54 protein-coding genes and 1 other RNA gene (1 of these 55 running past the window's edge) are annotated in these 57,671 nt (G+C 36.1%); 13 read left to right on the top strand and 42 right to left on the bottom strand.

Translation table 11 applies throughout. From position 1 onward, the window contains the following. The 12 genes from C0Z22_RS12810 to C0Z22_RS12755 all read right to left on the bottom strand — a co-directional run. Window positions 1–175, bottom strand: the start of a protein-coding gene (locus tag C0Z22_RS12810; protein ID WP_103218770.1) for a radical SAM protein. The gene continues 755 nt to the left of window position 1, outside the view; 175 of the gene's 930 nt are visible here — the first part of the coding sequence; its start codon is at window positions 173–175; its stop codon lies beyond the left edge, outside the window. Beyond that, a complete protein-coding gene (locus tag C0Z22_RS12805; protein WP_103218769.1) occupies window positions 165–1,103 on the bottom strand; it encodes a radical SAM protein in 939 nt (312 codons plus the stop codon). The genes C0Z22_RS12810 and C0Z22_RS12805 overlap by 11 nt, the downstream gene beginning before the upstream one ends. Further along, a complete protein-coding gene (locus C0Z22_RS12800) occupies window positions 1,103–2,044 on the bottom strand; it encodes a radical SAM protein (protein WP_103218768.1) in 942 nt (313 codons plus the stop codon). Before C0Z22_RS12800 ends, C0Z22_RS12805 begins: the two co-directional genes overlap by 1 nt. Before the next feature lie 7 nt (window positions 2,045–2,051). Then, window positions 2,052–3,083, bottom strand: a complete 1,032-nt coding sequence (locus C0Z22_RS12795; RefSeq protein WP_158246924.1) for a radical SAM protein — start codon at window positions 3,081–3,083, stop codon at window positions 2,052–2,054. Then, the gene (locus C0Z22_RS12790; protein WP_103218766.1) at window positions 3,073–3,993 is read right to left on the bottom strand and encodes a hypothetical protein; all 921 of its coding nucleotides are present in this window, start codon (window positions 3,991–3,993) and stop codon (window positions 3,073–3,075) included. The genes C0Z22_RS12795 and C0Z22_RS12790 overlap by 11 nt, the downstream gene beginning before the upstream one ends. Before the next feature lies 1 nt (window position 3,994). Further along, window positions 3,995–4,684: a hypothetical protein gene (locus C0Z22_RS12785; RefSeq protein WP_103218765.1), complete on the bottom strand. Its 690-nt coding sequence runs from the start codon at window positions 4,682–4,684 to the stop codon at window positions 3,995–3,997. 97 nt (window positions 4,685–4,781) lie between these two features. Continuing rightward, window positions 4,782–5,390, bottom strand: a complete 609-nt coding sequence (locus C0Z22_RS12780; protein WP_103218764.1) for a hypothetical protein — start codon at window positions 5,388–5,390, stop codon at window positions 4,782–4,784. Between the two features lie 18 nt (window positions 5,391–5,408). After that, complete coding sequence (locus C0Z22_RS12775; protein WP_103218763.1) at window positions 5,409–5,972, bottom strand: hypothetical protein; 564 nt, start codon at window positions 5,970–5,972, stop codon at window positions 5,409–5,411. Next, on the bottom strand, window positions 5,962–7,182 hold the full coding sequence (locus C0Z22_RS12770) for a radical SAM protein (protein WP_103218762.1): 1,221 nt from the start codon (window positions 7,180–7,182) through the stop codon (window positions 5,962–5,964). Before C0Z22_RS12770 ends, C0Z22_RS12775 begins: the two co-directional genes overlap by 11 nt. Then, window positions 7,182–7,397, bottom strand: coding sequence for a hypothetical protein (locus C0Z22_RS12765; RefSeq protein ID WP_103218761.1), 216 nt, complete (start codon window positions 7,395–7,397; stop codon window positions 7,182–7,184). Before C0Z22_RS12765 ends, C0Z22_RS12770 begins: the two co-directional genes overlap by 1 nt. Continuing rightward, window positions 7,387–8,391: a radical SAM protein gene (locus tag C0Z22_RS12760; RefSeq protein WP_103218760.1), complete on the bottom strand. Its 1,005-nt coding sequence runs from the start codon at window positions 8,389–8,391 to the stop codon at window positions 7,387–7,389. The genes C0Z22_RS12765 and C0Z22_RS12760 overlap by 11 nt, the downstream gene beginning before the upstream one ends. Window positions 8,392–8,404: 13 nt before the next feature. Next, the gene (locus C0Z22_RS12755; RefSeq protein ID WP_103218759.1) at window positions 8,405–9,064 is read right to left on the bottom strand and encodes a hypothetical protein; all 660 of its coding nucleotides are present in this window, start codon (window positions 9,062–9,064) and stop codon (window positions 8,405–8,407) included. 60 nt (window positions 9,065–9,124) lie between these two features. Between C0Z22_RS12755 and C0Z22_RS15930 the strand changes: the two genes are divergently transcribed. After that, window positions 9,125–9,499 carry a hypothetical protein gene (locus tag C0Z22_RS15930; protein WP_146037897.1) on the top strand — a complete coding sequence of 125 codons (375 nt, stop codon included), beginning with the start codon at window positions 9,125–9,127 and terminating at the stop codon, window positions 9,497–9,499. Here the strand turns inward: C0Z22_RS15930 and C0Z22_RS12745 are convergent. The 3 genes from C0Z22_RS12745 to aroC form a co-directional block, all read right to left on the bottom strand. Next, a complete protein-coding gene (locus C0Z22_RS12745; protein ID WP_146037896.1) occupies window positions 9,465–10,184 on the bottom strand; it encodes a hypothetical protein in 720 nt (239 codons plus the stop codon). The two genes, C0Z22_RS15930 and C0Z22_RS12745, sit on opposite strands and share 35 nt — an antisense overlap. Before the next feature lie 164 nt (window positions 10,185–10,348). Continuing rightward, window positions 10,349–12,535 carry a hypothetical protein gene (locus C0Z22_RS12740; RefSeq protein ID WP_103218756.1) on the bottom strand — a complete coding sequence of 729 codons (2,187 nt, stop codon included), beginning with the start codon at window positions 12,533–12,535 and terminating at the stop codon, window positions 10,349–10,351. 1 nt (window position 12,536) lies between these two features. Continuing rightward, window positions 12,537–13,529, bottom strand: a complete 993-nt coding sequence (gene aroC / locus C0Z22_RS12735) for a chorismate synthase (RefSeq protein ID WP_103218755.1) — start codon at window positions 13,527–13,529, stop codon at window positions 12,537–12,539. Window positions 13,530–13,612: 83 nt separating this feature from the next. On the opposite strand from aroC, the gene C0Z22_RS12730 reads away from it, so the two are divergent. After that, entirely contained in the window at window positions 13,613–14,326 is a 714-nt protein-coding gene (locus C0Z22_RS12730; RefSeq protein WP_103218754.1) for a zinc ribbon domain-containing protein, read from the top strand. A gap of 4 nt (window positions 14,327–14,330) precedes the next feature. Here the strand turns inward: C0Z22_RS12730 and C0Z22_RS12725 are convergent, their stop codons facing one another. Further along, a complete protein-coding gene (locus tag C0Z22_RS12725; RefSeq protein ID WP_158246923.1) occupies window positions 14,331–15,719 on the bottom strand; it encodes a TolC family protein in 1,389 nt (462 codons plus the stop codon). 134 nt (window positions 15,720–15,853) lie between these two features. Between C0Z22_RS12725 and rnpB the strand changes: the two genes are divergently transcribed. After that, window positions 15,854–16,217, top strand: an RNA gene (gene rnpB / locus C0Z22_RS12720) — RNase P RNA component class A. A 58-nt stretch (window positions 16,218–16,275) separates the two neighbouring features. After that, a complete protein-coding gene (locus C0Z22_RS12715; RefSeq protein ID WP_103218752.1) occupies window positions 16,276–18,294 on the top strand; it encodes a S9 family peptidase in 2,019 nt (672 codons plus the stop codon). On the opposite strand, the gene C0Z22_RS12710 is transcribed toward C0Z22_RS12715, so the two are convergent. From C0Z22_RS12710 to C0Z22_RS12695, 4 genes are read right to left on the bottom strand one after another with little or no spacing between them, the layout of a single operon-like run. Then, window positions 18,286–18,714, bottom strand: a complete 429-nt coding sequence (locus C0Z22_RS12710) for a hypothetical protein (RefSeq protein ID WP_103218751.1) — start codon at window positions 18,712–18,714, stop codon at window positions 18,286–18,288. The genes C0Z22_RS12715 and C0Z22_RS12710 overlap by 9 nt on opposite strands. Beyond that, window positions 18,714–19,739 (bottom strand): A/G-specific adenine glycosylase, encoded by a 1,026-nt coding sequence (locus C0Z22_RS12705; protein ID WP_103218750.1) that lies wholly within the window; start codon window positions 19,737–19,739, stop codon window positions 18,714–18,716. Before C0Z22_RS12705 ends, C0Z22_RS12710 begins: the two co-directional genes overlap by 1 nt. A gap of 21 nt (window positions 19,740–19,760) precedes the next feature. Next, on the bottom strand, window positions 19,761–20,531 hold the full coding sequence (locus C0Z22_RS12700; RefSeq protein ID WP_103218749.1) for a hypothetical protein: 771 nt from the start codon (window positions 20,529–20,531) through the stop codon (window positions 19,761–19,763). Beyond that, on the bottom strand, window positions 20,531–21,157 hold the full coding sequence (locus C0Z22_RS12695) for a helix-turn-helix transcriptional regulator (protein ID WP_103218748.1): 627 nt from the start codon (window positions 21,155–21,157) through the stop codon (window positions 20,531–20,533). The genes C0Z22_RS12700 and C0Z22_RS12695 overlap by 1 nt, the downstream gene beginning before the upstream one ends. Before the next feature lie 221 nt (window positions 21,158–21,378). Here C0Z22_RS12695 and C0Z22_RS12690 point away from each other — a divergent pair, with 221 nt between their 5' ends. Next, window positions 21,379–21,906 carry a pentapeptide repeat-containing protein gene (locus C0Z22_RS12690; RefSeq protein WP_158246922.1) on the top strand — a complete coding sequence of 176 codons (528 nt, stop codon included), beginning with the start codon at window positions 21,379–21,381 and terminating at the stop codon, window positions 21,904–21,906. A 183-nt stretch (window positions 21,907–22,089) separates the two neighbouring features. Here the strand turns inward: C0Z22_RS12690 and nadB are convergent, their stop codons facing one another. Beyond that, window positions 22,090–23,655, bottom strand: a complete 1,566-nt coding sequence (gene nadB, locus C0Z22_RS12685) for an L-aspartate oxidase (RefSeq protein WP_103218746.1) — start codon at window positions 23,653–23,655, stop codon at window positions 22,090–22,092. 4 nt (window positions 23,656–23,659) lie between these two features. Then, window positions 23,660–24,508, bottom strand: a complete 849-nt coding sequence (gene nadC, locus C0Z22_RS12680) for a carboxylating nicotinate-nucleotide diphosphorylase (RefSeq protein ID WP_158246921.1) — start codon at window positions 24,506–24,508, stop codon at window positions 23,660–23,662. A 111-nt stretch (window positions 24,509–24,619) separates the two neighbouring features. On the opposite strand from nadC, the gene C0Z22_RS12675 reads away from it, so the two are divergent. After that, window positions 24,620–25,579: a ComEC/Rec2 family competence protein gene (locus C0Z22_RS12675; protein WP_233189730.1), complete on the top strand. Its 960-nt coding sequence runs from the start codon at window positions 24,620–24,622 to the stop codon at window positions 25,577–25,579. On the opposite strand, the gene ung is transcribed toward C0Z22_RS12675, so the two are convergent. The 4 genes from ung to C0Z22_RS12655 form a co-directional block, all read right to left on the bottom strand. Continuing rightward, window positions 25,514–26,185, bottom strand: coding sequence for a uracil-DNA glycosylase (gene ung / locus C0Z22_RS12670; protein ID WP_103218743.1), 672 nt, complete (start codon window positions 26,183–26,185; stop codon window positions 25,514–25,516). The two genes, C0Z22_RS12675 and ung, sit on opposite strands and share 66 nt — an antisense overlap. 17 nt (window positions 26,186–26,202) lie before the next feature. Further along, window positions 26,203–28,380: a thiamine pyrophosphate-dependent enzyme gene (locus C0Z22_RS12665; RefSeq protein WP_103218742.1), complete on the bottom strand. Its 2,178-nt coding sequence runs from the start codon at window positions 28,378–28,380 to the stop codon at window positions 26,203–26,205. A 116-nt stretch (window positions 28,381–28,496) separates the two neighbouring features. Continuing rightward, the gene (locus C0Z22_RS12660) at window positions 28,497–29,588 is read right to left on the bottom strand and encodes a hypothetical protein (RefSeq protein ID WP_103218741.1); all 1,092 of its coding nucleotides are present in this window, start codon (window positions 29,586–29,588) and stop codon (window positions 28,497–28,499) included. 112 nt (window positions 29,589–29,700) lie between these two features. Beyond that, window positions 29,701–30,807: a Glu/Leu/Phe/Val dehydrogenase dimerization domain-containing protein gene (locus C0Z22_RS12655; RefSeq protein ID WP_021265862.1), complete on the bottom strand. Its 1,107-nt coding sequence runs from the start codon at window positions 30,805–30,807 to the stop codon at window positions 29,701–29,703. 117 nt (window positions 30,808–30,924) lie between these two features. Here C0Z22_RS12655 and C0Z22_RS12650 point away from each other — a divergent pair, with 117 nt between their 5' ends. Further along, window positions 30,925–31,233 carry a 2Fe-2S iron-sulfur cluster-binding protein gene (locus tag C0Z22_RS12650; protein WP_103218740.1) on the top strand — a complete coding sequence of 103 codons (309 nt, stop codon included), beginning with the start codon at window positions 30,925–30,927 and terminating at the stop codon, window positions 31,231–31,233. Here C0Z22_RS12650 and C0Z22_RS12645 read toward each other — a convergent pair. The 6 genes from C0Z22_RS12645 to C0Z22_RS12620 form a co-directional block, all read right to left on the bottom strand. Next, window positions 31,211–31,951 (bottom strand): hypothetical protein, encoded by a 741-nt coding sequence (locus C0Z22_RS12645; protein ID WP_103218739.1) that lies wholly within the window; start codon window positions 31,949–31,951, stop codon window positions 31,211–31,213. The genes C0Z22_RS12650 and C0Z22_RS12645 overlap by 23 nt on opposite strands. 182 nt (window positions 31,952–32,133) lie before the next feature. Beyond that, on the bottom strand, window positions 32,134–33,135 hold the full coding sequence (locus C0Z22_RS12640) for an NAD(P)/FAD-dependent oxidoreductase (protein WP_103218738.1): 1,002 nt from the start codon (window positions 33,133–33,135) through the stop codon (window positions 32,134–32,136). 102 nt (window positions 33,136–33,237) lie between these two features. Continuing rightward, a complete protein-coding gene (locus C0Z22_RS12635; RefSeq protein ID WP_103218737.1) occupies window positions 33,238–34,584 on the bottom strand; it encodes a hemolysin family protein in 1,347 nt (448 codons plus the stop codon). Between the two features lie 207 nt (window positions 34,585–34,791). Continuing rightward, a complete protein-coding gene (locus C0Z22_RS12630) occupies window positions 34,792–35,271 on the bottom strand; it encodes a hypothetical protein (RefSeq protein WP_103218736.1) in 480 nt (159 codons plus the stop codon). Further along, the gene (locus C0Z22_RS12625) at window positions 35,268–36,044 is read right to left on the bottom strand and encodes a hypothetical protein (RefSeq protein WP_103218735.1); all 777 of its coding nucleotides are present in this window, start codon (window positions 36,042–36,044) and stop codon (window positions 35,268–35,270) included. The genes C0Z22_RS12630 and C0Z22_RS12625 overlap by 4 nt, the downstream gene beginning before the upstream one ends. Beyond that, the gene (locus C0Z22_RS12620; RefSeq protein WP_103218734.1) at window positions 36,037–36,450 is read right to left on the bottom strand and encodes an NUDIX domain-containing protein; all 414 of its coding nucleotides are present in this window, start codon (window positions 36,448–36,450) and stop codon (window positions 36,037–36,039) included. The genes C0Z22_RS12625 and C0Z22_RS12620 overlap by 8 nt, the downstream gene beginning before the upstream one ends. A gap of 81 nt (window positions 36,451–36,531) precedes the next feature. Here C0Z22_RS12620 and C0Z22_RS12615 point away from each other — a divergent pair, with 81 nt between their 5' ends. Further along, on the top strand, window positions 36,532–37,533 hold the full coding sequence (locus C0Z22_RS12615) for a tRNA-dihydrouridine synthase (protein ID WP_146037894.1): 1,002 nt from the start codon (window positions 36,532–36,534) through the stop codon (window positions 37,531–37,533). On the opposite strand, the gene C0Z22_RS12610 is transcribed toward C0Z22_RS12615, so the two are convergent. The 5 genes from C0Z22_RS12610 to ftsY form a co-directional block, all read right to left on the bottom strand. Continuing rightward, complete coding sequence (locus C0Z22_RS12610; RefSeq protein WP_146037893.1) at window positions 37,451–37,915, bottom strand: hypothetical protein; 465 nt, start codon at window positions 37,913–37,915, stop codon at window positions 37,451–37,453. The two genes, C0Z22_RS12615 and C0Z22_RS12610, sit on opposite strands and share 83 nt — an antisense overlap. Window positions 37,916–37,987: 72 nt before the next feature. Beyond that, the gene (gene rny, locus C0Z22_RS12605; protein ID WP_368667189.1) at window positions 37,988–39,541 is read right to left on the bottom strand and encodes a ribonuclease Y; all 1,554 of its coding nucleotides are present in this window, start codon (window positions 39,539–39,541) and stop codon (window positions 37,988–37,990) included. 15 nt (window positions 39,542–39,556) lie between these two features. Then, entirely contained in the window at window positions 39,557–40,162 is a 606-nt protein-coding gene (locus C0Z22_RS12600) for a 5-formyltetrahydrofolate cyclo-ligase (protein WP_146037892.1), read from the bottom strand. Beyond that, entirely contained in the window at window positions 40,134–40,439 is a 306-nt protein-coding gene (gene zapA, locus C0Z22_RS12595; protein WP_103218729.1) for a cell division protein ZapA, read from the bottom strand. Before zapA ends, C0Z22_RS12600 begins: the two co-directional genes overlap by 29 nt. A gap of 42 nt (window positions 40,440–40,481) precedes the next feature. Continuing rightward, window positions 40,482–41,702, bottom strand: a complete 1,221-nt coding sequence (gene ftsY / locus C0Z22_RS12590; protein WP_158246920.1) for a signal recognition particle-docking protein FtsY — start codon at window positions 41,700–41,702, stop codon at window positions 40,482–40,484. Between the two features lie 76 nt (window positions 41,703–41,778). On the opposite strand from ftsY, the gene epmA reads away from it, so the two are divergent. Continuing rightward, window positions 41,779–42,747 carry an EF-P lysine aminoacylase EpmA gene (gene epmA, locus C0Z22_RS12585; protein WP_103218727.1) on the top strand — a complete coding sequence of 323 codons (969 nt, stop codon included), beginning with the start codon at window positions 41,779–41,781 and terminating at the stop codon, window positions 42,745–42,747. Here epmA and C0Z22_RS12580 read toward each other — a convergent pair whose 3' ends face one another. Beyond that, window positions 42,748–43,524 (bottom strand): hypothetical protein, encoded by a 777-nt coding sequence (locus C0Z22_RS12580; protein WP_103218726.1) that lies wholly within the window; start codon window positions 43,522–43,524, stop codon window positions 42,748–42,750. 206 nt (window positions 43,525–43,730) lie between these two features. Here C0Z22_RS12580 and C0Z22_RS12575 point away from each other — a divergent pair, with 206 nt between their 5' ends. After that, window positions 43,731–47,522 carry a hypothetical protein gene (locus C0Z22_RS12575; protein ID WP_103218725.1) on the top strand — a complete coding sequence of 1,264 codons (3,792 nt, stop codon included), beginning with the start codon at window positions 43,731–43,733 and terminating at the stop codon, window positions 47,520–47,522. Between the two features lie 4 nt (window positions 47,523–47,526). Here C0Z22_RS12575 and rimO read toward each other — a convergent pair whose 3' ends face one another. Then, window positions 47,527–48,912, bottom strand: a complete 1,386-nt coding sequence (gene rimO, locus C0Z22_RS12570; protein ID WP_158246919.1) for a 30S ribosomal protein S12 methylthiotransferase RimO — start codon at window positions 48,910–48,912, stop codon at window positions 47,527–47,529. Between the two features lie 143 nt (window positions 48,913–49,055). Between rimO and C0Z22_RS12565 the strand changes: the two genes are divergently transcribed. Next, window positions 49,056–51,011 (top strand): lytic transglycosylase domain-containing protein, encoded by a 1,956-nt coding sequence (locus C0Z22_RS12565; protein ID WP_103218723.1) that lies wholly within the window; start codon window positions 49,056–49,058, stop codon window positions 51,009–51,011. On the opposite strand, the gene C0Z22_RS12560 is transcribed toward C0Z22_RS12565, so the two are convergent. Beyond that, complete coding sequence (locus C0Z22_RS12560; RefSeq protein ID WP_103218722.1) at window positions 50,992–51,585, bottom strand: outer membrane lipoprotein carrier protein LolA; 594 nt, start codon at window positions 51,583–51,585, stop codon at window positions 50,992–50,994. The genes C0Z22_RS12565 and C0Z22_RS12560 overlap by 20 nt on opposite strands. Continuing rightward, a complete protein-coding gene (gene smc / locus C0Z22_RS12555; RefSeq protein ID WP_158246918.1) occupies window positions 51,585–55,268 on the bottom strand; it encodes a chromosome segregation protein SMC in 3,684 nt (1,227 codons plus the stop codon). The genes C0Z22_RS12560 and smc overlap by 1 nt, the downstream gene beginning before the upstream one ends. A gap of 229 nt (window positions 55,269–55,497) precedes the next feature. Between smc and C0Z22_RS12550 the strand changes: the two genes are divergently transcribed. After that, complete coding sequence (locus C0Z22_RS12550) at window positions 55,498–56,631, top strand: HD-GYP domain-containing protein (RefSeq protein ID WP_103218720.1); 1,134 nt, start codon at window positions 55,498–55,500, stop codon at window positions 56,629–56,631. A 34-nt stretch (window positions 56,632–56,665) separates the two neighbouring features. Here the strand turns inward: C0Z22_RS12550 and C0Z22_RS12545 are convergent, their stop codons facing one another. Next, window positions 56,666–57,259 (bottom strand): LysE family translocator, encoded by a 594-nt coding sequence (locus C0Z22_RS12545; protein WP_103218719.1) that lies wholly within the window; start codon window positions 57,257–57,259, stop codon window positions 56,666–56,668. A gap of 74 nt (window positions 57,260–57,333) precedes the next feature. Between C0Z22_RS12545 and C0Z22_RS12540 the strand changes: the two genes are divergently transcribed. Then, window positions 57,334–57,671: Lrp/AsnC family transcriptional regulator (locus C0Z22_RS12540; RefSeq protein ID WP_103218718.1), on the top strand; the 338-nt coding region annotated here is incomplete at its 3' end.

Genomic DNA, 57,671 nt, shown 5'->3' with positions numbered 1-57,671 from the left:
TTGCATTTGGAAACTGATCTAATTGATTAGTAATCTCATTCAAGTGTCTCTCATTATATTTAACTTCAATATGCTTATAGTTACGTGCACACAAAGGACACTTTGCATTACAAGTACCAGTGAGATCAATTTCAATTCTCTCACTACGAATAAGGGCATCATTACTAGCAGACAAAGTCTAACTCCATTACATCAATTAATTTTTGAATTCTTCTTTCACATTTAAAACAGTCTTTAAATTTAAAGCTTAATACTTCACCATAATCAAATACTTCTCCAGAAAAATGTCCTGGTCCCTCGTATTCAGCATGGCCATAACAAGGTGATATTTGTCCAAATTGATCAATATAAATTTTACGATCTCTAAGACTCATGCATTTTATTTCAATATCCTCACTCTCACCTGGTGATGGTTTTATATTAAATAAAGCATCAATCGCTCTTTTTCTTTCATCTTCAGGACGTATTAAATCCTTATCAAAGGATTTTACATACTCATTAAATGTTCGCTGTCCTTCAGTGTCGACATTGAAAGTTTTACTAAAGCGGGCAATTATGTTCTTCATCGCCTCACTTTCATAATCTTCACGATTATATTTGAACATAATATGCTGTATATGATCGATCCCTTCTTTATTTGTCGAAATAAATCCTTGATGGTTATCCAAGATATCTTGAAGCTTACTACCTACACGATATTTTTCGTGTAGCTCTTGTGTTGAGCCACAAATAGTAAAATATATGCGATCATTAGATGAAAGTATCTCTCCTAGTTCGGCCCACCATTCAGGATTATGAGTACTACCATTTGTAAATAGTTCGATAGCAACACCACGTTCGACTAGGTATCGACAAATATCTTTAACTTCAGGATGAAGTGTTGGCTCAGATATATTTCCGGCCATGTAAAAAACTTCGAGATTTGTGAAGGTATCTAATTGTTCTTTTATTTGCTCATAACTTCGTACATTACGTTTTAATAAATGACCCGCATGTGCGTAATTTCTTGTACACAGAGGACAGCGTAGATTACAAGTACCCGTTAGATCCATTTCAAGCTCTAGGATTTCACTACGATGTAATGTCGTCTGTTTACAGCTCATTACCCCATCCTCTCTAGACCTATATCTTCTAGCATTTTTGTCGTCATGGCTTCACACTCATAGCAGAAGTCATATTTAAATTGATTAATTTTTGAATAATCTAAATTAAATTTCTCACCAACATTATAGATACGATAGAGAAAGCATGGAAAGATTTCACCCCATTGATCAATGGCCACAAATTTTTCTTCAAGACTTTTACAACGCATCTGACATTTAATTTCACCAGATTTATTTCGTTCGTAACGTCTCTTAGCATGACGAGAAATTAGGTTATAACTTTTTGCCAAATCTGCAGTTAATGCAATGTCATTATTTTCATCTTTAATAAAACCAAATCTTTCATTGTATGGAAGAGTATTAATATTATACTCACGACTAAAGCGAGAGCGAATCTCTTTCATCGCATCACTCTCAAAATCTTTAGCATTATATTCAAACATGATATGCTGTAGATAATCGATATCGTATTTACATCCTTCTTTAAAAGCTGCATGATTGTCTAACACTTGTTGAAGATTAGAACGAACACGATATTTTTCATGTAGTTCTTGAGTTGATCCACAAATTGTAAAGAATACGTGATCTCTAGGACTCATCATCGAACCAAGCTTTCGCCACCAATCTGTCGTATGTAGAGAAGCATTCGAATAAAGCTCGACTTCAATTTCACGACCAATTAAATATTCCATTATCGTGAAGAATTCTTTATGGAGTGTTGGCTCAGAAATCATTCCGGCCATACAGCACATCTTAATATTTGGGTATTCATCAAGTTGAGCAATAATCTCACTTGCTGGTCTTTCATTATATTTAACTAAATGCTTAGCATTTGAATAACTTCGTGAACAAAGTGGACAGTCGAGATTACATGTTCCTGTCAACTCGAGTTCTATTTCAAGAATATCTTCTTTTGCTAATGAATTTGGTAATTTTTCCATAACTTACCTACTTATAGTCACACTCTGGATAATGGCCACGACGATAATGTTGTACATCATCAATTTTATCACCATCAACAGGATAGACCTTTTGTACATTTGAAATTTTCTTTTCTACGCCATCACATATAAAGAAGTACATACAATTAAAACACTCCTTACCTTTTGTGTACGTGTGCTTTCTCTTTTGAGCGGCAACTTCGAAATATTCTTTTGTATCGAGTACCTTCTCTTCAATTTTCTCCACATCGTAAGCATAAATATTCCAGTCATTACGATCATAAATATGCTGATAAACACCAACGACATATTTCTCATACCCCTGCATAAAACAAAATGGGATATAGCGGACATTAATTTGAATACTATTGTTGAGACTATCAATGGCCTTTTTAATATATTTACTTAGATGTTCATAACTTTGTGACTCAAGTCGATCAGCATCTTCCCAATAATTAAGAGGAAGGAAGTTTAATTGATAAGGCATGATCTTATTGATTAATTCGACATATTCATTGAGTAGTTCTGCATTCTTATCAGTTACAGTACAGTTTATACGAACCCTAATGCCTATTTCTTGGCAATTTGAAATGGCCTTTAGCATTTTTCGAAAGGCACCCTTTCTTCCAACAATTGAATCATGATTCTCTTCATTAACTCCGTGAAGACTAAAAAGTAATTCCGTTAACCCATGTTCTTGCGATTTTTTACAGAATTCTAAGTTTGCAAACTTCGCACCATTTGTCAGAGCAGAAATATTTGTAAAACCTGCTTCCTTGCAATAGTCGAGAATAGCAAACCAATCACGGTGGACTGAACTTTCTCCACCACTAAGATCAATTTCTCGCATTCCACAGTTATAGATCTTTTGTGCTCTTTTTTTAATAGTTTCTAATGGAGTCACTTTATCGAGATCATCAAGGTAATAGCAGAAGTAACATTCATAATTACAGAATGTACCTGTGTCGAGCTTCGCTCTTTTATTGAATTTATCATTTATTAGCTTCAATCCTGAGTGGCTAAAAATATTATAATCCAATATGTTCTCCCAAGATTTCTAGTATGGGATCTCCCTCTTTTAAGAATATCGATTCAAAGTCATTGTCGATATCCCACTTTCTCCAGTAGAGGCCTTTATCTTCATCCCAGTAGTCTATATTATAATACACAACCTCTTTTTCAAAAAATTTACATTCCGCAATCATTCGAGGACTACAATCAAACTTACGAGGAACGGGTGTATAGATATATCTATCAAACTTTTCAAATAAGTCAGGTACTGGCATCTCTGGAAAAACAAAGCGATCAGAGAGCCCATCTAGACGCTCTACAGGTCGGTTTTCCCTATTGGTTAAGCACATGAATTTTCCATCATATTGATTTAAAAGGTCTAGATACATCTGATCAGGGATATTTCGACAATTTTTTGTGCCATACAACAAGTTACAACGATTTGATTTTGCAGGCTTTTTAAGACGATCAAAATTGATACGTTTTTTGTAATCAATAGCATTCTTACAATCACGATAAATACGGGCATCTTGTAAGATATAAACATTATCTTTATCGTTATCTTGAAGTTCTTTATCACCGCAGGCAAAGTGAAAGATCTTCTGTGCAAGAATATGTTTTCCCATAAGTGATTTAGCACCACCATCAGTAAAGAGAATATTATTAGCGTGTACTAAATTAGGACGATTAACAAATATTGTATCTTTTTCAAGTTGCAACAGCTCTTCATTTGAAATGATGTATTTACCAACAACAGAATCTCTAAATGTAGGCCAATCAATATCTTCACAAAGAAGAATTCCAACTCGCATATAATCTTTCAAAAAAAGATAGTAATCAATAACCTCGTATGTATGTCCACATAGGCCATGATTATTTGCACTCCAGCTATATGTTAACCAGAGATCATAATTTTCTTTATCTAATCTAAGAATCATATTAATCCAAAAAGTCTTGAATTAACTTATCTTCATCCGTTAAGTGATAAGCTTCAAATCCATTTAATAAGATATCATTATATCGCATATTTACGGAGTCTTGAATAACACTCTTAAAGATTTCGACCTTCTTCTTATAATAAAGGCTTTCGGGAACAAGACGATTATTTGTATCAACTTTACCAGATTGGTAATACAACATTGTATCAAATTTCTCGTGTAAATTTTCGTGATGCTTATTAGCGATTTTATAAATTAGTTTTCGATCCCTGTAGAGCTCAGGTATCACAACATTCGTATAGTCTAGAGATGGCGTATTAACAAAGACATAGTTATCAACTGTATTAAGATCTTTATAATTTCCAAATGAGAATTTTAAAAGTTCTTGCTCATCAAAATTTTGATATTCATAGAATCCGTAATACTTGACCTTTTTCATCCCATAACGTCGCATTTCATGGCCTTCATTTGAAAAAACCACCAGGTCACATGGAATTGTTTCTCCAAGAAGTTTAAGCGTATGAATATCAAGAATCATACAACGCTTAGGCTTTAATTTAAAAATATCATAAACACTATTAGTAACGAGAAAGTCAGAAATATATTCATCCGGAAAATGGTATCTTTCTTTGAAAACACTAATCCAGTTGATTCTTTCTTCTTGGGTGCAGTTATAGAGGACAAATTTCACATCACTGCTTCGAGCTCTTGAGAATAAGAAATACTCGAAGCAGTAAAATAATGTTCCATTTACTTTACGGTGATCTTTTTGCGAATAGAGAATAATTCTAGAAGAATGTTGAATAATAATCCTCTAAGAATTTATTTGTAAGCTCATCGATTTTATCAGTACACTCTTCTTCGTTAACGATTTTTCTAAAGTGATCAAATTTCTTATTAAGAGCACTGATTCTTTCAATCTGATCGCGCATATTCAGGTAATCTTCTAATTTTTGAATAAGTTCTTCATTACCTGTTTCTAAGATTTCTAAATATTTTGACTCGCGGTTTTCAGCAGTAATAAAGTAGCCCTTATCGCAAAGCTCATTATTTAAACACATATAGCTATAAAAAGTATAACCACTTACAGAAGCAAGATCCTGCGTTACGACCATACGGGCCTTTTTAATTGCGGACTCTCTTGCAAAATTATAATCGTTAGCATCACCTTCGATAATTTTGATTTCATGAGGCATTACTTCATTAAATTCAATTGGCTTTGCAATTCTTACTTCATAGCCTTCTTCTAAGGCCCTTTTGATAAGAGAAGCAGATACTGCTGAAAGATTTAATAACTTCTCATGTCTTTCAATAGGATCAAGGGTATGAGGATAAACATTCGTTACATACCAGTGTGATCCACGATCCTCTACAGAAGCTACATCATATAACATCATAATTAATTCCTTTTAAATCTAATAGTGACATCCACAATTATTGTGACATGAACATACAGCATTACAATTACAATCAGAGTTACAAATACAATCTGCTCTAATTGTATTATAGTAATTCAATAATTCTTGTACATGTGATCTAACAACTTTTTGTCCATACTTATTCCATGTTCTCGCTCCCGATGAACCACCAGCAGTAGGATCATCCGCGGTACGAGGTCTATTATCGGCCGGAGAAACACCTGTTGGTGCTGGCGTATAACTTACAGTTGAATCATTATTAGGAGAAAGGTCATTAATCTCGTTATTCATTGATGCTGATGCGGCATTTGTAATTCTAACACCAACACCAAGTGACGCCGAAGGAGTTCCTGGATTATAAAAAGGGTGTACACGATATCGTGCTAACTCCGCAGCTATATTATTTCTTAAGTTAGTTATATGACTACTTAAAACTTTATTACCCGTCGCAACTCCAGTACTTAGGGTTACACCTCTATTTGACGTACAAACACCTCGGTGCCCTGAACAAGTAGCTGTTCCTGTATTGTGAAAGGTACAGTGTCCACCACTACATGCCATTTGTGACCTCCTTTTCAATATACTCTTCTGTAGTCATTACACCAACAGAGTATATATGCTTCTGTACAGCTCGATCAATCTCACCAAAAGTTTTAAAGAAACCACATAATTCGTTAACCCAATTATCAGTCCATTTTTCAAAAAAGTCTGTTTTTTCACTCTTCTCGTGACTTGCCACAGGACAAATCATACAAGTAGTTGCAACACAATCCTGACAATCTTTGTGAATCTTCTTAAGTGGTTCTTCAAATTTTTGCGTATATGCACTTATTTTTTCAACAAATGCATCATCATTGATATCGCTATAAGCTAACTCTTCTTTATGTTTTGAATAAATCGCTCCGTGACAAGCATAGAGATTTCCACGTTGATCAATAGCGGCCATATTATAACCTGCAGAACAATGCTTGCGGTTATCTTCACCACCAAACCAAGAACATAGGTAGCGACCATTTTCTTTATAGAACTCGATTTCTCTTTTTGCTATTTTTAAAAACTCTGCCCTAAAAACCTTGATGGCATCTTTTTTCTCATCAAGAGAAAATTTTGTAATATAGTCAATCGTTGGAGAATAACTAATATTAATATCTTTTGATACCTTCCAAAGAAGCTTTTGAATGTCATGATAATCTTCCCAACATGAATAAAGATTCTCCATACTATCAATAGGAAGAGTTGCCTTCATACTTACATTAATCCCAAGATTAGCAAGCTCATAAAGGTTATTAATAACATGATTACTCGAAGGCTTTTTATTCTTCATTAAACGATAGCTGTCATTAACGGCACGGCCATCATAGGAAACCTGTACATGAAGTTTGCTTGTATCTACATTTTCAATAATCTTTCTCATATTGTGAATATTGAAAGCATTAGTATAAAGGTGAAAGTCAACATTATCGTGGTCACGATAATTGTTCATCAACTCAATAATGAAATTAGGGTTAAGAGTTGGCTCTCCACCCCAAAGAGATATGTTTAAACCATCATATTTTTCTTGGAACCAATTTTTATCCGCAAGGATACTATCAATTCTTTTAAAGATAACAGGAAGCTCATTATCAAGACGAGCCTTATCGACTTTTTCACCTTCGAAACAATAAGTACAATTTAAGTCACAAAGTGCCGACGTTGTAATTTCTAAAGTAAAGAAATTCTTTGCATATCTTTTTTTAGCTTTTGCTGGATTTTCAAAATTATAAGCGACCATTATTCTATCTCCACGTTAAGGATTTCATCTAGAATTCCGTCCAACTTTTCATCTGATACTTTCTCAACTTCTGGCTTTATCATTGAAAGAATTTCATCTGCTTCGAGCATTAGCCTTTCACCATATTCTGGTGAAATTGGCATCAAATGTTTACCCGCTTCAAATAAATGTTCAGCCGCCAAAAACATACTGCGATTTAGAGCTTTAAGATTCATACACTTCTCTTTTCAAGATTCTAGTAAAATATTCATTAGACCTAATTTCAGAAATCATGCGTTGTATTTCCTTATAAAAATGGCGATACATTATGCAAATATTTTCAATAGGTCCTTCGTTCTTAATGTTCTCATATAAACAACCTTTTCTACAGAATTTTTTTACACTACAGCTCTCACAAGCGGCCATATTCTTATATTCTGGGATTTTTAAATAAAGGTCGTCATCTTTGAAGCGATTACAGGCAATTAGCTTATCTTCTGAAAAAGATAAATGAGTGTCTCCTGCTCCGCAATAATCAATCGTTATATCTTTGGCCGTATAGCGAAGAATGTGTCTTAAGTAAGTGAGAATTATTTGTGGCATCTCGACATCATCAACATTTTCAATATACCAATCAACAAGCTCACTAAATCCTTTGTTTACATCATTTGCACTCTCATAGGTCCAAACATCAACATCTCTAATGAGAGTAAGATCAGGATTTAGATTTAAAACTTTTTTGATAAAGAGATGATTCTCAAGAAGATTACTATTTCCTGCATAAATCATGGTGTGACAGCTTAAATCATTAAGTTGTTTAATAAGCGGAAGCTTCTTTTCATATAAGTAACTTGTTGCGCGATTATCATGCTGTTTACGATTGATATCTTGCCATAGTCCATCATATGAAAGAGAAACTCGAATGTTATTTTCATTTAAAAAATCGACTTTCTCTTGATCTAATAGCAGACCGTTCGTTGGCATATAGAATTGAATATTATCTTCATTTTTTAATTCTTCAGTTACTCGAACAATCTTATCCCAATGAAGAAGAGGTTCGCCACCGTAGAAATCAACCTGAATTAACTCATCAGGATTTTCAGCGCGAACCTTCTTATATGATTCAAAAAATAAATCTGTATTGATTGATTTCTTGGAAAGCTTATCAACATTGCAGTAACTACAACTTAAGTTACAAGCTTCCGAAAAAGCAATTGATAAGACTATCATAGTAGACCTTTTATTACTTAACTTTTACCCAATGACGGCCATCAACTTGAATCTCAATATTACCATCACCGAATGTATCTTTGTGTTCTTTTTTCTTATAAATAGCAACTAATCTTTCAGGATAATCACGTTTCTCTTCAAGAGACATTTCCGTTAAGTTTCCATTTTCATCATTTGTTAATGGTGTTCCACACGGGTACTCATCGTCAACATAAGCAAGAACCCAACCACCAATGGCTATAGGGACTTCAAGACCTGCATTACCTTTTCCAACACCAAAACCAAAAGTATCTGACGCAATACCAATAACACTTAATTGGCATCTTTCAGAGCATATACGTGCACCTTCAATAGTATCGTAATAACACTTTCCAGGGATTAATTCATCATTAAGAAGCTGATAATCTGCAACATCATTCCAAACAGCATTCCATACTCTGGCACCTCTTACATCACCTGTTGCTGTAATAGAGCCACCATTTGTGATATTTCCACCTGCATTAATATTTGAACCTACACTTAAGTTACGAGCAGCACGAATATCCAATCTTGCAACTAGGTGATTATAAGCAACAAAACTTCCACCTGAATAGTAAAGGTCAGGTCCTGTTACACTAGCTGTCGAAAATGTCGCCGTATTAAAATTTGTTAACGTACCATTTCTTAAAGTCATAACCGTATCCTCTAATAAATAATTTTCTGTATTTTTATAAATCTATTATATAATAGTATCATGAAACGAAGAAATTTTATTTTATCTACAATTTTCTCGCTATTTACCTACAAATCAATTGTACACGCATTTTCGCGTTCCAAAGTAATTGACTCAGGTAACATCCTAATTTCCAATGATTTTGGTACATGTGTAACTTTAAAATCGGGAATGAATTATAAACTTCCTGAGAATCCAACGAGCGTAAAATCTTGTATTCACTTTAAGGTCGTTAAAAGTAAATTATCACAAACGCCAACAGTAAGTAGTAATAAACATATGATTGCCAATAATACGGGCCAATTTGTTATTGATAAGAATGTAGATCTTGATAAGTCACGTTTTTTTACACTTCAGTATATTAACGAGAAGATTGGCTGGATTCTTTTTTCTTAGGAAAGCAAAAAATTAAGCCTAGAAGAATTATATTTGATACAAACTCAATCTTCATAACTGCAACAGTCAGTAAATGAAAGGCAATTATTAACAGCGCCCAAATGTATAAAGCCGACTTTTTCCTAAAGTATAAGATTAGACCACTCAGTTCTAAGGAAACGATAAGTAATCCAAAAATAAAGAATATAAACGTTGGTACTTGATCTAAAACTGGCCAGCTATAACCAATACTAGAATTATAATTATATATAATTTTATGTAAGCCATTTAAATGAAGATAGCCTTGTCCTTCGGAAAAGAAACTTGTGAGAGAATAAAAAACCTTCCAAAATCCAGACATAAAATATACTAGAACAGTTAGAAGTTTAGATAAATTTAGAACATCATAACTTGGATCTTTATTATTATTTTCAAAAATCAGAATTATCGAAATATAAAGCCATAAGAATAAATCGTGGTCTATATCAGCACCATTTGTCATTCCTATTATTAAAAAGAGTAATATAGAATAGAGAATACGAAAATATTTTCGACAAAAATCACTTATGGCCCCAAATGTAGAGATAGTCCATAAGCATAAAATAGGAAAAAGAAAACTTACTGGAAGAAATGAAGATATCCAATTTGTTTGTTTTTGAGATGGAAAACTCTCATATAAAAACATGCTGATAATTGAAAATGTCATTAAGTAGAATATCTGAGAAAAACTACTAATCATTTAATTAGTCCTCGACACACTAAATAAGTTCCAACTAAAAAAAGGATAGATATTCCCACGATGGCCAAAGATTTCGCAAAAGATTGAAATCGAAATAAAGGCCGAAACAATTATGATTTCAATCTTTTTCACTAGGCGATTACCTCAAAGAAATCAGGAAACGACTTCTCGACACAATCCTTATTTTCAAGATTTCCACCGCCGTTAACCAATTGGTAGAGGTAAGAAACCATAACCATACGATGATCACGAGGTGGTACAATATCAACAATTCGTCCATCTGGCTTGGTACCTATAATCTCTAGAAAATCTTCTGCTTCATTATAGTGATGTTCGATATCGTAAAGTTCCATTAAGTCCATTACAGCACTTAAGCGATCTGATTCTTTATGAATTAAGACTTCAACACTTCTAATAATTGTTGCTCCATTAGCATATGAAGCAAGGAAACATAATGTCGGTATAAGATCCGGACAATCACGACAATCGATCTCAAATCCATTTAGATTATCCATTCCATTAAAGAGTAAACCATTTGATGTGAAGTCAAATTGACCTCCAAGCTCCTCAAGTAAACCAATAAACTTACTATCTGCTTGAAAACGGTCAATACCTTTACAATTTTCAACGAGCACAGGGCCTGTTAAACACCCATAAGCTAATGGATAACCAAGAGAACTAAAGTCCACAGGAACCTCAAAGACTTGCTCACCATTTTTAAATCGTTCAATTAAATTTAGAGTCATGTCCCAATATGGGCGACTCGTTGTTAAGTTAACTGGCTCAACATCAATATCACGTGGAGATAAGGCCATAGCAAGACCTGTAGCAAACTGCGTTGATCGACTACAGTCAACTTCATAGACTCCTCTAGAAATACTTATTGGACCTTGGATTTGAAACCATGTTTTTTCATCACGTGTTACAACTGCATCAAGATCATCTAAGACACTTACTAATTCATCCATGGGTCTTTCAAACATTTTTTCACTTGGAATAAGGCTATACTTATTTTTTCCAAGTGCAAGAAGTGGAATAATAAAACGATTTGTCGTTCCACCATCACCGGAGTAAAGTTCGACCACATCTTCCGTCTCGATCTCACACTCTGGAAATGATCCACGAATAATAATTCCATCTTCTGCTTTTTCAATTGTAAGGCCAATACTTTCTAGGCAGCTTAGCATATTAACAACGTCTGTTGATTCAGGCATGTTAATGAGTTGAATGTCTTGTGGATATATTGCTGCAAGCACAAGAGCTCTATTGGCAAAAGATTTTGATGAAGGTACTTTTATTTTCTTTATATAACTCTTAGATGAGCCTGCACCATTTGCATAGGCCAATAGGTGTTGTCTAATATCATCTAAAGATACCGTTTGAATTGATGGAGAACCAATACCATTTGGTAGTATCACCTCAATTGTATTACGACTTATTATCTTTTTATCTTTTGCGATGAATTCCATCATTTCATCAACTGGAAGTGAATCCTCCCAGGGACACATCAAGGCATCCAGCCCAAAAATACTTGAGAATTGATTTAAGAATTGGCTTTCTTCATCTCTGTGAAAAATATTAAAAATTAACTTAAGGCCCCAATAAACAGCTACACCATGTGGAAGTTCATAAACCTTTTCAATTGCATGACCTAAAGTGTGACCTAAGTTTAATACTTTTCTTATTCCACCTTCTTTGAAATCTTGCTCAACAATTTCTTGCTTATACTTTGCACAACGAAGTGTGATTTCATCAAAGCTTGCTTCATTATTAATCAAATTAAAAACTTGCTCATCAAGAAAGTAGTATTTTGCCAATTCTCCCAGACCCGAAATAAAGTCGTCTTCCGCAAGTGTTTCCAAAAATTTTGCACAGATATAAACTTTCTCTGGAAGATGGAAAGCACCTATTAGGTTTTTTCCGTATTTTGAATTAACTGCAACTTTTCCACCGATACTTGCATCAATCATTGATAGAAGTGTCGTTGGAATAACACTCCACTTAATTCCACGAAGCAATAATGAAGCAACTAGGCCCGCAAAATCAGAACATGCGCCACCGCCAATAGCAACAAGATGAGCTCCACGATGTACACCCTTTTCAATAAAGAACTCACATGCCCTTTCTACTTCAGAGACATTCTTGCAATCTTCACCAGCAGGTGCAATATAGATTTCAATCCCCTCTCGAACATCGATGAGATCAAGATATAGACTATTAATATTAGAATCGAGCACAACGAGAATTCGATCAGAGTCAATCTCATTTAGGATTTTATTAACATCATTAATTTCATCAAATAACTTTATTTCTGACAAATTATACCTCGTACGCCTTCTGTCTTAGAAAATGATCGGCCAATACTACCCTAACCATTGACTCTACGACAACAACAGCTCTTGGTAGAATACAAGGATCATGACGTCCCTCTTTAGCATTTGCTCCAACAGTCGATGTTGGCTTGAAAGTTAAATCAAGATTGATCATTTCACCATTACTAATTCCGCCCTCGATTCCACCAAAGTTAGCACTATTAGAGCTTACTTCTTGTCCACTCATATCGGCCATCTTAGAACCTGCACCAAAAGAGAATGCGACACAAGCTCCAATTGAAAGAACAGCTTTTGCAAGATCAGCTTTTAATTTATCAAAAGCTGGCTCACCTAGACCAACTGGACAATTTTCAATATTTACTGAAATTCGACCACCAATTGAGTCTCCTTTCGCCTTTAAATCTATTAAGTACTTTTCAATTTCAGCATCTTTCGATGGATCACCAAAGTTATATGTTCCAAGATTCTGTGGAAAACTCTTAATTATATTTTCACATTCAAAAGGGCCTAACTTGGAAATAAAAGTATTAACCTTAACCTGTGGTAGAACTAGACTTGCAAAATACCCTGCAACAACACGGGCAACAGTTTCGCGTCCACTACTACGTCCTCCACCGCGGTGATCGCGAATACCATACTTTAAATCGTAAGTACGATCAGCATGACCTGGGCGGTAGTTATCCTTTAGTTTTTCGTAATCTTTACTTCTTTGATTTGTATTGCGAATAATAACGGCGATTGGAGTCCCTAAAGTTTTTCCCTCAAACACTCCAGAAAGAACTTCCGCTTGATCAGGCTCTTTTCTTGCAGTCACACCCTTTGAGCGTCCTGGTGCCCTCTTATCTAACATTTTTTGTAGATCTTCTAAATTAAAATCAAGTCCACTTGGAACACCATCTAAAACGACTCCAAGGGCCGGGCCATGTGACTCACCAAACGTGGTCATAGAAAACATTTTTCCGAATATACTTCCGCGCATTACAACTCCTGTTTCCCTATTATCGCCTCAAATAAACAAATATTCCAATCGCGACTGCTAGGTAAATATGTTATTAATTACAAATGGAAAACTTAAAATATCTAAAAGATGTCATGGATTTAGAAAAAGTCATTGAGGGCCTAGAGTCCGCGACAGACGAAGAGTTGAAAAGAATTGATTTTTTAAATAAACAACTAGACAACAAAACAGAGTTAAATGATCAACTTAGTGTGCAACTTACTGAAACAAAAGCAAGTTTAAGTTCTCTTGAGAAAGAACTCTTTGATACAGACAAGAAGCTAGATCAGGCAAAACAGAATTTAAGTTCTGTTACTAGCTCTCAACAAGAAGAGGCCATCCAAAAAACTATATCTTCCCTAGAAGAAGATTCAAATCAAAAGCAAGATACTATTTTAGAGCTACTTGAGAAAATTGAGGAAATTGAAACTGAAATTTCTAATACACAAGAGTTTATTAAAGGTGTTAACGAGACCATTTCAGAAATTAACGAAGAAGTTACACAAATAAAATTAAGAAATGACTCTAAAGTAAATGATCTCAATAAACAAATCGATGGCCTCCTAGCCGAGGTAGGTACTCGTGCAAAAGACCTATACCTTAAAGCAAAAGTTAAAAATCATCGTAGTGCTGCGACATTTCTTCAGGGAAATAGCTGTGGAAGTTGTCGTTTAACTTATTCTGCAGGTGAATGTAGTGAGTTTAATAGTGGAAAAGATTTAATTCTATGCCGAGGGTGTGGAAGATTGATTCTCCCTAGCACCCTGCGAACATTATAATTTTTTATTGAAAGTAATTACCAAGCTTTCCATAGATATCAAGTAAGCTAAAATATAACTTTTGGCGACGGCTGATATACTCAACAAATTTATTCTCTGTACTAATAAGTCTTTCTTCAGCTGAGATGACATTATCAAAGTCAGCACGCCCTCTTGAATAGAGCTTATTATACTCCTTAACTGATAGAGTCGCTAACTTGTGTCTCTTTAGAACTAAATCAATTGTCTTATCAATAAGACGAATCGTATTTTTAAGAGCTTCTAGCTGATTCTTTGTTCGAATTTTAGCTAGTCTATGTTGATACTCTGTATTTAGCTTATTAATTTTCGCTTCTTTTAAATTATTCTTTTCAACAGTCATACCAAGTGGGATCACAATCTGTAGACCAACTTCGGTAGCGTCATTATCAGAACCAAATGTACCATCACTAAATACATTCCCACTACCTGCTACAGTATAACTATTTGTCTTATATGCACCACTAAGCTCGATTGTTGGAAATACTGAGTTATCGTACTTTTCAATTGCACTTTCCAAAGCCTCTAGCTTCTTATTCAATGCTTGAATTGTCAGGTTAGAATCAATCTCTCCATCAGTAATTGGCTCCATTTTGATTTTTTCGATTTTATATAAATCTATATCTCTAAATGAATGGGCCCTCTCTAGTTTACTTTCTAATGACTTCTTGTAAGTTTCAAGTTGTGACTCAAGCTCTGCATGTTCCTCTCCAACAGAGTTCACAGAAGCTTGTGCAGAATAAAGATCTACTCTTTCCTTAAGTCCATCTCTAACTTGCTTTTGAACAAACTTAAGTCTCTTTTCAGCACGTTTCATCGCTTCATCTTTAAGCTGAATTAAAGTCTTTGTTTTCTTATAGTCATAATATGTTTCAATTAAGCCAAGAACATTTTGAGAAACTTCGGCATCGAATGCATACTTAGAAGAATAAACATTTTTTTCGGCAATTTTGATATCAGCATCGTCATTACGTCCAAAGAAGTTCTTTCCTAGATCCTGAGTATATGAAACTTCTTGGTTATAACCTTCATATTCAGTCCCACCACTAAAATCAATATAAGATCCAGTAATAGAAAACTTTCCACCCCAAACATTTTCTTTCGATAGTTCAACTCCAGAGTTGAATGCTTTGTATGTGTTAACAAGATTCGGATTATTCGGGTTTGATATCAGTCCAACATCATCATGTTGAGCAAGAACACCTAAAGTCCATGGCCTCTTATCACCAGACTCAAGTTCTAGAGTAAGTTTTGAGAGTTCAAAGTTATAGCTAGCTTCTTTTACTTCTGTTGAATCTTTTAAATATTCACGTACATAATTTTTTAGATTTGCACTTGCTGAAAATGACACAAGAGCCAATAAAATATATTTCATCAATTCTCCAAGGCGATTGGCTATATAACTTATACGAATATAATTAAAAAAAGTTTTACCATACTCCCTTAGTCCATGACCAGAGGTGTAACAAGACTTTGACATTTGATGTGACATAGGGCATAAATTCGCAAAGAGTTAAGGAGACTATCGCTGGTTTATTATACTTCGGTGTAATAGACGGGAGGAAAGTCCGGGCACCATATGGCAGCTTAGCGGGTAACGCCCGTCGGTCGTGAGACTAGGACAAGTGCAACAGAAAGGAAGTACAGGGGTTTGAACTCGATTGGGGTAGCTTCGGCCGGCCAATCAGTGACGAGATTCGTCTCACCTGCTGTAGTGAAAACAGGTAAACTCTAGGCGGTGCAAGCTTGAATAGGTCGACTCATGGGGTAGCCAGCCCTTGTTGACGGGTTAAGCGCTCGAGCCAGTGGGTAACTACTGGCCTAGACGAATGATAGTCCAATACAGGACCCGGCTTATACCTTGACTCTTTATGGGAGTGTATTGCTAGCGCAATCCACTCCCTTCCTTACATTTCAAACACGGAGGCAGAATGAATTATCCTCAACCCAAAAAAATCCCACACGAAACAAAAATTCACGATCAGGTTTTAACTGACGACTACTTCTGGATGAGAAATCGCGAAGAAGATAGTGACGTTATGAAATTTCTCAATGAAGAAAATGAACTCTTTAAAAATTACCTAAGTGATTCTGAAGAACTAAAAAATACAATTTTTGAAGAATTAAAATCTCGTGAACTTCAAACATATGAAACATGTCCATATCCTCATGATGAGTACGAGTATTTTGAAAGATATGAAGAAGGGAAAGATTACCCAATTCACTTTCGTCGCCACATTGGCACAGATGAAAGACAAGTCTGTCTCGATGAAAATGAATTAGCTAAGGGACGTGACTTCCTTGATGTTGGTGCATTTGAAATTTCTCCATGCCATCGCTACTTAATCTACACGATTGATGACAATGGTGATGAGTTATACGATCTATATATTAAAGACTTATCAACAAATGAAATCATTAAAGAAGGTCCTAAGAAAATTAACAGCGGCCCTGTGTGGTTTAACGATTCAAAGCACTACGCCTATATTGAAATGGATGAGAATATGCGTCCATTTAAAGTTCACGTTACTGATATAAATAATTCATTTGATAAAGTTATTTATACTGAAGAGTCTGGTGAATACTTCCTTACTGTTGAAGAAACAATGGATCACAGGTTCTTACTAATCAATGCGGGTGGATCTTCAAATAATTCAATCTCATATTTGAAAGCTGATGCGAGTGATCTAAACCCTATTGAAATCTTCCCTAAAGAAGACAAGATTGAATATACAGTTGAAGCAGATGGGAACGATTTCTTAGTTCTAACAAATAAGTTTAGCGAAAACTTCTCAGTTCTAAGAACTCCAATTACAAACCCTGATTACGCGACTGCTTCTGTAGAAGTTGAAGGAAGTCCTGAGAGATATCTTACAAATATTAATGTATTCAAGGATTTTAAAGTTGTAAGCTTTCGTGAAAAAGGACTAAATCACTTTCTTGTTATCAATGGTAGCGAGAGAAAAGAGATTACTTTTCCAGAAGATGCTTATCATGCAGGCGGTGGTAATAACGCAAATTTTGATACAAATGTATATCGTTACAACTACAGCTCACCAACGACTCCGAGTACCACTTTTGACTACAATGTAGAAACAGGTGAATCAACGCATATTCATCAAGTTAAAGTTCCTGGCTTTGATCATGAAAATTATGTTGTCGAGAGAAAATTTATCCCTTCTCACGATGGAGTCCTCGTTCCAATGACAATCATTAGAGCAAAGACAACTAAGATTGGTGATCCTAACAAGTGTCTTCTTTACGGATATGGATCATATTCAATTTCAATTCATCCATGGTTTAACCGCAATAATATCTCACTCCTTGATCGTGGCTTCGTTTACGCTATTGGGCATATTCGTGGAAGCTCGACAATGGGACGTGCATGGTATGAGAATGGAAAATTTCTAAAGAAGCAAAACACATTTAAAGATTTTTACTCTTGTGTAAAGTATCTGATTAACGAGGGATATACTGCAAAAGGTAAAATCGGAATTATGGGGGGAAGCGCTGGTGGTATGCTTGTAGGTGCAACGATCAACCTCGACACAGAAAACCTCATTGGTGCAGCTTGCGCAGATGTTCCATTTGTCGACGTTCTAAACACAATGCTTGATGATAGTCTTCCCCTAACTCAGCTTGAGTATGAAGAGTGGGGAAATCCAAATGATAAGGAATACTTTGATTATATCAAGTCATATTGTCCGTATTCAAATGTACAAAATAGAGACTACCCAGCAGTACTTGCAATTGCTGGCCTAAATGACCCTCGCGTTACTTATTGGGAACCAATGAAGTGGACTTATAAACTTCGTGATTATGCGACAGATTCTCGTGTAAAACTTCTTTGGACAAATATGGATGCAGGTCACGCAGGAGCTTCAGGTAGGTTTGAATCTTTCAAAGAAGTTGCTGATATTTACACTTTCTTTATTAAAGAATTAGAATAATTTTTTAAGGTCTTGGGGAGAAATCCCCAAGACTTTTGTCATCTTGGTCTTCTTAATTTCTTTTGACCAAATAAATCCAAGAATTTCATCATCGTCTAAAATTAACTTCATCTCCCCTTCTCCAAGTCCAGGTCGAGTACACACTTCATTTGAATGAGGCTGTTTTGAATAATCATAAACTCTGATCCAACCATCAGTTAGAATTTCTCTAATAATTGCAATGTGACCAGTATCACCACTAAATGGAATGGTATTCTTTCGCCAAAGAATTAAGTCACCAACAGCTAGTTCACTTAGGCGATGTTTTACAAAAGACTTGTCTTCAACAGAATCAAAGAACTCATAAACTCGTTCATATGGAATCTTTATTCCATCCGCAAGAAGAATTACTTTAATGGCCGTGAAACAATTTACTTTCATTACAGCTTAGCAAGGGCCTTCGTTGTTGCCGTCGAAATATTTAACTTCTCATTTAGCTTATACTTTCTAAATGATCCGGAATAACTCTTCTTAAATTCGGCATGAGAAATTTCAAGAATATAATTAGTAATCTTATACTTTGTAATGGCCGTTTTATACTTCTTTAACTTCTTATAGGATAACTTTGAATCAAGCTCTGGATATTGCTTAAGTTTCTTATCTTCACTATTTAGAATAAAAGTCGGACATTCAATTTGACCAGAAAGCCACTCATCATCGGCCTTACGATATCCAAGAATAGAGTCATTTTCTTTGACAATTATTCTTAGTAAATCAAGCTCATAAGTTTTAGCAATCTTCTTCACAGGAATCTCAGGATATTCAAGTGCATCTTTTGAATTACCAGCAACACAATCTTTATGTACAGGACAACCAACACAATTTGCACTTCTTGCCTGACAATAGATTCGACCAAGATCCATTAGGGCCTCGTTGATTTCACGTCCCTTACACTTTGCAATTTCTGGAAACTCGCCTGCTTCAAATTTTTGCTTAATAAGCTTTTGAAGCTTAGGGCCTTTGGCACCTTTTAATCCATAGATACGGCTAACAACTCTTTCAATATTTGCATCAATTGAAAGAGCACTTTTATTTTGTCCAATACTCAAAATTGCATTTGCAGTGTATTCACCTATTCCAGTAATTGAGATTAACTCTTCATACTTTGTTGGAATATTTCCATTAAAGTTTTCGACAATATCAATTGCTGCTTTTCTAAGGTTTCGAGCACGTCGATAGTAACCAAGACCTTTCCAAGCAACGCAAATTTCTTCCTCAGTTGAAGAAGCAAGTGTTTCAATATCTGGATAAATTGATAGGAATCTATCAAAGTGATTTTGAACTGTACCTACAGTTGTTTGTTGCAACATTATTTCAGAGACAAGTGTCTTGTACACAGTTCTATTTCTTCGCCAAGGAAGCTCTGTATAAGTATCTTTCGACCATTTAAGAAGTTTTTTAAACATGATTATTTGTAGCGATTTCTACTATTTTTGACAAGATGCTTTTAAAGTATCGGCCAATTTCAATAGATCTTCTGGATAAAAACCCTTACTTCCGACACCATGGATCGTCGCACCAATATTACTAAGGAAGTCCATTAACTCTCCTTTGGCTTCATCAATATCAGTCAGAACAAAAAGATGCTTTGCATCTGAGTTCTTTACCCAACGAATAATTTTTTGTGTGTTATTGCCACCTTTCGTTTGGCAAAGATAGAGGTCATTTTTAATTTCTCTAATTGATGAGTCAAAAGCCTTGATTGTGACAGGACAGCCATAAGTTAAACGGCTTACAAAACTTCTGCGGTAACAAGTGTCTCCAGATTTAGACCAATCTGAATTACGAAGTGACGCACTTGTATCAATCCAAACCTCATACTTAGGTACTTTCTTCTTTTCAACTTTCTTGGCCTTTCCACAGAAAATATCGAAATATGCACCTGTACATCTAATCATATCGGAATCTATCGTATTCTCGACAGCAACATCTTTATCAGGTATGCCATACTCTTGATCAACATAGTCTTTGCCTGACTTACCAACCATGTAACCTGTTTGCGGATCAAAGCATCCGTCACCCATCTCTATACAGTGATCGTCATTTTGGGCAATTTTACGTGAGATATTTTTGAATAGAATTTGTTCTAAAAGTGTTTGTTTAGGAGCCGCTGATAAAAAGACAAATTCCACCGTTTGCGGAAGTGCTACTACCGCAGATGAAAATATGAATGCAAGGAGTGTCTTTTTAAAATGCATTAAGCAATCATTCCCCTTTGTCTAAAATATCTAAATAAGTCATTTCCAAGATCGACAATTAAATCTCTAGCGTCGATATCAAGACTTAAAAAATCAGCAACGTAAGCTTTTTGCCTTGGTGTTAATTGGGCCATACGCTCTTTTAACAATTCTTCATTACTCGTATCTGTAACAAATGGCATCGTTCTCGTTTTTCCACCAATCTTCATTGTTGGATTAGCATTGATTTGAGCATTGCCAGTTGTTCCACTTTTAATTGTGTCAACGAGGGCCTCTTCAAATCCACCACCGGCTGGTTTCTGTTGAGGTTGCGCTTGTTGTTGTGTAGGCTGCTCTTTCTTTTCATCACCTTTATAGAATTTAACTAATCTTATAAAGTGATCCGTAAAGTGCTCTTCGACAAAATCGATCATTTCATGAAGAGGAATATCCAATTCGGCCGTAATTTTAGCGACTACTTGAGGATTAATCTCAGTTGTCTTCATCGAAAGAAAGCGAGAAACAGTAGAAACACCAAGACCAGTTGATTCAGCGAGATCTTTTTGTGTCATCGGCCCTCTAACCTGCATGTACTTCCTAATAATTCCTAAATAATCGTCTAATTTCTCTTTGTTAAATTCAGACATATACTTCTCCTTGCATATTGAAACACCTGCAACTAGCTGATATTTCGTTCAGGTGCAATTGCGGCCTGAAATTTTATGCCTCAAAAGTCCCTAATATCATTATCGGTTTTAATTTTTATTTCTTGATGCAATTTTATTGCTTGACGCAACTGGTCAAGAATGGTTATTATTGCAGTGTGGATGAACTAATCCACAAATTAAGCAAGGCTTGGGGGGATCACATGGCCACTTTAACAAACTTCATTATGACTGAGACATTATCTGACTTCACAAATGGACAGTATGAAGTAATTGAAAAAGAGCTAGTAAGATCAAGTGATTTAAGTAACTTAACCATATCTGGTTCTCTCTTCTCTCAAACCACTTTCATCGCTGTAAACTTCAAGTCTTGCATTTTCTTTGGCTCGAAGATGAAAGAGTGTAAATTTATCAACTGTTCGTTTGAAAATTGCAGCTTCGAATTTTCACATATTGAAGCTTGCAATTTTGATGGATGCAAGATCGTTGGGAATACATGGAAGTATTCCACTTTAAAGAATTCAATCATTGAAGATTGTGAACTGGATCTTGAAGTATATAAGGTTATCAAAGATGGTGACCAGAATAAAATTGATATTTACGAGGAAACTCAAGATATCGAAGAAATTAAGGAAGAAGTTGAAGAAGTTCTAAGTTTTGAAGCAGCATTGATTGCTTCACCTAACCAATGGGGAACTAGCTTACTAAACTTTATTAAATCTGCAGCTTAAATTTGAAACACCTGGCAATCGTGTTTACGTCACCAGTCTCAAGGATAATACGGCCAGATACAAATCTTTATTAGAGACGATATATCATACCTAGTCTTCTTCTACTGGATGTAGATAAGCAGGAAATCTCGCAACTGATACTTGCTCTCGGGCCAGCTCTCTCAAGGGTGTTGGCCTTCTTTTTTACATTTTACGATAGAAACAACCAATCGATTCTTTATTTCTCATGGACGACTTAACGATCATCGTTGAAACTTCAATAGCATTTCTTAAACCAATTAAGCTGTCATCAAGTTTACAGCTTCGATAGAAGCGAGAAACTTCATCATTGATTTCATTAAACATTGCTAGTGCTCGTTTAAGACGATTTGTTGTTCTTGAAAGACCAACATAGTTCCACATTGTAAGCTTTAGAGTCATCCAGTCTTGCTGAACAAGGGCCTTATCAATAGAAGCGTACTCTTCTTGCCAATTCTTAATTTGCAGATGCGAATAAAGAGTTTCCTCTCCAATATTTTCTGAAATATCAATAGCCGCAAGATAACCCCAAGTTAAACCTTCAAGAAGTGAAGTTGAAGCAAGTCGGTTTGCGCCATGAAGTCCTGAACAAGACACTTCACCTACAGCGTAGAGATTCTTAATTGAGGTTTGTCCCTTCATATCAATCTTAACACCACCACAAGTATAGTGAGCAGCAGGAACAACAGGAATAGGCTCCTTTGTCATGTCCACACCGTGTTCTAGACAGTGCTTGTAGATCGTTGGAAAGCGCTCTTTAATCCACTCTCCATCTTTATGTGAAATATCGAGATAAACACACTCGTGTCTCGTCTCAATAGTTTCTTCCATTATTGAACGAGCAACAACATCACGTGGAGCAAGTTCCATCTCTGGATGGTATTTGCCCATAAATCTTTCACCATTACAGTTAACAAGAACTCCACCTTCTCCGCGCACAGCTTCTGAAACTAAGAAGCGTCCATGTGAAGATGAATCATAGAATGTTGTTGGATGAAATTGAATAAATTCCATATCAATAATATCTGCACCAGCTCTCTTTGCCATTGCAATCCCATCACCACGACTTGCTCCAGAGTTTGAATGATGAAGATAAAGTGCACCAACTCCACCTGTGGCCAAAACAGTCTTCTTTGCCATGGCCTTAACAACATTACCCTTTTCTTGATTTAATAGATAAGCACCAAGAATTTTTCTTTCCTCATAACGCTGAGAAATTGAAATACCATGATGGGAAGCTGTAATTAAATCAATTGCAGTATGTGCTTCTAAGAAGTGTACTGTTGGATAGCGTTTTTGATCTTTTAGTAAATTTAAAAGACTAATTTGAATTTCCTTACCAGTGTAATCACCACGATAAAGAATTCTCTCAATTGAGTGGGCGGCTTCTTTTGTATATTTTAATGAGTTATTCTCATCTCTTTCAAAATTAGCATTTGCTTTCTCTAATAAGAGTTCATCAATCGCTAACTTTCCAAAATTTCTTAATGTTTCAATCGCTTGCGGATTAGAAGTATTAGAAGATGCTACTTGAATATCTTTTCCTAGAGCATCATCACTTGCATTTGGATAAATGATTCCGCCTTGTGCCCAGTATGTATTCGATACCTGAGGATCCTTTGCACGAGTCACAATTCCTACTTTTAAATTACTCTCTGCAAGCTTTGCAGCAGTAGCAAGACCTGCAATTCCACAACCTAAAATAAGAACATCGAAGTCGTAACTATTCACTTCTCTAACCTCTCGCGTACTTTAGCGATAAATCCACAGCAGGAGCATCGTAAGTAAGAGCACCTATACTGATAGCGTCGACACCTTTTATCAGATAGCTTTCTAATGTATTTAAACGAACACCACCAGAAACTTCAAAAGTAACACCTTCTGGCTTCTCTTTTACAGCTTCTTTAATCTCTTCAGGAGAGAAGTTATCAAGCATGATATGTCTTACACCTTCACCAAGTGCAATCTGTAGTTCATTAAGATCATGAATCTCAACTTCGATTGGCGTATAAAATGAGTTCTTAGATTTGAAGAAATCAATCGCCTCTTTTACACCACCAAAGAATGACTTGTGATTATCTTTAACCATCCACATATCACTTTGACCGAAGCGGTGGTTATATCCTCCACCAGTTACTACTGCGTACTTCTCAAGTGCACGGTATCCAGGAAGAGTCTTTCTTGTATCGAGAATTCTTACGCCACTATCATGTGCAAGAGTTGTAAATTTATTTGTGTATGTTGCAATTGAAGATGCTCTTTGAATTAAGTTAAGAGCAATTCGCTCTCCTGTTAGAGCAATTGAGAAAGGAAGTTTAAATTCAATTTCGGCCATTTCATCCTTTGTGAATTTTTGACCTTCAAACTTTTTAAAGTTTTCATAATTTAAATTAGCACCTAGGTAGTTAAAGGCTTCAATAAAATAAGGCAGGCCACAAAGAACCATATCATCCTTAATCTTTAACTTACATTGAACTTCATCATTTGGAAGTGATTGAATATAGTTCAGGTTACGACTTAGATCATCCTCTTTGAAATAGATCTCTATCGAATCTTGTAGTGCTTTATTTACTAATAAATTCATTTCTTTCTTACTCCGTTTAGATGTTTTTTCTACCATTTTCAAATGAGAAAAAAAACTCCCGAAACCCCCAAAAATCCTGATAATTGCTCAATTTTGACTTATATAGCTGCAATGCGTTTCAATATTATCTTTCTCTTTGCATTTCTACTCATTAATCCACTTTTCTCAAAAGATGACAACAAGCAATATAATCGTCCCCCAAAAATAAAGCTTCCAATTAAAACGAAGGCAGCTTTTCACAAAAAGTCTGAGTTTTACTTCTACCGTTCAGTTTTAACAGGACAAAAATGGGGACTAGATAAAGAATTCAGAAGAAAGCTATCTCACCTAAATTTGCTTCATCTCATGACTCCCTCAGGACTCCACTTAAGCTCCCTCTTTCTCATTTTTTATCTACTAAGAAGAAAGTATCCAAAGGTATCCAATTTTATTGAACTTGTCCTATGCTTAGGATTCTACTTCTTTCTTCCAGGTTATTATTCATTTAGACGAGTGGCACTAATTCGAAGCTTCTTTATTTTAAATAGGATGAGAGAAACAAACTATTCTAAGTTACAAATTTTTATCTTCTTTCTTATAACGGATTTCTTTTTTGGAACTTATCGATACTCTCCACTATCATTTTACTTAAGTACACTATTTCTTGCTCTCATCTTTTCAATTAAAGAGTTTCGTCTTTATAAAATGTATCTACTCTTCTTTGTGGCCCAACTTTTTATAGCTCATAAATTTACGGGTATAATCTATCCAGCAACAATCGTTCTCTCACCGTTACTAACAAGTATTTTCACACTCATTTATCCTATTCTCTTTCTTAATTTATTCTTTATTGATTATTTTAATTACGCACAATGGTTCATTTCAGCATATACGGGATTAATAGAGATAAGTTACGATTTAGCGCAAGCACTCGGCTTTATTCATGTAAATTTTCTCATTTTAATTGGAGTAATTATTTACTCTCAAAGAACAAAGAAGCATGCCTTAGCACTAGTAACAATTGGCCTAATTGCGAACTTCCCAAGAGATAGTCTCGCGATTCTTTTGAGCGAGATAGGCATTGGCCTGTGAAAAAGGCTTAGAGCCGAAGAAACCACGATATGAAGATAATGGTGATGGATGAACTGTCTTAATTACTAAGTGTTTTGATTCATCAATATTCTTTCCCTTCTTTTGAGCAGGAGAGCCCCACAGAATAAAGACAACATTTTCACAGTGATCATTTACGACTTCGATAATCTTTGCTGTAAACTTCTCCCAACCTTTCTTTTGGTGAGAGCCTGCTTGTGCCTTACGGACACTAAGACAATTGTTAAGAAGTAGAACTCCTTCTTTTGCCCAGTCTTCTAGAAAGCCATGCTGGGGAATTTCAATTCCTAGATCTTCATTTAATTCTTTATAGATATTTCTAAGAGAAGGTGGAATTTTAACTCCCTTCTTTACAGAAAAACTTAGCCCGTGGGCCTGTCCTTCACCGTGATATGGGTCTTGCCCAAGAATCACAACTTTTACCTTATCGAGTGGAGTAAGATTGAGAGCTGCAAAGAATTCATCCTGGGAAGGATAAACGTCCGCTTCTTCTGAATCTAAGAATTCAGCGAGCTCTACCATATAATCTTTTTGGAATTCGTTTTCTAAGTGAGAAAGCCAGCTCTTATCATTTAAATAATTAATCATAAGAGCTGGCCTCGGTATTAGTAATTTAAAAGTTTGTTAAGTTGTTCGTATACGTCTGCAACTTGTGGAAGAATGAAATCCTCTGAAGTTGGGCAGTATGCAACGTGAGAGTCTTTTGCAGCAACACGAAGGATTGGAGCATCAAGGGCCTCAAAACATTCTTCGTTAACACATGCAGCGATCTCACCAGCAAAACCAGAAGTCTTAGTTTCTTCGTGACAAATAAGAAGACGATTTGTTTTCTCAAGTGACTTCTTAATTGCATCCATATCAAATGGAGCAAGTGTACGAAGATCGATTACTTCTACAGTCTTACCTGTTTCTGCTTCTATTTTCTTAGCAGCATCAATTGATTTTTGAACAAGAGCTCCCCAAGCAACCACAGTTGCATCAGCACCTTGTTTTGCGATACGAGCTTTTCCAAATGGAATCATATACTCTTCACCTGGATCTGCAGTACGGTTATAACCTTGGTAGTAAAGGTGCTTGTGCTCTAGGAACATAACAGGATCATCTGATCTAATTGCAGTTCTTAAAAGCCCAGCAGCGTCTGCCGCATTTGAAGGGAAGACAACTCTAATACCTGGAACGTGAGTGAATAGAGACTCTCCACACTGAGAGTGATAAATCGATCCACCTCTTAGGTATCCACCGATAGGAACACGTACAACCATTGGACACTTGAAGTCTCCACCTGAACGGTAGCGAGTCGTCGCCATCTCGTTCTTAAGTTGCATATATGCAGTCCAGATATAGTCAAAGAATTGAATTTCAACAACTGGCTTAAGTCCTCTCATCGCCATACCGATTGCACGACCGATGATATTTGCCTCAGCTAGTGGTGAGTTAAACACTTGTCCTTCTAAAGATGCTCTTTGAACACCTGAAGAAACTTTAAAAACACCACCCTTACCTTTAAGGTCTGGGTTATTAAGTCTTTCAAGATCAGAGAAGTCTGCAACGTCTTCACCAAACATTCTTAGTAATGGGTTCTTAGAGAACTCAGAACGTAGAACAGCATTGATAGCTGACGCCATTGGAACATCATCTTTTCCTTCAAAAGTACCTTGAGTTTCAAAGTCTGAAGAAGTTGGATCAATATCGTGTGAGTATAAGTGATCAAGTGAAGTTTCTGGCGCTGGCCATTCAGTATCAACTGCTTCTTTCATTGCACGTCTAACTTCTAGAGAAACTTCTTCAAGAAGATCATTAACTTCTTTCTCAGTCATCACACCAAGTGCGATAAGAGTTTTTGGATATGAGTTAAATACATCAACTTGTTTTTCCTGCGCTAACTCGTCTTTCGTACGATACATTGATTGATCATCAGAAAGAGAGTGAGAGTATGGACGAGTTACATGAGAATGAAGAAGAACTGGCCCCTTCCCTTCTCTAATATGTTTAGCTGCTTTTTCAGCTGCTTTGTATGATTCAATTGGACAATTACCATCACATTCAATGATTTTTAAACCTGGGAATTCATCAAGTGCTTTTGAAATTGATCCACCTGGTGTTTGCATTGAAGTAATTGTTGAAATGGCATAACCATTATCTTCAACGTGGAAAAGAACTGGAAGCTTATTAGCACAAGCAGTTGTAAGTCCTTCCCAGAACTCACCTTGAGCAATTGTTCCATCACCACATGAAGTATAAACAACTTCAGCATCTTCAACTAAAAATTTTGAAGTATCAAATTTGTGTTTTTCTTTTAGGTCTTTAAGTGCAAGTCCTGCTTCAGCAACACCACATGCTTGAAGGAACTGAGTTCCAGTACATGAAGACTTTTGAACGATATTTAGTTTTACGTTACCCCAGTGAGCAGGCATCTGACGCCCGTGAGTTGCCGTGTCTCCGATATTTCCGTTAGCTTGGCAAAGCATTTCATATGGAGTTACACCAAGACCAGTACAAAGTGCTCTATCACGGTAGTATGGGATAAACCAGTCATGCGCAGGCTTTAGAACTTTTGCAAGAGCAGATAAAACACCTTCGTGTCCTGCACCAGAAATTTGAAAGAACGCAGTCGACTGCTTCTTCATTGTGATCTCTGCATCGTCTAGTTTTCTTGAAACGAAAACGTTACGAAGCATCCAAATAAGATCTTCTTTCGAAAGATTGTATTTTTTAATAATCTCTTTTTTCTTATCTAAGTTGGTAGAACCCACATTTGATCCTTTTGCAGTTTTATCAAGCATTTAACGCCCCTTTTTAAGTGGAGCTAGATTACCAATTTTAGTGCAAAAGGTGCACATGCTGTGCATTAAATTTTAAAATAATATTTGACGGATTTCAGCTATTTAGAGGTATTTGGCTAGAAGCCACTAGAAATTCCTAAAACATATCGACGATCGACCTTACCTCTGAAGTCAGAATCTGTTGTATCAACAGCATAAGTTGAGAGATCGAACTCCATTTTCTTAGTACGAATACCAATTCCACCAGAACCGAAGCCATCGCCGTAGCCCATTCTCAAGAAGAAGATACGACGTAGATCAAACTCAAGACCAAGCCCAAGCTTTCTTTTGAAGTCCACTGTATCATGAGCATTTAAAAAATCTTTATAATCTACTTCTAAGTGAACGCGTACAGTTCTACCAAGTTGTGGCGTAATAGAAAGCCCAAGGTCATAACTTTGTTTAACTTTATCAGGGGCTCCAGCACCATTCATTTTTTTAAAACTATCACCAGTTGTATTGTGGCTAACAACAGCAAGCGTAGGGATAAAGGCCGTTGGAAGAGTTATTCTCATTCCAGTTGTTAGATATAGCATTCTTCCGCGATTATAATCATCATCCGCCAATGCTAGTGGAGTATTTGGATCCGATTGTCCAACAGCTTCTTTACGAAATAAATAAGTAGCAGAAGCACCAAATTTAAAAATTCCTCCAAAGAGAGAAAAGTTAAAAGCTGCATACGGACCAGTATCTGTTCTTTGGGCGTATTCAAATTGGTCACCAACCTGATCACCGATAAATGTTCTTTGCTGAACTGAATACATATAACCAATCGTGAAATATCTAGTCGCAAAATTTGGCATCATTTGAAAACGGCTGTGAGCAACTGTTCCCTTGTTTTGATTAAGTAATTTTCTAGCACCTTCAAGTGATAGGGCCTCAAATAAATCACCAGCATTACCAGTTACATCTCCACCAAAAAGCGTTTCCATCCAACCTTTATTCGTCTCAAATTGGAAGTTAGAAAGATGGAAATGACGGCCTCGATAAGTACCAAGTCCAGCAGGGTTATAGAATGCCGCTGAAGCATCATCGACTTTACCAATAAAGGCATTTCCCATGGCAAGTGCACGAGAAGACGTAATGAGTTCTGGAAAAACTGCATCCTCAAACTGTATTGCAAAAATACTTGAGTGAATTAATAGGCAAAATAAAATCAACTTCTTCACAGGCTAATTTTACCTTAAGAAACGACTGATTTTAACTCGTGGCACAAAGTGCCTCTAGGCATAAAAAAGGCCCGTAAAAACGGGCCCTTATATCGTAAAATCTTGATTGAGATTAACGCTTTTTTCTACCTGGGAATCTATGTCCAACGTGACCTAGGAATTTCCCTTGGATATTCTTGATTGACTCAATTCTAGATTCAGCAAGGATATCTGTCGCTTGGTAAACTGGAATATCTTGTTCTTCAGAAATATTGAAAACTTCTAGAGTTGTATCATAGATTGAATCAACCATTCTGATTGCTTTATCTTCTGACCAACCTTCAAATTCGATTGAAACGTTCATAACACCACCAGCATTGATTAGATAATCTGGAGCGTATAGAACACCTCTTTCCTTAAGAATTTTACCGTGACGGTTTTCTGCAAGTTGGTTATTTGCAGCACCAGCTACGATTTTACACTGTAGACGATCGATTGTGTCATCGTTGATTGTTGCACCAAGTGCACATGGAGCATAGATATCCATTTTAACGTCATAGATTTCATCGATCCCAACAACTTTTGCATTTGGAACTTTTTCCTTGAAAAGCTCAAGGTTCTTTTCATTGATATCACATACGTAAACTTCTGCACCTTCATTGTATAGGTACTCACCAAGGTAGCGTCCAACAGAACCTGCACCTTGAAGTGCTACTACTTTACCTTTTGGTGAACGGTTTCCATAAACTTTCATACATGCTGCTTCAATACCTCTGAAAACACCACGTGCTGTCCATGGAGATGGGTTACCTGAACCACCGTGGATTTCAGCAACACCAGCTACGTTATTAGTTTCAGTAAATACGTGCTCAATATCATCAACACTAATATTTACGTCTTCTGCAGTAATATAACGACCGTTTAATGACTCCATAAAACGTCCGTAAGAACGGAATAGAGCTTCTGACTTATCTTTTTCTGGATCACCGATGATAACAGCTTTACCACCACCAAGGTTTAATCCAGCAACAGCATTCTTATATGTCATACCTCTCGAAAGTCTTAGAACATCGTTAAGTGCTTCTTCTTCTGATTCATATGGCCACATTCTTGTTCCACCTAAAGCTGGTCCAAGTACAGTGTTGTGAATCGCTACGATTGCCTTAAGGTTACAACTTGGATCACTAAAAAAGATAACTTCTTCGTGTCCGTCTTTGTATAATCTCTCAAAACTAGGCATTGTTTTTTCTCCTTAGAAAGTTTGCAATAATTACCTGAATTTACGCAGGAATTAATGATGCTAAAATAGTGCTATTAGAGCTGAAAAGAACAATAAACTTTCAAGGATGAAAACTGTATGCACAGAGTGTCACTAATTGGAAATGATGAGCAAGTAACTGAATTTACAATCGAAGAAGGTCAGACAATTTTTGACGCAATACAGGATCAAGGTCTCACTCTACCCCATGGATGTCTAAGTGGGTCATGCGGCTCATGTCGTATTCAAATTATCGAAGGTAGTTGCAATCTACAAAAGCCAGGAATTATCGAAGAAAATACAATTGAGGCCATCGCTCCCGAGCACACTGAAGTTGCAGAAGGTAATATCCGTCTAGCTTGTCGTGCAAAAGTCACAGGTGATATTAAAATTTCGATTCTAAAATAAGTTGAAGAATTGCACGAAAGTGTTGTTTGCGATCAAATCTCCAAGATTCATTTTCACCTTTTAGAAAGTCCATATTTTTTTGATCTAGCACTGTTGTTAAGTGATCCACGTCGTTAATGATTACATGGCGATAAGGTTTTAGTAATGAAGATCTTAAATCAACCATTCCATCGTTGCGCCCAACTCTTTCAAAAATAAAGTTACGACTAATCTCTAGTGATGTCTCTCTTCCTTCTTGCTCGTTGATGAATGTAATAAATTGAAGAAGGTTAATATTTTCAAGTGCCGCTTCAATTTTAGCAGCATTGGCCTGCATATAATCAGAACGAATTTTTGTTCCAACTGATTCCATTCCGCTAACATCACCACCAAGCAGCGCAAATAGCCACCCCATAACAGTTTTCTTAAACGAGCTCTGAATAAAATAATCCGCTAAGACCGAACCATGATAAGGCGATTGCATTGAAACCCAACCAATAACTCTTTTAGAAACCTGCGGATTATTAATAAGTACATCCAAGAACTCGAGTCCACCTTTAGAATGACTGACGACGAGTATTGGGCCATTTATCTTATCAATCTCATTTTTTATAAATTTTGAATTCTTACTAACTGGATCTTCTGATTCAACGACTATTCTTTTGAATTTTACTTTATGTTCTTTTAATAGATCCATATAGTCGCGAAAGTAATCACCTGTGAAATACGAAAGATTCACGATCTGACCAGAACCCTCTATTGCTGATTGCGAGAGAATTCCAGGAAGGAAAACAACAGTTAGATTTGATAGATTCTTTAGTTCGGCTTCTGTTAAGCCTTGTTTTGATTGATAAAGACTTCGGTATTGAGTTGTCTTATTTTGTGCCCTGACTACTACTGTAGTCAGGACAATTAATATAATTAAGCTAAACCTTGTGAAGTTAATAACGCTGCCCTTTTCTTTCTTCTGATTTTGGCGTTGATATCATCAAGTGAGTCAACGGCCATATCCCAAGCTGTGTAGATTTGCTTCTTACGGTTGGCCCTTAAATCACCTGCAACATAAAAGTTTTCAATATTTGTTTCACCTTTATCATTAGCTAGAACATAGCCTCTACCGTCAATTTCAGCACCAATAGCTTTGGCAAGTTCATTATAAACGATTGTTCCAAGCGAAACAAAAGAAAAGGCAGACTCTAGCGTTCTTCCGCTAGCAAACTTATAACCCTCGATTATTCCGCTCTTGCGATCACCAAGAATATCAACAATGGCTTCAGTGAACACTTCAATCTTATAGGCTTTGATTAATTTTTGAGTCTCTTCATCAAATTGTGGAGTCTCACCATTTGTTAAGATCGACATTGAAGGCGTGTTGTAGCGTTCTTTAAGCATCACTGCAACCCAGGCTGCACCAGAAGTGTGACCAATAATTGAAGTATGCTTGTCATAAACATGGTGGCCATCACAACGCAGGCAATAGTCAACAGTTTGAGCGTTTGCAAAAGGTAGAATTGGTTTGATGCTATCATTAAAATGAGGCTGAACATCCATAATTCCAGTACAAAGCACAACATACTCTGCTTGATACTTTTCACCTGAACTATCGATTAACTCAAAACTTCCGTCACTTAACTTTGTTACTTCAGTAACACCCTTTCCCTTAACGAAAGTCAGATTATCTTTAAATTCAGATTGTTCAATCCACTCAAGAGTTTCTTTGTTAGGCTCTTCAATACCTTTTTTATATTTATGAGTACCAGGCATATTTTCAACTTTATATACCCATTTCTCACGAGAACGTTTCTTATCCTTAGGTGTTCCAGGAAAAAGAACAACTGAATCATTATTTAAAACACCGCGTAGTGTGGCCATCATTCCGGCCGCGCCACCACCGATTACTGCAATTTGATATTTATTAGACATAACTACTCCATGACTAGTTCGAATTTAGTATAGTCTATCAGAAAGAGGGAATCTAATAGATTCCCTCTATGTAAGCTTTAGCTAAATTTATGTTAATTTGGATTATTTAACAGGAATTTCTAACAGATCGTCAGTATTCTCAGTGGCCTCTTTGGCCTCTTTCTTAGAGAAGAAGTGTTTCTCCCCATCAACATCTTTAATCTTAACTTGCTTGATTTCATAGTCAAAGACTTCAGTTAATTCAAAGCTATAGCCTTCCCAGATAATAATCTGACCTGCTTCAGGAAAGTTATTTCCAAGCATATCAAGTAAAAAGCCAGCAAGAGTCGAATAATTATCATTAAGTGGTATCTTAATATCGTAATCGTGATCAAGATCTCTTAAATTGGTTGCACCATCGATATCAACACCTTCAATAAGATCACTCTCTTGATAGTCCTTTGTAATTTCATCAATATCATCATCGTGTTCATCTTGAATCTCGCCAAGAATTTCCTCGATAATATCCTCTAGTGTAATGATACCAACAATTAAACCGTTCTCATCTTTTACCAGGGCCATGTGAACTTTCTTACGGTTCATATGGTCGAAAACTGCTTGAATTTTCATGTGCTCATAAACAAAGAATGGGTCTCTTAAGTGGTTAACTAGAGTAAAGTTGTCACGCTCAGACCTCTTTAAAAAAGCAAGCTCTTTGACGTGAAGGAAACCTTCTATATTATCAATCTCACCATCAACAACTGGATAACGTGAGTGAATTGATTCTTCAATTTCACTAATTACATCTTTATATGAGCTATTAACTTGAATACTCTTGATTTCCTTACGAGGAATCATAATGTCTTTTACTTTGATCTTTGGAAATTCAAGGATTGAGTTAAAAAGATCAATTTGCTTATGATCAATCGTATTTTCTTTCTCTGCTTTTTGAATCATAAACTCAAGGTCATCCTTCGTTACAATTCTACCTGTTAGCTGAGCATTCTCACCAAGAACAGTGTGGATAAGCCAAACCATAATTTTAATAACAGGATAAAGTAGATAATAAAAAATTTGTAGAACACGGATAACAAAAAGAGATAAGCTTTCAGCGTGCGTTCGTGCAAATGTCTTTGGAATAATTTCACCAAAAATTAGAATGACAAAAGTTGTCGCCCCGACTGCAATACCAATGGCATCATCCGCAAATAAACGGGTGGCAAGAACTGTCGTTAATGATGAGGCAAAAATATTGACGACGTTATTTCCAACGAGAATTGTCGTCAGGATCTCACTTGGGCGATCAATCATAAATGCAATTGCTCTTCCCTTTGCACCACCTTCTTGAATAAGCTGGCTAGCACGATCGTGAGGAATCGAAAGTAGGACTGCTTCTGAACCAGAAAAGAAACCTGAGCCAATAAAGCAGATTATTAATAGGACAATCTCAAGGCTGCTTACATCAGTCATTGCCTTGTCCTTGTTTAGTAAATTTCGTTGAGATTTTTTTTAAGAAGTAACAACAATAAAGCGGAGGTTCTATAAGGAGTTTCCTTGTTACGGGTAGGAATCTATATTGAGCTACCCCTTCGTTTAGATATAAATATTTTATCAGTAATTCTGATATGATTCAATACATCATAAACCAACAAATTTCAAGGATTTGAGCCACAAACCCTAGTGATGATCGAGTTGTTCGCCCTTGAAGTCATGATCCGAGTAAACAATACGATCATTCATTTCATGGTTGAAATCATATATCTCATTGATATTACTGACCTTCCTGAAGATTGTATGACACTTATAACAAATAACAACAGGAGGAAGTCTCTTAAATAGTGCAAAATCAAATACATATAAAATAATAAAAGGTGCCACAGAATATGGGGCATATTGAGTTGTTGCCACATATAAAGTCGCTAAGGCAGCAATTACAAAGAGCATTACCCCAATTTTCCGATTAAAGTCTTTTTGTTTGTAAAAATCCTTTCTTTCGCAACATGGGCAATCCTTAAGAATACCCTGTTCGTGCTCTTCATTCATCTTCACAGGAGCTTTGGTATGACAAATTTGACACTCAACTTCTGTCACCTCTTTATTAGGGTGAAAAGAAACAGCTGAACCACATTCTTCACAAGTTAAAGTAATTTCCATCATAGTAGTAACCCATATGTATAAAATAAATAAATCGCAATCATTTCACCAATAAAGACAAAGATTGTCATGGCATAGAAAATCCCTGTCGCACTTTGAATACTTCGCATACTAACAAGCTTCCATCCAAAGACGCTCATTCCAAAAATAACCAAGTATCCCCAAACATCACGCATGATAACCATTAGCCAATTGAAAGCATAACCGCCACCAAGTTCAGTTCCAGTAACTAAGTAAGGCCCAAGTTTAGTATGCTCAAATCCAGACCAAACAAGCTTAACAGCAAGTAGTACCCACATAGCGAGGGTAGCCTTTTTAAGAGGAACTTCCGAAAGCTTTGGTGTAACAAGATACCAGTGACCTAAGATCATGGCATAAGTAATAGCACCAAGATAGTAAACAGAAGAGCCAATATATAGGTAATTCACTAAGTTCTTATCTTGAAAAAGATAGAGAGCGTAAAAGCCAATTAAAGTTGGGATCGCATATAAAATCCAAAGAGCAGTATTCTTCTCATCATAGTGATTATGCAACTGATGATGAAAAAGGATGCATATTGTACTGATATAAAGAAGGATTGCTTCTAAGTCTGTTGCACTATTTCCAGTTACAATATGAGCAATGGCCGCAAAGAATAAACTCACAAGACAAGTCGTTGATAAAAGCTTTTGAAAGCCTCCACCTGTCATTTTAGAATTTGCTACTGGTGCGAAAGTAAAAACTCCAAAGCCCAGGGCCAAGAAGAAGTACTTTGCCATTTCAAATGTATTACTCATTCAAATTACTCTCTCGTATAAAATGCTCAACTAAGCGCATGATAATGATTTTATTTGCTGCTGGAATATTAAGGTTTTCTACAACATTTTGAGCGTTTTCAAAAGGTATCTTTTGACTGATCAGACTCATTTCTTTTGTATATTCAGTAACATAGACATATAAGAAAACACTTCGGTCTGAATATTCATGTTTGAGCTGAGTGAAGAGATTAATTTTATTTAATCCAAAACCAACTTCTTCCATAAACTCACGACGAGCGGCTTCTTCAACACTCTCGCTAGACTCGACCTTTCCCCCTGGGAATTCAATCATGCCATCGAGTGGGCCATCTTCTTTTCTAACTTGTCCCCAAAGAACAAGCCCATCACTTTCAAGTGAATATGGGATTACAATTGCGATTTCCATAAATAAACTTTTACCCTAAAAATTTTGAAATGTTAAAAAAGCAACGTAGCTTTTTGCGCCTTTATTGTTTATAAACCAAGGGTGAGTACATTACCCTTTAAACAAAATTCAATCATATTCGCTCCGATGGAAGGTGTGACGGATGGCCCATATCGTGAGGTCATTCAAAGAATATTTGGCGACTGGGATTATTACTATACTGATTTTTATCGAATACCATCTGTTGGTAATGTGCACGCAAAGACATTAATCAAACACTTTGGTGAGTCTTATCTACAAAAAAAGGCCCATACTAATCAAACAGCTTACCAATTTCTCACTTCTGAAATTGCACAAACTGAGCAGGCCATCTCACTTATCAGCGAAATGAACTATCACCATATCGATTTGAATCTTGGCTGTCCTTCAAAAAAGGTGAATTCAAATAAAGGTGGTGCCTATCTTTTGTCTGACCTTAAGGCCCTTGAAAAAATTATTAAGCAAATTAGAGAAGGTTTTAAAAATACTTTTACAGTTAAAATTAGAATTGGATATCGCGATGATAGTCTCTATCTTGATCTCTTAAAACTTTTTGAAGATTGTGGCGTTGATGGAATCACAATTCATGCTCGTACAAGGGACCAGCTTTATAAAGGCGTAGCAGACTGGAGCTATATCGAAAAGGCCGTCAAATTTTCCAATCTTCCCATCATTGCCAATGGAGATATTTGGACTATTGAAGATATCAATCGAATCTTCGATCAATGTAATCCATATGCTGTCATGTGTGGTCGAAGCGCACTTAAGACACCATGGCTTGCTTCAATCTATAAAGAGTATCAAGGCAATTTAGATTTCATCAGTGACGAATTTCTATTAAAGGTACGCGCTCAAAATCTAGACCTCTACTTTTATGAGTTAGAAAAAGAATATCGAAAGTATGGTTTTGTCGATTCAACTATTCTTAAAAGATTTAAGGCATTTTGCCGCTATCTATTTGATGACTATGAAAATTTTGAAACTATTCGTGGCCGTTTTCTTCGTGCTCAGAACATTCATGAGTTTCGTGCTCATCTAGATCAATTTGTGGCGAGTTATTCTTAATAAAGAAATAAAATGTTATTTCAAAAAGAAGCACACCAACGACGTAAACAATTCGCGCCTGAGTTGAAATCCCAACAAGACCAACTAGCAAGAAAAATAAGAAACCTGGTAGATGTCTAAGGACGACATTCCCCCAAGTGTTATCAGGAATACGGTCTTCTAAGATCGTATAAAAGTTCATAACCGCATTGGCAAAGTTGAAGCGACTTGTACGTCCTTCAAAGTATTCGTCACGGTTTGGATGGCAGTAAAGACCTGCAAATGAAATGGCCGTAAAGAAACATATATATTCTTCAGTTGAAAAACTAAAAATAGCGGATGCAATAAAGAAAATTATCAATGCCGGAAGAAAATATAAATAATAACGAATTCCAATTTTCATCTCATCTCCAGAAGTTCCAAAAAAGAAAGGCACCATATCGGTGCCTTACTTATATTATAAATGGAAGTTATTTTACTTAGCAACTCCAACTGCTTTTGTCTCACGAACAACTGTAATTTTAATTGTTCCAGGGTAAGACATTTGCTCCTCGATTTGCTTAGCAATATTACGAGATAGCATAACAGTTTCCTCATCCGTAACCTTGTCATTTTCAACAAAGACACGAACTTCACGTCCACCTGAGATTGCGTAAGACTTGCTAACACCTTCAAAAGAATTAACAATTTCTTCAATATCAGTAAGACGAGATACATAAGACTCAGTAAGTGCTTTACGAGCACCTGGTCTTGCTCCAGAAATCGCATCTGCTGCTGCAACAATGTGAGCAAGGATTGATTCTGGTTTTTCGTCATCGTGGTGAGCACGGATTGCGTGAACAACATCCGCAGACTCTCCATACTTTCTAGCGAAGTCAGCACCGATAACAGCGTGTGAACCTTCAGCAGATGCATCAAGTACTTTACCGATATCGTGTAGTAGACCTGCACGGCGAGCTTGTTTAATATTCAGCCCCATCTCAGCTGCCATTGAACCACAGATAAACGCTGCTTCAATTGCATGCTGGTATTGGTTTTGAGTATATGAAGTTCTAAAGTTTAGAGCACCAACAAGCTTAAGGATTTCAGGGTGGATACCATGAACACCAATCTCCATTTGTGCTTTTTCACCTAGAGAAAGAAGCTTCTTCTCAAATTCAGCTTTTGATTTATCGTGGAATTCTTCAATCTTTGCAGGGTGAATACGACCGTCAGCAATTAGCTTCTCAATTGTATCTTTAGCAATCTCACGTCTAACAACGTTGAATGAAGAGATAACAACAATTTCAGGAGTATCATCGATAATTAAGTCAACACCACAGATTTGCTCAAATGCACGGATGTTACGACCTTCACGACCAATTAGTCGACCTTTAACATCATCAGATGGTAGGTCTACAGTTGAGATCGTCTTTTCACCAACGTGCTCACCTGCGTATCTTTGAATTGCAATTCCAACAATTCTCTTCGCACGAGTCTCAGCTTCTTCTTTAGCTTCTTCTTCCATACGAGTGATCATTTTAGAAAAATCTACTTGAGCTTCTTCTTTCATCGTATCAAGTAGTTCATCTTTTGCTTGCTCTTTTGTCATAGCAGCAACTTCAGATAATTTAGTTGCATACTCTTCTTGGCGAACAACAAATTTTTCTTTTTCTTTAAGAGCATCAAGTTCTTTTTCTTTTACGTCTTCTTCACGCTTCTCGACTTTCTTAGTCTTCTCATCAAGTTCATCCATTTTCGATTCAAGCTTTGCTTGTCTCTTATTTAGATCTTTTTCCTGATCGTTAAGTTCGCGCTTCACACGCTCGGCATACTTGTCAGCTTCCTTCTTTTCTTCTTGAGCTGCCTCTTTTGCCTCTTTTCTTGCTTTATAGCTAATGTCTTTTGCCTGTGCCTTGGCCTTTTCAATTATTTCGTCACCCTTCGCTTCTCTTTCAAGCACTTCTTTTTTAGCTTGAAGATTACGGATAACAAAACCAACTGCTAGTCCAACGACAAGGAAAAGAAGTGAAGCTAAGATTAAATCCATACTCATTTCTCTCTCCTATTTATTAACTTTAATCACTTCCCGATCAGTTACGATAAAATCCATTGCTTGATCATGTTCCTCAAAGACAACTTCATCACTTAACTGTTGATTAAAGCAAACTCCTATTTTTATAACTTTCTTCTTATCAATATTAATCAATCTATTAAGGTAAATGTCGTAATAACCTTTACCTCTTCCCAAACGATGGCCTTCATTATCAAAGGCAACCCCTGGAACTAAAATAACTTCAGGAAAAATTATTGAATCACTATCTCTAGGAACTCTAAATTCTTTTCCAAAAGCTTGAACTATTTCAAGTTCATTTATTGGTGTATTTCGAAAACACATCTGTGTTGATTCTTCACCAAACGAAGGGAAACTAAGTATTGCTTTCGCCTTCAAATTTAAACAATTAACTTCACCAGGAATTGGAAAGAAAACCCCTAGGTGCTTAGGATTTAAGTTTTCGGATTTTAAAAGAGAATCGATATTGGAACAGATTTTCTCAGACAGCTGTCTTTGATCATCTAAGCTTAAATTAGCTAATATTTCTAATACCTTTTTTCGAAGCTGTTTCTTTTCAAGACTCATCTTAATGAGTTTTTGGAAGTGCTTCTTCAATCAACTTTAGTGCATTATCAGAAAGAGACTTAACTTCGTTAATCTCACTTCTGTATTCCCTTTCTAAGGATAGCTTTTCTTTTGCCAACTCAAGTGCAACTAGAGCTGCTAGTTGTGAGTTAGAAATTGAAGGCGCCTTTTGGCGAATATTGCTTGCGATTGATTCAACATACTCAACAATTTCAGTTGCTGAAACAACCTCATCTTCATTAGACTCTTTGAGTCTAAAGTTATGACCTAAAATTTGATATTCTTTTACTTCCGTACTTATATCCATAGTTATTTAATTGTAGTCCTACAAAGGATTTCAGTCAATCAATCAATTACCTACTAGTGCGTCAAGATACTCATCTAAATTAAACACACTCAGGTCTTCGACATTTTCTCCAACACCAATATAGGTAATTGGAATTTGTAGACTATCAACAATGGAAATTGCACTTCCGGCTTTTGATGAACCATCACATTTCGTAAATACCAGACCAGTTAAATCAAGTGCCTTATGAAATTCCTCTGCTTGGCGAATTGCGTTTTGACCAGTGATCGCATCAATTACTAAGAGAGTATGGTGTGGCGCATCTGCCATTAGCTTCTTTAGAACATTCTTACTCTTTGTTAACTCTTCCATCAGGTTACCTGCAGTATGAAGACGTCCCGCAGTATCAAGAATACAGTAATCAGCTTTTTCATTAATCGCTGTTTGCAGTGCATCGTATCCAACACCACTTGGATTTGCCCCTTCTTTTGCACGAATCATTGTTGCACCTGCTCTCTCACACCAAACTTGAAGCTGATCAACAGCTGCTGCTCTGAATGTATCGCATGCACCAACAACAACTTTTGCACCCTGCTGAGTAAGTTTTGTTGCTAATTTTCCAATTGTTGTAGTTTTACCTGCACCGTTTACACCTACGATCATAATAACCTTAGGCATTCCCGTTGCATTTCCTTTAAATTCAAAAAGATCTCCTTCGTTTCTTGATTGAACGTCGGCCATTTTATTCTTTAAGAATTCTTTGATGTATATTTTAAATTGAGCTTCATCGAAGTCAGCACTCTTTGCTTTCTCTTCAAGAGATTCGATCAGCTCACTTGTTGCCTTAGGCCCAAGATCTGCACCATAAAGAAGTTCTTCAACCTCCTCAAGCGCGTCTTCATCGAGACCACCAGCACCAAATAGACTTCCAATTTTTCCCCAAACACCATTACGTGAACTACTTAAACCCTTTGTTAGTCTTTCTTTCCAAGACTTCTCAGGAACAGGAGTTGGTGTTGGTTGCGCCTTCGCTACCTCTTCAGCAACAGCAACTTCTTCGACCGCTTCAACTTCTTTAGTTTCAGAAGTAATCTCTTCTTTGACCTCTCGATCTGGAAGCTTTGATTGTGCCTTTGGCTTAAGAAGATAGAAAATACCAGTAAATCCACTGATACCTAGTGCTGAACATAGCGCGATAAATGCATACGCCATTTCAATAGTTATCGTCATATTTAGCTGGGCCTGATCTGCCCAAGACTGTAAAAGAGCAACGAGTTGCAACATAATATATTCTCCATTTTGTGTGTTTAAGAGATATGATATGTAAGCATAAAAATCAATATTTAAGGCGTAAATTGGCATGAAAATGACAAATAAGATCAAACTATTTCATCTACAACAAGCAATTCGAAACTTTTTCAATAAAGATGGTTTTATGGATGTGCTAACGCCACCAATTGTTGAAAATCCAGGAATGGAAGTTCATATTCATCCCTTTGCAATTCACTCTGTGCATCAAAATATAACTCATGACCTCTTTCTACATACTTCTCCAGAATTTCATATGAAGGAGCTACTTCAAGAGGGCCTAGAAAAAGTTTTTACAATGAGCTACTGCTTTCGTGATGAGCCAAATAGCTCAACTCACAGAAAACAATTCATCATGCTCGAATGGTATCGTGCCAATGAGAATTATAAAAAAATCATGGAAGATACAATAGACCTATATCGATTTTGCCACGAATACCTAAAGTCTAAAGGTGTTAGAGTTATCGAGTTAAATGACAAGATAAAGAAAGCAACTGTTCAAGAAATATTTTTAGAAGTTCTTAACATTGATATTTTAGAACTTATGGATCGCAATGAACTTTATCATTTAATTGATAAGAAATTTTCAAAAATTAGCTTATCAGGTAATAAAGAAGATTACGCATGGGACGACCTCTTTTTTCTCCTTATGTATAATTATATTGAGCCTGAAATGGAAAAGTATGAATTTCTTATGCTCTATGAATTTCCGGCTCCACTTAGAGCACTCTCTACCATTAAAGAGGATGACTCAAGAGTATGTGAAAGATTTGAAGTTTACTGTCGTGGAATAGAGATTTGCAATTGCTTCAATGAGCTTACTGACTTAAATGAGCAAACTTTACGTTTTGAGAAAGATGCAGCATTAAAACAGGATCTTTATAAATACAATCTTCCTTGGCCTAAGAGATTTTTAAAGCAATTAGAAAACGGTTTACCAAGAAGTGCTGGCATAGCACTAGGAGTAGAGCGCCTTCTAATGTCCTTAACAGGAATGGAAGAAGACGCATTCTTTGATTAACTATTGTTTCTTTTGAAGTCGATTAAATAATAAGTGAGTCTTTAAGATAAATTCTGATTTTACAATATCAGGAGTCATCTTCATGGCCCAACGGTAGTGAACACCACTTTCCTTTGCCGAGCGTAACTTACTATTCCACATTGGAAATTCATTTGCTAACTCAGCAGAATAAACAGCATACCAGCGTGCAAACTCATCTTGCGAACGGGCCAATAATGCATCTTGTACCTCAATTGCATTTTCAACCAAGATTCTTTTCACTGAGTAAATATTTAAAGGATCAAGTTTTTTAATATCTAAATCCTTATTCAAATATTTTTTAAATATTGTAACTGTAATTTCCTTAGCAACTCTTGAAGTTTGTTGGTTATAATTTTCTAAGCGTTGGTAGTATTGCGATAGCACAAGTGAGCGATAAACTCCTTCACGAGTTCCCCCCTGCTCTAGAGTTGCATACCATTTTGATAACTCATCTCTATTTGCATCAAGTTCGCGCGTGGCCTTAATTAACTCATTAATAAATGATAAGTTATATTGAGACATCTGCTCTTTAGTGAAAGGTGATTTGTATTCCTTTTTAGAGTAAACACTTAGATCTTTAGCATCCTTTTTAACAATAGGAATCTCAGGAAGTTCGACTTCATCTCTTTCCCCCCAAATTTTATCGGCCAACGATGTCGATATATTCTTTTCTACAAATGGCCTTAAATTTTGCAAGAATGTTATCTGTGCAAAAGCAGAAGTTGAAATTAAACAAATTAGAATGAATCTCTTCACAAGTCTCCCCTGAAAATTCGAGTATTTATCAATATAAACACCATTATAATGGCGCTTCGAATTTTTAGGAAGTTAGCAAATTTTAGCCAACAAAATTTGTCAATTTTGTGTCTAGGTTCTAGGCAATTAATACCTCTAACTTCCGATAAACACTGACTAAATGAATTTTGGTAAAGATTGTTTAAGAATCATTCGATAATGAAGTTATGAAAACGTTAAAAGGTAAACCGTCTCTACATTTAATATTAATCCTTCTGCTCATCGCAACTTCATGTGTGCCTGATAGCTTAACGAAGTTCAAAGAAGATGGCGCAAGCAGTGATGATGCATCAAGTGCAGTTGGAGAGGTTGTTGATCCTCCAAGTGACTTTATCGACGAGGGCGGTAATGAGATTGATGGAAGTAAGATTACTGACCCGACTTCCGTTTTCTACAACAATGCAAGCAACTACATTTTTATCACTGGAGACTCTAGCTTAGCTAATTCAACGGCCGGTAAGAATATTGTTACATTTATAATTCCAGATGGTGAATTTGGAGATTACAATATTATCGACAATGATGGTTTTTTTACTTTATCAAATGCATCTAAGAATAACTTCCTAGATCCAATCACAAATCCTGGTTTTAATTTTGGTTCAGATATCACTACTACATATGCAGCGCACTTTACGACAAGTAATCAAAGTGGTCTGATCAAGCTAACAAATAGTTCAGTTTCTCCTGTTAGAAGTTTTACACTAGCACCAATTAATTTTAATTTTTATAGCCCTTCTACAGAATCGGCTCAAACATTAACAACAACATCTCAACCGAGAGTTTCAATTCAAGCACCAATTCCTGATAGGCTTACTTTTGAAACACAGCAGTCTTTCAATTGTACAGGTGCGGGAATCGGAACAACTCCTCCAGCAACCCCAACAATTGGTGACGTGTATCTAAGCGCAGGAACATGCTACTATAATTACGATGGAACAAATACAAACACTGTTGCATTTCCTTTTGTAGGACCTGTTTTTGTAGGATTTCAGCTAGATGATAATAGCGGATTCCTTACAAATGGTTTAACAAGCGAGACATTTACAACTGAAAATGGTGCAACAGGAACAATCACTTACAAGGATAGTAGTAACAATATTTACGGTACACTTACTTCAGGTACTCTATATACTGGCGACTTAATTGATAATGCTTTTCCATTTTCAAATAGAGAAGGAACAATTCAAAAAGTTAAATACTTTTTCCAACCAAATTCAAATATCAACTTAAAGTTGATTAATGATACATCAGAAGCTGTCGCAGAACATATCAGTTATAACAACAGTACTGATATTTCAATTACGCCAGACTTACCTTCTACATTAAGGCTCGTAAAAAATGTAGACAGTCCGCTATTTGGATACATTATTGATACATCTGGAGTAGCAGATCATAACTATCAATCTCCTATTGAATATACAATTACCGTTAAAAATGACATTTCAACAAGAACGTTCAAACTTGATCTTGGTATTATTAATCCTCCAGAGGATTTATCGTACTCACAACTTGTTGCGTTCAAAGTAAAAAATCTTGTTCAGACGACTTCAAATTTTACAGAAGGACAAGAAATTTCTGCAGCAACACTTCCACCACTAAGCAATGGTGCAAAAGGTATCATTAAAAGAATTCTTGATATTGATGGGAACGAAAAATACCTAATTGTTCAAGTTATCAGTGGTGAATTTGTGAAGGATATCTCAGTTGATAATTATAAAAACTTCCTAGATGAAGAAGCAGTAATTCAAACAACTCCAGTGTCTCTTACACATATTATGAGTCTTAACTCAACTGCTGCATTTACACCAGCTTACTTAGAGACAAGACCAGCTCTATGTATGAGATTTCCATCTGCACCGACAGATAGGTTTGCACGCGCAGTTGTAACAGGAAATCCAACAGATGCTGGACTAGCAAATATCATCTTTGTTAACCAAACGAAGAATGTTAACGACACTAATTCTAGTGAAGATTTTATTGCATCTAATAATGCACTTGAAGATTGTGGTAATGCTACGGCATACATCCTAAACGAAATTTGGACCCCTGTAATGAGAGCTACATTTACTGATGTATCTTCTCTTGTTAGCGGAATGGATATACTGACAAATACAGGACGAGCGAACCTTGTTGCTTCGCAAATTAATAGTAGTGACAATACTGCTTTATTACAAAGTACAAATGGAGTGCCAATTACGATGACACTTCCAGGAGAATCATTCTCATCGGTTAGACCGTATAGTGCAAACGGAGCGACAATCAGTGATTTTCAAACTCTAACGACGTTTGAATTACATCGTGGCGTTGATTCAGTAATCAAGTCAACTCTTCCAAAAGGAGAAGACATTGCATATAGCGTAAGCCCAGAACTTCCTCCAGGTTTAACATTAGATGAAGAGACAGGTGATATTATCGGTATTCCTGAAATTGCAGCCTCATCTAAGACGTATACGGTAACTGCTCAAAATATTCTTGGAAGCTTCTCAGCATCATTTGATCTATTGATCGAAGATTACTTTGAAGTAAATGTTGAAGTAGAAAATACTCCGAAGTTCTTCACTCACAAAGATGGTGAAGATAACTTCTTTAATAAGTGTCGAGTAAAGAAAAGAGATATCATCAGCAACCCAAGGGCCTTAGCATCTGATATTGAGGATGTAATCGATATTGATTGTTATGTTGATATTGGTGAAAATAACCTTTACTTTAGAGAGCTTAAGCTACAAGCAAATGTTGGCCCAGGTATTTGTCATAGTATTCGCTATAAGCCATTTTTCTTTTACAAGAAAAGACCAATGATGACACGTAGTTCAAATTCAGACATTGCATACAGTGCAGCTGCTCGCTATATCGTACAAGTTGTAACTGGTACTTCAACAGATGCTGTGGGAGTAGCTCCAGCCGATAATACTGCGACAGATGGGTTAGGAGGTGCAACTCCAGCAAATAGTTATTATGCAGATGGAATTTATGTCAACGGTGTTCTATTCGGTGGTCAACTTGATGATCTATGTTCAGGTAAATACCATGATCTAAATTGTGACAATGGTTCTTTTGAATATGCCGAGCTTGTTTATACATATACAGAAGCAAACGCAGACACTGGAGATCCAGCTTACTATAGAAATACTGTCGAGGTTTTAGAACATCAATGTGAGGGAAATGCATACTTATGTAGAAAGGGTGCAATTGAAGACGTCTTCACAACAGATGAGCTTGAGGATGGTTTTCAGTCGCTTGTTATAGAGGCATTTAGTGGTGCAAATTATGAGAGTATCTTAAAAACTCCACAAAAAAGAGGTGCGAGATCAAACCGTTCAATTGCTTCATTTGCACATGAAAACTCTTGTTATAATTCAATTAATAATACTGAATATTACTCAGAGGGTATAAAGCTTCACGCGGAAAGTGTAAGCCTTTCAGATGATCCAAACCAGATAGTTGATCCATTTATGGGGGCACAGCCTTACTATACATTCTCTTGTCTTGATGAATTCTCAGTTACTCAAGCGAGAATAAACTTACACATTAGAGATTGGGATAATAACTATGAGATGAACAATCTTGATAAGGTTACTATTGCGAGCATGGATGAAGGGACAAACCTAGATGTTTTTGATGAACCTCTTAACGAATTTAGTGATTGGGATGATTACACAAACTCAACAAATTATTCTGCCTGTACAGATGCGACAGCACCGACTTTAGGAAACTCATATACTGCTATTACAACAGGGAGTGGGACAGTTGGGTCACTATACTTTTACACAGTATCATCAAGTGATTTCTACTCAGGTATGAACGTTATTATTGGTGGACAAACTTATATAGTTAAAAGAGTTTACTCAAATGCAGTTCAGCTTACACGTCCGCTACATGCATCTTTTGGTGCAGGAACGGCAATTACTGGACGTCAGCTAATACCGTTCCCTTACAATGACTGGGAAGAAGAACCTTAGTAATCTAAATTACACGTCCAACTAAATCAAAATCTAATACATCGGTGATCTCAACTTTAACGAGGTCACCGATTTTTAAATCTCTCTCATTTAAGTCATTGATAATAACCTTACCATCGATATCAGGTGCCTGACCAAAATGGCGACCAACAATTAGAAGATCAGTATCTTCGTGAGTTCCTTCAACAAGAACTTCAACAGTTTCACCTAGGAATTCTTGATTTAATTCTCTAGCGATTTCTTTTTGAACTTCATAAAGACGATCAAAACGATCATCAATTACTTCTTGCGAATTTTTATCTTTTAAACGGTAAGCAGGTGTTCCTTCTTCATCTGAGTATCTAAAGATACCAAGGTGGTTGAAACGTGCTTGCTTGATACCTTCAAGTAATTTTTCAAAGTCCTCTTCAGATTCACCAGGGAATCCAACGATGATTGAAGTTCTAAGAACAATTCCAGGGATTCTTTCACGAAGCTTAGTGATACGCTCCATGATTTTCTCACCAGTAATCTTTCTATTCATACGCTTTAGTACATAATCTGAGAAATGTTGAACCGGCATATCAAGGTATTTACATACTTTCGAAGAAGTTGCCATTTTTTCAATAACTTCATCAGTAAGTTCATCTGGATAGAAGTAGAATAAACGTACCCAATCTACTCCATCAACAGTCTCAAGACCTGATAGAAGTTCGAATAGATTATTTTCATCACTCAGATCGACTCCATAATCAGAAAGATCTTGAGAAATAAGATTTAGCTCTCTAACACCAGTTGAAGACAATTGCTTTGCTTCCTCAACAAGAGATTCAACAGTACGAGATCTTAGACGTCCACGAAGAGTTGGAATAATACAGAAAGTACAATTTCTATTACAACCTTCAGAGATCTTTAACCATGCCGTATAGAATGGAGAAGTATTAAGTCTTGGATCAAATTCAGTATGAATAAATCTAGGAACTTCAACAAATGACTTCTTCTCTAATTTATTATTTTCAAGAGCAGTTAAAAGTGGAACGATTTTATTGTATTCACCAGTTCCAATGAACATATCAACTTCAGGCAAGCTCTTTTCAAGTTCATCTGAATATCTCTGGGCCATACAACCAGAAACAACCAGTGCCTTACAATTACCAACTTCCTCATCTTTATAGTCTGCAAGATCAAGAATCATCTCAATAGATTCTTGCTTAGCTGCTTCAATGAATGAGCATGTATTTACAACAATAACCTCAGAATCTTGAGGCTCTGTTACAACTTTAAAACCATTTAGTCCCATATGCCCGAGCATAACCTGTGCATCAACGAGGTTCTTTGAACACCCTAGTGAAGTAAAATAAACCGTGCGGTCATTAAATTTTTGGTTAACTTGAGATGAAATCTCAGACATATAATTCTCCATGTATAGCTAAAGTAGCTACTTATAGTGTTAAACCGACGTTTTTTCAATGCCTTATGTAATTTTTTTAGGAACAGAAATGCCTGTTTTCACATACTTGAAGGAAGTTACTTAAAGGCCTATCCTAGTAGTTAATGAGATTTACCTTACTAACTATATTTATTTTGGCCTTGTCTTGTACGAATTTATCAAGACCTCCTAAAACGAAACCACAAGATGGTGCTCTAACAAACTTACTTTCTAAAATTAGTAAGAATAATTCTGTTAGTTGTAACGAGTACCAAAAATTCTTGCATACACAATTTCCATTGTCCCCATGGTTAAGGGCCAATTATCACAAGAATTGTACTAAGAGCATTCAAGAATTAAGTGAAGAGTATAAAAATACTGAAGCGTATCCGTATTGGGCAAGAGAAGAACTAATTGATGCAATTATTTCAAAAACTTACTACACAGATGTCTATGCTAGTGCTGTCTTAAATAAGGTGGATTACCTCAATACTAAAGGTGAAGTTGAAAGGCTCTTACTTGATGCCATGAAGAAATTCGAAGATGGTAGTCAACAACAAGAACGAATCTATCAAAAATTAATTGATGTCTCTCCTCGCTTCATAAAAGAGCCGGAGCGAGAAAATTATTTAGATGTAGCCAAAAGCTTTGAACAAGATCGACAGTTTGTTAAGGCCCGTGAATATTACAAAAAAATAATTCGCGACAAAGATACTGTAAAAGAAGAAAAAGTTGAAGCTTGGTTTAGACTTGCAAACTCATATAAAAGGGAAAGAAAAAACGATAGCTTTAGAGACAATATTAGAAGCCTAGTTCTTTACCTTCAAAAAAACAGAGAAAGCCAAGAGCTAAAAGAAAAACATGCTGAATACACTATTAGGCTTGCTCGAATCTATTGGACAGAAGACAAATTACAAAGGGCGGTAAGAGTTCTAAGGAACCTCCTTCTCTTTAAGGAAGTCCCAACGGAGTATGTCGTTACAACTTACTACACGATTGGTGGTATTTTTGAGGATCTTAGAAAGTATGATCGCTCCATAAAATTCTATAAGAAGGCTTATGCTGCTGTTGAAGGAAAGCATGAACACCTTGAAAGTATTGTGTGGAATGTTGCCTGGACAAACTACAAGGCGGGCAACTATGAAGAAATGATTCAATGGTTTGATCGTTTTGAAGAAAAAAATGATGAGCCAAACTACCGATTTCTTTATTGGAAATTTGTTGGCCTAAAGAAGCTTAACCGCTTCGACGAAGCACAAAAACTTTTACTTAGAATTCAAAAAGAAGATCAATTTGGATACTATGGCCAAATTGCTCACATGAATCACACAAAACTTAAGCATATTGATTACAGAGAAAAGTTTGATATCTCGATTGATGAGCTTGCTTGGGCCGTTTATCTTGGTAACACAGACCTTGCGAAAAAAATTATTGATAGTAATGATAAGGTTAGCTTTAGTGACCTTTACGCTGCAAAATACTACAATATTATGATCTTTAAATTCTTCAGAGAAGATTCTAAGACGCAAGAAAAAATCTTAAAAGAAGATCCACAATTTGCCTTTCCTCTAGCGTTTAAAAAAGAGTTTCTTGAAAATAATAGATCTAAAACAGTAACGACACCACTACTGATGAGCATCGCTCGTCAAGAGTCTGCTTTTAATCAGTATGCGCGCTCACCTGCCGATGCTTTTGGACTACTTCAATTAATTCCAGAGCAAGGAAAGAGACTTTCTCGTCGCTACAAAATTCCATATGAAGGATATGAAGACTTATATAATCCTAATATTAATATTACTTTTTCAAGTCTCTTGTTAAATGAGCTTATGAAGAGAAGGGATAATAACTTTATCGACTTTGTTGCGAGCTATAATGCTGGAGGTACTCCTATTAAAAGATGGAGAAGTCGAATCATCCTTCCGGACTTAGAGTTTATTGAAGAAATTCCGTATAAAGAAACAAGAAAGTACGTAAAGTTAGTCGCACGAAACTACTTGATCTACTCTCGTCTTCTGAGCAATGAACCATTAACGCTAAAAGAAAATTTCTTTCGTGGTGGCTTTATTGATATGACACATTAGCATTCTTTGGAACGTTAAGGATGAAGTGCTTTGCTTGAAAGCTTTCGTTCTTAACGTTGCTAAGCTCAAGCTTAACAACTTTTCCATCAGCATAATTAATGTCAATTGAAGTAATATTAGAGAACTCTTTTTTCCCTTTCTTAAAAGTCAGCTTTGTTTCGACAACGCCTGTCGACTTAACTGAAGTCTCAGAAAAAACAAGTACACTATAATTATCACCGTCTTTAACTTTATAATTCTTATTTGATTTAAGGCCATTCTTTAGTAAATCAAAGAAGTTTGAAAGACCTTTATCACTACCCTTGTGAATAATAATTTCTGCTGGATCACCAGGCATGAAGCCATCTCGACTAATCCAAGTCGTTTTCTCATTTGTCACATAGACAAGAGCATCTGAACCCTTTTGTTCAAGCCTAAGCTTACCAGGGTATTCATAATCAAATCTTCCTGTTGACTCTTTTGGAGTACCAGTAAGCTGATTTTTTACAATTTGCTTATATTGAGTAGAAAAAGACCTTGGGACAAATCCCAAGGCCATATTTGAAATCATTAAAATAGGTAGTAGCTTTTTCATTACTGTAATTGTACCGAAACTGCCTTTGAAACACCAGGCTCCTGCATTGTTACACCATAAAGTGTATCATTTAGCTCCATTGTTTTCTTATTGTGTGTAATAAGAATGAACTGTGATTCAGCACTCATTTCACGAAGAAGTTCATTAAAACGACCAACGTTTGCATCATCAAGTGGAGCATCAACCTCATCCAGTAGACAGAAAGGAGATGGCTTAACTAGGAAGATCGAGAAGATTAGAGAAACCGCAGTCATGGCCTTTTCACCACCAGACATTAGGTTAATATTCTGCATTTTCTTTCCTGGTGGCTTAGCAATAATATCAACACCACATTCAGCATCATCAATATCACCAACGATTTCTAGACGTGCTTCCCCTCCACCAAAGATAATTGGGAATACTTTTCTAAATCTCGTATCAACTTCTTCAAAAGCGATTTTAAATCTTTCTTTTGATTTTTCATCGATATGATCAATTGCATTTTGAAGGTCTTCAAGAGACTTTCTAAGTTCAACTTCTTGAACTTTTAAGAAGTCATAACGAAGTTTTTGTCTATCGTAGTCTTCAATTGCTTGCCAGTTGATTTCACCTAGGCGACCAAATTCAGACTTGTAGTTCTTAAGTTTAAATCCTTGATCTTTAAGATCTTGGCCATACTTACGAACAAATTCATATGATTCTTTTTCAATTTCTTTTGGACCATTTTCTGTTTCCATAAAGTACATTGTTGAAACATCATTAAGTTTTTCAAAATCAGTTTCAGTATACTCAAGGTAGCGTCCAAGAGATTCGCGTAGATCAACACGGTATTTTTCGAAGATATTACGAACATTCTCTTCTTCTTCATTAAGACATCTTTCAAGGCGTACTTCTTTTTCAGCAACCTCTTTATCGGCCTTATTGATATTTTTAGAAAGTTCTTTAACCTGATCTTCTCTTTCTTGCATTGCAAGTAGAAGTTCAGAAAACTCATCTTTCATAATACTAAGAACTTCATCTTTGCTTGCAAGGATATCGGCTTTTTCGTTATTTGAAATTTCAAGTTCTTCGATTTCAACCTGCATATTTTCAAGCTCACCCTCTAGCTTAGTGATAAGCTCAGAGTTTGATTCTTTACGAAGGTTTTGTTTTTCGATTTGCTTTTCAATATCTTCTGATTGAGAACGTAGTGAATTCACACGTTGCTCAAAAGTTTTTGCTTCAACTTGCTTAGAAACATAAACCTCACGGTCTGCTTCATAAACTTCATTCATTTCATTATAACTATCGCGAAGGTCTTGAACTCTTTCACTAATATCAGCAATTGCCTCTTCAACCTCAGACTTATCTTTATTAAAAGATTCTTCTTTTTCTAGAATAGCTAGTCTTAGCTTTGAAGTTTCATCTTTACGATTCTTTAGAATTTCAAGTCTCGTGTTACCAGATTCCATAGATGCTAGCTTAGACTCAAGAGCTGAGTTTTTAGCAGCGAAATCGGCACGAGCTTCACTTAGTGTAAGACGAGCATTCTCTAGCTCATCTACTTTATTTCTTAGTAATTCATTTGAAGCTGTAACGGCTTCTTCAAGGTTTGCTACTTTTTCATTAAGACTTACTAATTCGTTTTCAAGTGCTTCAATTGTGTTATTTCTTTCAATTGCACTTTGCCCTTGTTCACCAGATCCTTTTACATGAAGAACTGTTGCATTTTGGCGATTACGTACTTGAATATTTCCACTGATATCAGAGATTCCACCAAAAGAGATTGAACTCTCTAGTGAAACAACTTTATCAAGATCAAGGCTTTCAACAATAAATAGGCTTGATAAATATGGAGTTAGTTTAGCTTTATATTCTTCTGGAAGTTCAATGATATCACTTAGAGTCGTTAATTCTACCCCAAGCTTTACTTGAATTCTTTCACGTGCCTCAGCAGAAATTACATCTGCAGACTTATCTGCAAGTAAGATCTCAAGTGCATTCTCATCATTTTCAGTTACCCAATTTTTAAGAAGTGAAAGATCACTCTCAGAAGTAACTAGAGACTCTAAGAACTCTCCAAGAAGTGCTGTTACGGCCTTAGTGTACTTATCGTCACATTTAATAATATTACCAAGTACAGTATATTTATCAGAATCTACTTCACTTAAAAATTTAGAAACACCCTCTTTAGCTCCTTCAAGTGAAGAGCGAATTTCTTTTAATGAAGATAGTCTTGATTGCTTAGTAATTTGTTCTTTTGTTAAATTCTTAAGTTCTGTTTCAAGATCACGATCTTTTTGCGTCAGCTCGTTTACCGTTTCCTTAAGTGTAACTTCTGATTCAGTTAACTCTTCCACTAAATTCTTAGCGGCCATAACATCATCTCTTTCCTTCGCAAGTTCACTTGAAACACCTGAATATTGTTTTTCAATTGCTTCAATTTCAGTCGCAAGGTCTTGAAGAGTTGCAGCATATTCTTCAAGTTTTGAATTATTTTGGAAAGCTTGTTGATCCATTTTAACAAGCTCTTCTTTCTTAATTGATAGCTCTTCTTCAAGCTCACTAATTTGCGCTTGTCTATCTTCTAGCTCAGACTTTAAAGTTTCAAGCTTCTCGCTTGCTGCTTCATAATCGTAATCTTCTTTTGAAGAAGTGATAACATCGTTGATTTCAGTTTCAATTTCTTCTTTTTTAAGAAGTCTTTCTTCGATCTCTTGAGCTAGTTCATCAATCTCTTTTTGTCTTTGCTCTAGTTGCTCTTCTTTATCAGTTAAAGACTTACAAAGTGCATTCAGTCTTTCTTCAGCAGCAGCTAATTTATTTGAAACTTCATTTCTTTCTTTTTGAGACTCATCAATTCTTGCAGTCTTTTCTTCTCTTTCAAAACGCTCTTCTTCAAGAGAGATCTCAAGAGAATCTTTTTTCATGCTCCAAGCTTCAAGATTTGCTTTCTTCTCAAGAAGCTCATTACCTCCATCGCGAAGCTCACGAAGATCTTCGAATACTTTATGTGCAACAACAGAGATTTCAGTACGTTTAATTTTATCCTTAAGCGTACGCGCTCTTTCAGCTTTTTCAGCTTGTTTTTGAAGAGACTTTAAGTTCTTTTCAATTTCAATTGTTAGATCGTTTAGACGGTTAAGGTTTTGCTCAGTTGCCTCAATCTTTCTCATTGATTCTTTCTTACGAACTTTAAATTTCGTAATACCGGCAACCTCTTCAATCATTGTACGACGCTCAACAGGTTTTGCTTGTACAAGTCTATTGATTTCCCCTTGGGCAATAATTGAGTATGACTTTGCACCAGCACCTGTATCCATAAATACTTCTTGGATATCTTTCAAACGAGCCGGCTCACCGTTGATACGATATTCAGTATCACCGTTTCTATAAAGCTTTCTTGTTAATTGAATCTCTGAAGGATTTGCAACTTTCCCACCGATGTGGATATGCTTTCCATGAGTATTCTCAAGGACAAGTGTTGCCTCGGCCCATGCAGCAGGATTATATTTTGAAGAACCAGCAAAAATAAGGTCCTTCATTGAATTCCCTCTTAGGTGTTTAGCTGATTGCTCACCCATAATCCAAAATAAGGCGTCAACAATATTCGATTTACCACATCCGTTTGGCCCAACGATCCCTGTAATACCATCGTCAAAGTTAATAATTGTACGATCTTTAAAGGATTTAAAGCCCTGGATAATTAGTCTTTTCAGTTGCACTTTGATTCACTCCGTCAATTTATCTCTATAATGTGTGTTGTGTAGGCCTTAATGTACCATTTCAAGCACCTAATCGTACACTTTTAAAATTTCAGTTCCGCTAAATAAGAAATGCAATTTCAATAACTTAGACAAAGAAAATCCTAACAAGAACTAACACAATATTTTTACTTGTACGTATTTCGTACTAGGACTTTATCTGAACGGAGATTATGCCGATAAAAGTGCAATGGATAGCAACTCAAAAACAGTTTATTTTACGATCGACTTTCACCTCGTTGTTCGAGAAAAGCCGCTTCTATACAATATCTACATCAACTCTTCTACGATCAAAGGCAAGGATCACTATGTTAAAATAGTGCGACCTGGAGAAGTTCTCACCGATGATGATGTAGAAGGTTTTAAAAAGTATCAAGGGATACATGTTCTTGAATCTGAGCGTGGGCTCTACCTTCAGTCTCTGGCCGAAGATGAGAACATAGAGTCGATTGATAAGGTTTCTGTTATCAAAGATTCAGCCGTGAAGCACCTTGATGATATTTTCAATCCAGGGAAAGAATTCAATACAGAAATTCTTGGTGAAGCACTCGATGGTTGTCATGATTCAATGAAGGCAATGGTCGATGTTATCAAAGACTATGATATTAATAGCCTAAAAAAACTAATTGGTGATTTATCATTCCATGATTTTTACACTTACGACCATTCTATTAATGTAAGTATGTACAGTGTTTTAATTTATAAACAATTAAAACCTAAGGCAAGTGAAGCTGATCTCGTTGCGATTGGACTTGGTGGCCTTTTACATGATCTAGGCAAAACAAAAATTTCGACAGAAATATTAAATAAAACAGGCAATCTTACTGATGAAGAATTTGCACAAATAAAAAAGCATCCTGAGCTTGGTGTTGAACTATTTAGAGAGGCAAACCCTGAGTTTCCTGGACTTAAAAAAGAGTCTATTGAAAAAGTAATTATTGAACATCATGAGAATATTGATGGCTCTGGTTACCCAAAAGGAATCAAGGGAGAAGATCATCATATCTTCTCAAAAGTCGTTTCTATCGCCGATTTCTTTGATGCCATCACGACGAAACGATCTTATTCACAGGCACTTCCAATAGAAGATGCTCTAGAAATTATGAAACGAACTGTTGGGAAAAAAATTGATTCAGAAATATTTGATTTCTTCGTTAAGAAAGTTTCTAAGGTCATCCTTACAGGAAAGACAATGATCGAACTACCGGTCGATTTTAATACAGAGATTGCACACGCAGAGCTTCCAATTCAAAAAGTTCAGCCTAAAAAACTTGGTGAGAATTTTACGAAAGCAGATGATAACCCAAATAAAATAACAAAATAAAAAGTAGAGGAAGAACTTCCTCTACTTTTCTATATTACTTCAAAACTAAAACTGGAAATAAAGAACCAAAAAGTAGCACGGCCAAAATAATATTAAAAATGGCAAGACGATACCCTTTCTCAAGAAAAGACTTAAGCTTTAAACCTGCAAAGACCCAAACAGAAATTGCCGGAATATCAACAAGACTATAAGCAAGAATAACTGCAACAACACCTAATGTATTACCATTTGTATAAATGGCTACAGCTGATAGCGCCATTGTCCAAGCCTTTGGATTAATCCACTGAAACATCGCCGCTTCAATGAACGACATTGGTTTTTTAATCTGTGCTTCTTCCTTTGCAAAAGTACTAAATGCAATTTTAAATGCAAGTAATGCTAAATAAGTACCACATGCCATCTGCATAATTTTTTGAATGCCTGGATAAGTTTTAAAAATATCCGAAACTCCAAAACCAATTACCGCAATCATGAAGATAAAACCAAAGTAAACCCCAAGCATATGAGGGACGGTTCTCTTAAAACCATGATTGGCCCCAGAGGCCATTAGAAGAATATTATTTGGTCCCGGCGTTATGGCGGAAACAAAGGCAAAAGCTAAAAGTGCGTATAGATTTGTCGTGCTCATGTGGCACAGTTTACTCGATTTTAAGAATAAATTTATTGCAAAGAATCATGCATTTGAGAGATAATTTGCAACATATGAAGAAAATAGACACTATTGACGAAAGAATATTGCAAGAATTAGAAAATGACGGAAGAATCAGTAATTCTGATTTAGCCTCCATCGTAGGACTTTCACCTTCTGCATGTCTTAGAAGAGTACAAGAGTTAGAGAAATCTAAGGTCATCACTGGCTACCGCGCGCGAATCAATCGAGCAAAATTAGGAACAAGATTTACTGCTTATATTACAGTTGGATTATCTGTTCACACAAAGAAGTCACAAAAAGATTTTGAAATGGCGATTGCTGAATCACCTGAAGTAATCGAGTGTCACAACGTTACGGGAAGCTTTGAATGGCTCTTCACACTTGAAGG

It is taken from the genome of Halobacteriovorax sp. DA5, assembly GCF_002903145.1.
Lineage (GTDB): Bacteria > Bdellovibrionota > Bacteriovoracia > Bacteriovoracales > Bacteriovoracaceae > Halobacteriovorax_A.
The sequence above is the reverse complement of the archived record's forward strand: the minus strand, read 5'-3'. Positions and strand labels throughout refer to the sequence as shown.

Coding starts and splice junctions, on each gene's coding strand:
- C0Z22_RS12620 (WP_103218734.1), bottom strand. CDS start 36,450: ATGGAAATCGCAATTGTAATCCCATATTCACTTGAAAGTGATGGGCTT.
- C0Z22_RS12550 (WP_103218720.1), top strand. CDS start 55,498: ATGGATAGCAACTCAAAAACAGTTTATTTTACGATCGACTTTCACCTC.
- ftsY (WP_158246920.1), bottom strand. CDS start 41,702: ATGTTGCAACTCGTTGCTCTTTTACAGTCTTGGGCAGATCAGGCCCAG.
- C0Z22_RS12610 (WP_146037893.1), bottom strand. CDS start 37,915: ATGAAAATTGGAATTCGTTATTATTTATATTTTCTTCCGGCATTGATA.
- C0Z22_RS12730 (WP_103218754.1), top strand. CDS start 13,613: ATGGAAAACTTAAAATATCTAAAAGATGTCATGGATTTAGAAAAAGTC.
- rny (WP_368667189.1), bottom strand. CDS start 39,541: ATGGATTTAATCTTAGCTTCACTTCTTTTCCTTGTCGTTGGACTAGCA.
- ung (WP_103218743.1), bottom strand. CDS start 26,185: ATGATTAATTATTTAAATGATAAGAGCTGGCTTTCTCACTTAGAAAAC.
- C0Z22_RS12650 (WP_103218740.1), top strand. CDS start 30,925: ATGCACAGAGTGTCACTAATTGGAAATGATGAGCAAGTAACTGAATTT.
- C0Z22_RS12695 (WP_103218748.1), bottom strand. CDS start 21,157: ATGTCTGAATTTAACAAAGAGAAATTAGACGATTATTTAGGAATTATT.
- C0Z22_RS12745 (WP_146037896.1), bottom strand. CDS start 10,184: ATGACATTTTCAATTATCAGCATGTTTTTATATGAGAGTTTTCCATCT.
- nadC (WP_158246921.1), bottom strand. CDS start 24,508: ATGAATTTATTAGTAAATAAAGCACTACAAGATTCGATAGAGATCTAT.
- C0Z22_RS12710 (WP_103218751.1), bottom strand. CDS start 18,714: ATGAAAGTAAATTGTTTCACGGCCATTAAAGTAATTCTTCTTGCGGAT.
- C0Z22_RS12640 (WP_103218738.1), bottom strand. CDS start 33,135: ATGTCTAATAAATATCAAATTGCAGTAATCGGTGGTGGCGCGGCCGGA.
- C0Z22_RS12765 (WP_103218761.1), bottom strand. CDS start 7,397: ATGAATCTTAAAGCTCTAAATCGCAGTATGTTTTTGGCGGCTGAACAT.
- aroC (WP_103218755.1), bottom strand. CDS start 13,529: ATGCGCGGAAGTATATTCGGAAAAATGTTTTCTATGACCACGTTTGGT.
- C0Z22_RS12725 (WP_158246923.1), bottom strand. CDS start 15,719: ATGAAATATATTTTATTGGCTCTTGTGTCATTTTCAGCAAGTGCAAAT.
- C0Z22_RS12805 (WP_103218769.1), bottom strand. CDS start 1,103: ATGAGCTGTAAACAGACGACATTACATCGTAGTGAAATCCTAGAGCTT.
- C0Z22_RS12565 (WP_103218723.1), top strand. CDS start 49,056: ATGAGATTTACCTTACTAACTATATTTATTTTGGCCTTGTCTTGTACG.
- C0Z22_RS12635 (WP_103218737.1), bottom strand. CDS start 34,584: ATGACTGATGTAAGCAGCCTTGAGATTGTCCTATTAATAATCTGCTTT.
- C0Z22_RS12560 (WP_103218722.1), bottom strand. CDS start 51,585: ATGAAAAAGCTACTACCTATTTTAATGATTTCAAATATGGCCTTGGGA.
- C0Z22_RS12705 (WP_103218750.1), bottom strand. CDS start 19,739: ATGTTTAAAAAACTTCTTAAATGGTCGAAAGATACTTATACAGAGCTT.
- C0Z22_RS12770 (WP_103218762.1), bottom strand. CDS start 7,182: ATGGTCGCTTATAATTTTGAAAATCCAGCAAAAGCTAAAAAAAGATAT.
- C0Z22_RS12760 (WP_103218760.1), bottom strand. CDS start 8,391: ATGATAGTCTTATCAATTGCTTTTTCGGAAGCTTGTAACTTAAGTTGT.
- C0Z22_RS12655 (WP_021265862.1), bottom strand. CDS start 30,807: ATGCCTAGTTTTGAGAGATTATACAAAGACGGACACGAAGAAGTTATC.
- C0Z22_RS12675 (WP_233189730.1), top strand. CDS start 24,620: ATGCGTTTCAATATTATCTTTCTCTTTGCATTTCTACTCATTAATCCA.
- C0Z22_RS12665 (WP_103218742.1), bottom strand. CDS start 28,380: ATGCTTGATAAAACTGCAAAAGGATCAAATGTGGGTTCTACCAACTTA.
- C0Z22_RS12575 (WP_103218725.1), top strand. CDS start 43,731: ATGAAAACGTTAAAAGGTAAACCGTCTCTACATTTAATATTAATCCTT.
- C0Z22_RS15930 (WP_146037897.1), top strand. CDS start 9,125: ATGAAACGAAGAAATTTTATTTTATCTACAATTTTCTCGCTATTTACC.
- C0Z22_RS12715 (WP_103218752.1), top strand. CDS start 16,276: ATGAATTATCCTCAACCCAAAAAAATCCCACACGAAACAAAAATTCAC.
- epmA (WP_103218727.1), top strand. CDS start 41,779: ATGAAAATGACAAATAAGATCAAACTATTTCATCTACAACAAGCAATT.
- C0Z22_RS12790 (WP_103218766.1), bottom strand. CDS start 3,993: ATGATTCTTAGATTAGATAAAGAAAATTATGATCTCTGGTTAACATAT.
- rimO (WP_158246919.1), bottom strand. CDS start 48,912: ATGTCTGAGATTTCATCTCAAGTTAACCAAAAATTTAATGACCGCACG.
- C0Z22_RS12800 (WP_103218768.1), bottom strand. CDS start 2,044: ATGGAAAAATTACCAAATTCATTAGCAAAAGAAGATATTCTTGAAATA.
- zapA (WP_103218729.1), bottom strand. CDS start 40,439: ATGGATATAAGTACGGAAGTAAAAGAATATCAAATTTTAGGTCATAAC.
- C0Z22_RS12690 (WP_158246922.1), top strand. CDS start 21,379: ATGGCCACTTTAACAAACTTCATTATGACTGAGACATTATCTGACTTC.
- C0Z22_RS12545 (WP_103218719.1), bottom strand. CDS start 57,259: ATGAGCACGACAAATCTATACGCACTTTTAGCTTTTGCCTTTGTTTCC.
- C0Z22_RS12700 (WP_103218749.1), bottom strand. CDS start 20,531: ATGCATTTTAAAAAGACACTCCTTGCATTCATATTTTCATCTGCGGTA.
- C0Z22_RS12755 (WP_103218759.1), bottom strand. CDS start 9,064: ATGACTTTAAGAAATGGTACGTTAACAAATTTTAATACGGCGACATTT.
- C0Z22_RS12775 (WP_103218763.1), bottom strand. CDS start 5,972: ATGGCATGTAGTGGTGGACACTGTACCTTTCACAATACAGGAACAGCT.
- C0Z22_RS12780 (WP_103218764.1), bottom strand. CDS start 5,390: ATGATGTTATATGATGTAGCTTCTGTAGAGGATCGTGGATCACACTGG.
- C0Z22_RS12630 (WP_103218736.1), bottom strand. CDS start 35,271: ATGATGGAAATTACTTTAACTTGTGAAGAATGTGGTTCAGCTGTTTCT.
- C0Z22_RS12625 (WP_103218735.1), bottom strand. CDS start 36,044: ATGAGTAATACATTTGAAATGGCAAAGTACTTCTTCTTGGCCCTGGGC.